The 56389-nt window shown below is 64.9% G+C and carries 52 protein-coding genes and 1 pseudogene (2 of these 53 running past the window's edge); 27 read left to right on the top strand and 26 right to left on the bottom strand.

The window, feature by feature from the left end; all coding sequences use genetic code 11:
* The 3 genes from ABIA45_RS26120 to ABIA45_RS26110 form a co-directional block, all read left to right on the top strand.
* Positions 1-763, top strand: the 3' portion of a protein-coding gene (locus ABIA45_RS26120; RefSeq protein WP_404654282.1) for an MFS transporter. The gene continues 419 nt to the left of window position 1, outside the view; 763 of the gene's 1182 nt are visible here — the last part of the coding sequence; the start codon falls outside the window, past its left edge; it ends in the stop codon at positions 761-763.
* 10 nt (positions 764-773) lie between these two features.
* Positions 774-1808: an aldo/keto reductase gene (locus ABIA45_RS26115; RefSeq protein WP_404654280.1), complete on the top strand. Its 1035-nt coding sequence runs from the start codon at positions 774-776 to the stop codon at positions 1806-1808.
* 124 nt (positions 1809-1932) lie between these two features.
* Positions 1933-3492, top strand: coding sequence for an amidase family protein (locus ABIA45_RS26110; RefSeq protein ID WP_404654278.1), 1560 nt, complete (start codon positions 1933-1935; stop codon positions 3490-3492).
* A gap of 104 nt (positions 3493-3596) precedes the next feature.
* Here ABIA45_RS26110 and ABIA45_RS26105 read toward each other — a convergent pair whose 3' ends face one another.
* Together ABIA45_RS26105 and ABIA45_RS26100 are read right to left on the bottom strand one after the other, a co-directional pair.
* Entirely contained in the window at positions 3597-4397 is an 801-nt protein-coding gene (locus ABIA45_RS26105) for an SDR family oxidoreductase (RefSeq protein WP_271539754.1), read from the bottom strand.
* A gap of 69 nt (positions 4398-4466) precedes the next feature.
* The gene (locus ABIA45_RS26100; RefSeq protein WP_271539753.1) at positions 4467-5045 is read right to left on the bottom strand and encodes a TetR/AcrR family transcriptional regulator; all 579 of its coding nucleotides are present in this window, start codon (positions 5043-5045) and stop codon (positions 4467-4469) included.
* Positions 5046-5260: 215 nt separating this feature from the next.
* Between ABIA45_RS26100 and ABIA45_RS26095 the strand changes: the two genes are divergently transcribed.
* From ABIA45_RS26095 to recQ, 6 genes are all read left to right on the top strand, one after another.
* Positions 5261-6367 (top strand): efflux RND transporter periplasmic adaptor subunit, encoded by a 1107-nt coding sequence (locus ABIA45_RS26095; protein ID WP_404654276.1) that lies wholly within the window; start codon positions 5261-5263, stop codon positions 6365-6367.
* Positions 6364-9474, top strand: a complete 3111-nt coding sequence (locus ABIA45_RS26090; protein WP_404654275.1) for an efflux RND transporter permease subunit — start codon at positions 6364-6366, stop codon at positions 9472-9474. The genes ABIA45_RS26095 and ABIA45_RS26090 overlap by 4 nt, the downstream gene beginning before the upstream one ends.
* A gap of 343 nt (positions 9475-9817) precedes the next feature.
* A complete protein-coding gene (locus tag ABIA45_RS26085) occupies positions 9818-11119 on the top strand; it encodes an O-acetylhomoserine aminocarboxypropyltransferase/cysteine synthase family protein (RefSeq protein WP_275503107.1) in 1302 nt (433 codons plus the stop codon).
* 12 nt (positions 11120-11131) lie between these two features.
* Complete coding sequence (locus ABIA45_RS26080) at positions 11132-12154, top strand: homoserine O-succinyltransferase (RefSeq protein WP_404654274.1); 1023 nt, start codon at positions 11132-11134, stop codon at positions 12152-12154.
* Positions 12155-12234: 80 nt separating this feature from the next.
* Positions 12235-12978 carry a polysaccharide deacetylase family protein gene (locus ABIA45_RS26075; protein WP_404654273.1) on the top strand — a complete coding sequence of 248 codons (744 nt, stop codon included), beginning with the start codon at positions 12235-12237 and terminating at the stop codon, positions 12976-12978.
* A 246-nt stretch (positions 12979-13224) separates the two neighbouring features.
* On the top strand, positions 13225-15090 hold the full coding sequence (gene recQ / locus ABIA45_RS26070; protein ID WP_404654272.1) for a DNA helicase RecQ: 1866 nt from the start codon (positions 13225-13227) through the stop codon (positions 15088-15090).
* A gap of 202 nt (positions 15091-15292) precedes the next feature.
* Here the strand turns inward: recQ and ABIA45_RS26065 are convergent, their stop codons facing one another.
* Positions 15293-16309: a 1-aminocyclopropane-1-carboxylate deaminase gene (locus ABIA45_RS26065; RefSeq protein WP_404654271.1), complete on the bottom strand. Its 1017-nt coding sequence runs from the start codon at positions 16307-16309 to the stop codon at positions 15293-15295.
* Between the two features lie 158 nt (positions 16310-16467).
* Here ABIA45_RS26065 and ABIA45_RS26060 point away from each other — a divergent pair, with 158 nt between their 5' ends.
* The 3 genes from ABIA45_RS26060 to ABIA45_RS26050 all read left to right on the top strand — a co-directional run bounded on the left by ABIA45_RS26060 (position 16468) and on the right by ABIA45_RS26050 (position 18810).
* Entirely contained in the window at positions 16468-16932 is a 465-nt protein-coding gene (locus tag ABIA45_RS26060; RefSeq protein ID WP_404544573.1) for an Lrp/AsnC family transcriptional regulator, read from the top strand.
* 44 nt (positions 16933-16976) lie between these two features.
* Entirely contained in the window at positions 16977-18140 is a 1164-nt protein-coding gene (locus ABIA45_RS26055; protein WP_128265482.1) for a PLP-dependent cysteine synthase family protein, read from the top strand.
* A 109-nt stretch (positions 18141-18249) separates the two neighbouring features.
* Positions 18250-18810 (top strand): carboxymuconolactone decarboxylase family protein, encoded by a 561-nt coding sequence (locus ABIA45_RS26050; protein WP_271539745.1) that lies wholly within the window; start codon positions 18250-18252, stop codon positions 18808-18810.
* 16 nt (positions 18811-18826) lie between these two features.
* On the opposite strand, the gene ABIA45_RS26045 is transcribed toward ABIA45_RS26050, so the two are convergent.
* Positions 18827-20410 carry a sensor domain-containing diguanylate cyclase gene (locus ABIA45_RS26045; protein WP_128265484.1) on the bottom strand — a complete coding sequence of 528 codons (1584 nt, stop codon included), beginning with the start codon at positions 20408-20410 and terminating at the stop codon, positions 18827-18829.
* A gap of 183 nt (positions 20411-20593) precedes the next feature.
* Positions 20594-21466, bottom strand: coding sequence for a hypothetical protein (locus ABIA45_RS26040; RefSeq protein ID WP_404655748.1), 873 nt, complete (start codon positions 21464-21466; stop codon positions 20594-20596).
* Between the two features lie 212 nt (positions 21467-21678).
* On the opposite strand from ABIA45_RS26040, the gene ABIA45_RS26035 reads away from it, so the two are divergent.
* Positions 21679-21924, top strand: coding sequence for a hypothetical protein (locus ABIA45_RS26035; protein WP_128265485.1), 246 nt, complete (start codon positions 21679-21681; stop codon positions 21922-21924).
* Between the two features lie 10 nt (positions 21925-21934).
* Here the strand turns inward: ABIA45_RS26035 and ABIA45_RS26030 are convergent, their stop codons facing one another.
* The gene (locus ABIA45_RS26030) at positions 21935-22870 is read right to left on the bottom strand and encodes an alpha/beta hydrolase (RefSeq protein ID WP_404654269.1); all 936 of its coding nucleotides are present in this window, start codon (positions 22868-22870) and stop codon (positions 21935-21937) included.
* A gap of 107 nt (positions 22871-22977) precedes the next feature.
* Here ABIA45_RS26030 and ABIA45_RS26025 point away from each other — a divergent pair, with 107 nt between their 5' ends.
* Positions 22978-23865 carry a branched-chain amino acid aminotransferase gene (locus tag ABIA45_RS26025; RefSeq protein ID WP_271539743.1) on the top strand — a complete coding sequence of 296 codons (888 nt, stop codon included), beginning with the start codon at positions 22978-22980 and terminating at the stop codon, positions 23863-23865.
* 118 nt (positions 23866-23983) lie between these two features.
* Here ABIA45_RS26025 and ABIA45_RS26020 read toward each other — a convergent pair whose 3' ends face one another.
* Entirely contained in the window at positions 23984-24604 is a 621-nt protein-coding gene (locus ABIA45_RS26020) for a class I SAM-dependent methyltransferase (RefSeq protein WP_404654268.1), read from the bottom strand.
* A 41-nt stretch (positions 24605-24645) separates the two neighbouring features.
* Positions 24646-25236, bottom strand: a complete 591-nt coding sequence (gene phaR / locus ABIA45_RS26015) for a polyhydroxyalkanoate synthesis repressor PhaR (RefSeq protein ID WP_036014750.1) — start codon at positions 25234-25236, stop codon at positions 24646-24648.
* A gap of 312 nt (positions 25237-25548) precedes the next feature.
* On the opposite strand from phaR, the gene ABIA45_RS26010 reads away from it, so the two are divergent.
* From ABIA45_RS26010 to ABIA45_RS26000, 3 genes are all read left to right on the top strand, one after another.
* Entirely contained in the window at positions 25549-26727 is a 1179-nt protein-coding gene (locus ABIA45_RS26010) for an acetyl-CoA C-acetyltransferase (protein WP_271539741.1), read from the top strand.
* A gap of 243 nt (positions 26728-26970) precedes the next feature.
* A complete protein-coding gene (phbB, locus tag ABIA45_RS26005; RefSeq protein WP_271539740.1) occupies positions 26971-27696 on the top strand; it encodes an acetoacetyl-CoA reductase in 726 nt (241 codons plus the stop codon).
* Positions 27697-27838: 142 nt separating this feature from the next.
* Positions 27839-28708, top strand: a complete 870-nt coding sequence (locus ABIA45_RS26000; RefSeq protein WP_271539739.1) for a DMT family transporter — start codon at positions 27839-27841, stop codon at positions 28706-28708.
* 11 nt (positions 28709-28719) lie between these two features.
* Here the strand turns inward: ABIA45_RS26000 and ABIA45_RS25995 are convergent, their stop codons facing one another.
* Together ABIA45_RS25995 and gloB are read right to left on the bottom strand one after the other, a co-directional pair.
* The gene (locus ABIA45_RS25995; RefSeq protein WP_036014741.1) at positions 28720-29142 is read right to left on the bottom strand and encodes a cupin domain-containing protein; all 423 of its coding nucleotides are present in this window, start codon (positions 29140-29142) and stop codon (positions 28720-28722) included.
* A 37-nt stretch (positions 29143-29179) separates the two neighbouring features.
* Positions 29180-29947, bottom strand: coding sequence for a hydroxyacylglutathione hydrolase (gloB, locus tag ABIA45_RS25990; RefSeq protein WP_404654266.1), 768 nt, complete (start codon positions 29945-29947; stop codon positions 29180-29182).
* Between the two features lie 108 nt (positions 29948-30055).
* Between gloB and ABIA45_RS25985 the strand changes: the two genes are divergently transcribed.
* On the top strand, positions 30056-30802 hold the full coding sequence (locus tag ABIA45_RS25985) for a methyltransferase domain-containing protein (protein ID WP_036014737.1): 747 nt from the start codon (positions 30056-30058) through the stop codon (positions 30800-30802).
* 111 nt (positions 30803-30913) lie between these two features.
* On the opposite strand, the gene ABIA45_RS25980 is transcribed toward ABIA45_RS25985, so the two are convergent.
* The 5 genes from ABIA45_RS25980 to ABIA45_RS25960 all read right to left on the bottom strand — a co-directional run bounded on the left by ABIA45_RS25980 (position 30914) and on the right by ABIA45_RS25960 (position 38025).
* Positions 30914-31672 carry a DUF4167 domain-containing protein gene (locus ABIA45_RS25980; RefSeq protein WP_404654265.1) on the bottom strand — a complete coding sequence of 253 codons (759 nt, stop codon included), beginning with the start codon at positions 31670-31672 and terminating at the stop codon, positions 30914-30916.
* 462 nt (positions 31673-32134) lie between these two features.
* The gene (gene prmC, locus ABIA45_RS25975; RefSeq protein WP_275507738.1) at positions 32135-33016 is read right to left on the bottom strand and encodes a peptide chain release factor N(5)-glutamine methyltransferase; all 882 of its coding nucleotides are present in this window, start codon (positions 33014-33016) and stop codon (positions 32135-32137) included.
* 3 nt (positions 33017-33019) lie between these two features.
* The gene (gene prfA / locus ABIA45_RS25970; RefSeq protein WP_404654264.1) at positions 33020-34105 is read right to left on the bottom strand and encodes a peptide chain release factor 1; all 1086 of its coding nucleotides are present in this window, start codon (positions 34103-34105) and stop codon (positions 33020-33022) included.
* Between the two features lie 59 nt (positions 34106-34164).
* Entirely contained in the window at positions 34165-36432 is a 2268-nt protein-coding gene (ptsP, locus tag ABIA45_RS25965; RefSeq protein WP_157287480.1) for a phosphoenolpyruvate--protein phosphotransferase, read from the bottom strand.
* Positions 36433-36768: 336 nt separating this feature from the next.
* Positions 36769-38025 carry an aspartate kinase gene (locus ABIA45_RS25960; RefSeq protein ID WP_275503087.1) on the bottom strand — a complete coding sequence of 419 codons (1257 nt, stop codon included), beginning with the start codon at positions 38023-38025 and terminating at the stop codon, positions 36769-36771.
* Positions 38026-38176: 151 nt separating this feature from the next.
* Between ABIA45_RS25960 and ABIA45_RS25955 the strand changes: the two genes are divergently transcribed.
* Together ABIA45_RS25955 and ubiG are read left to right on the top strand one after the other, a co-directional pair.
* Complete coding sequence (locus ABIA45_RS25955; protein ID WP_404654263.1) at positions 38177-38644, top strand: PH domain-containing protein; 468 nt, start codon at positions 38177-38179, stop codon at positions 38642-38644.
* Positions 38645-38658: 14 nt separating this feature from the next.
* The gene (ubiG, locus tag ABIA45_RS25950) at positions 38659-39426 is read left to right on the top strand and encodes a bifunctional 2-polyprenyl-6-hydroxyphenol methylase/3-demethylubiquinol 3-O-methyltransferase UbiG (protein WP_404544551.1); all 768 of its coding nucleotides are present in this window, start codon (positions 38659-38661) and stop codon (positions 39424-39426) included.
* Between the two features lie 101 nt (positions 39427-39527).
* On the opposite strand, the gene ABIA45_RS25945 is transcribed toward ubiG, so the two are convergent.
* Together ABIA45_RS25945 and ABIA45_RS25940 are read right to left on the bottom strand one after the other, a co-directional pair.
* The gene (locus ABIA45_RS25945) at positions 39528-39923 is read right to left on the bottom strand and encodes a nuclear transport factor 2 family protein (protein ID WP_404654261.1); all 396 of its coding nucleotides are present in this window, start codon (positions 39921-39923) and stop codon (positions 39528-39530) included.
* 23 nt (positions 39924-39946) lie between these two features.
* Positions 39947-40555: an NADPH-dependent F420 reductase gene (locus ABIA45_RS25940; protein ID WP_276478112.1), complete on the bottom strand. Its 609-nt coding sequence runs from the start codon at positions 40553-40555 to the stop codon at positions 39947-39949.
* A gap of 119 nt (positions 40556-40674) precedes the next feature.
* Between ABIA45_RS25940 and ABIA45_RS25935 the strand changes: the two are divergent.
* Positions 40675-41605: pseudogene (locus ABIA45_RS25935) on the top strand (LysR substrate-binding domain-containing protein).
* Positions 41606-41621: 16 nt separating this feature from the next.
* Here ABIA45_RS25935 and ABIA45_RS25930 read toward each other — a convergent pair.
* Positions 41622-42851: a citrate/2-methylcitrate synthase gene (locus tag ABIA45_RS25930; RefSeq protein WP_404654259.1), complete on the bottom strand. Its 1230-nt coding sequence runs from the start codon at positions 42849-42851 to the stop codon at positions 41622-41624.
* A 76-nt stretch (positions 42852-42927) separates the two neighbouring features.
* On the opposite strand from ABIA45_RS25930, the gene ABIA45_RS25925 reads away from it, so the two are divergent.
* On the top strand, positions 42928-44022 hold the full coding sequence (locus ABIA45_RS25925; RefSeq protein ID WP_404654258.1) for a citrate synthase/methylcitrate synthase: 1095 nt from the start codon (positions 42928-42930) through the stop codon (positions 44020-44022).
* A 112-nt stretch (positions 44023-44134) separates the two neighbouring features.
* Here the strand turns inward: ABIA45_RS25925 and ABIA45_RS25920 are convergent, their stop codons facing one another.
* The gene (locus ABIA45_RS25920) at positions 44135-44764 is read right to left on the bottom strand and encodes a J domain-containing protein (RefSeq protein WP_404654257.1); all 630 of its coding nucleotides are present in this window, start codon (positions 44762-44764) and stop codon (positions 44135-44137) included.
* Positions 44765-44891: 127 nt separating this feature from the next.
* Between ABIA45_RS25920 and ABIA45_RS25915 the strand changes: the two genes are divergently transcribed.
* Positions 44892-45161, top strand: a complete 270-nt coding sequence (locus tag ABIA45_RS25915) for a BolA family transcriptional regulator (protein ID WP_128265500.1) — start codon at positions 44892-44894, stop codon at positions 45159-45161.
* Between the two features lie 52 nt (positions 45162-45213).
* On the opposite strand, the gene ABIA45_RS25910 is transcribed toward ABIA45_RS25915, so the two are convergent.
* From ABIA45_RS25910 to ABIA45_RS25900, 3 genes are all read right to left on the bottom strand, one after another.
* Entirely contained in the window at positions 45214-46566 is a 1353-nt protein-coding gene (locus ABIA45_RS25910) for a hemolysin family protein (protein ID WP_271539731.1), read from the bottom strand.
* Between the two features lie 67 nt (positions 46567-46633).
* On the bottom strand, positions 46634-47776 hold the full coding sequence (aroB, locus tag ABIA45_RS25905) for a 3-dehydroquinate synthase (protein ID WP_404654256.1): 1143 nt from the start codon (positions 47774-47776) through the stop codon (positions 46634-46636).
* Complete coding sequence (locus ABIA45_RS25900) at positions 47773-48399, bottom strand: shikimate kinase (protein WP_275498127.1); 627 nt, start codon at positions 48397-48399, stop codon at positions 47773-47775. Before ABIA45_RS25900 ends, aroB begins: the two co-directional genes overlap by 4 nt.
* A 174-nt stretch (positions 48400-48573) precedes the next feature.
* On the opposite strand from ABIA45_RS25900, the gene ABIA45_RS25895 reads away from it, so the two are divergent.
* The 4 genes from ABIA45_RS25895 to ABIA45_RS25880 all read left to right on the top strand — a co-directional run bounded on the left by ABIA45_RS25895 (position 48574) and on the right by ABIA45_RS25880 (position 52981).
* The gene (locus tag ABIA45_RS25895) at positions 48574-48720 is read left to right on the top strand and encodes a hypothetical protein (RefSeq protein WP_036026218.1); all 147 of its coding nucleotides are present in this window, start codon (positions 48574-48576) and stop codon (positions 48718-48720) included.
* 17 nt (positions 48721-48737) lie between these two features.
* Positions 48738-49694: a site-specific tyrosine recombinase XerD gene (xerD, locus tag ABIA45_RS25890; protein ID WP_404544543.1), complete on the top strand. Its 957-nt coding sequence runs from the start codon at positions 48738-48740 to the stop codon at positions 49692-49694.
* Positions 49695-50006: 312 nt separating this feature from the next.
* Positions 50007-50969: an acetyl-CoA carboxylase carboxyltransferase subunit alpha gene (locus ABIA45_RS25885; RefSeq protein WP_036042616.1), complete on the top strand. Its 963-nt coding sequence runs from the start codon at positions 50007-50009 to the stop codon at positions 50967-50969.
* Between the two features lie 476 nt (positions 50970-51445).
* Positions 51446-52981, top strand: coding sequence for a L,D-transpeptidase family protein (locus tag ABIA45_RS25880; protein ID WP_404655747.1), 1536 nt, complete (start codon positions 51446-51448; stop codon positions 52979-52981).
* Between the two features lie 679 nt (positions 52982-53660).
* On the opposite strand, the gene ABIA45_RS25875 is transcribed toward ABIA45_RS25880, so the two are convergent.
* From ABIA45_RS25875 to ABIA45_RS25860, 4 genes are all read right to left on the bottom strand, one after another.
* A complete protein-coding gene (locus tag ABIA45_RS25875; RefSeq protein WP_271539725.1) occupies positions 53661-54356 on the bottom strand; it encodes an ABC transporter ATP-binding protein in 696 nt (231 codons plus the stop codon).
* A complete protein-coding gene (locus ABIA45_RS25870; RefSeq protein ID WP_275498131.1) occupies positions 54349-55080 on the bottom strand; it encodes an ABC transporter ATP-binding protein in 732 nt (243 codons plus the stop codon). The genes ABIA45_RS25875 and ABIA45_RS25870 overlap by 8 nt, the downstream gene beginning before the upstream one ends.
* Positions 55070-56173 (bottom strand): branched-chain amino acid ABC transporter permease, encoded by a 1104-nt coding sequence (locus ABIA45_RS25865; RefSeq protein ID WP_404654254.1) that lies wholly within the window; start codon positions 56171-56173, stop codon positions 55070-55072. Before ABIA45_RS25865 ends, ABIA45_RS25870 begins: the two co-directional genes overlap by 11 nt.
* 207 nt (positions 56174-56380) lie before the next feature.
* Positions 56381-56389 carry the 3' portion of a substrate-binding protein gene (locus ABIA45_RS25860; protein WP_157285754.1) on the bottom strand. Its footprint extends 1209 nt past the window's final position, so only the last 9 of its 1218 coding nucleotides appear in the window; the start codon falls outside the window, past its right edge; the stop codon is at positions 56381-56383.

Genomic DNA, 56389 nt, shown 5'->3' with positions numbered 1-56389 from the left:
GCTCCTGGGCGTGCCCTTCGGTGCCTGGCTCGGCCTGATGCTCGGCTGGCGCGCGGCGTTCTGGGCGGTGACTGTCATCGGCGTGATCGCGTTCGCAGTCGTCGCCGCGCTCGTCCCCGGCCATGTCGGCAATGGCGACAAGCCGATCTCGCTTTCCGAGGAAGTGGCCGTGCTCGGCCGTCCGCAGGTGCTGCTCGGTCTTGCCATGACCGTGTTCGGCTTCGCCGGCCTGTTCGTCGTCTTCACCTATATCCAGCCGATCCTGACGCGCTTCACCGGCTTTTCGGAGGCTGCCGTCTCGCCGATCCTGCTGGTGTTCGGCGTCGGCCTTGGGATCGGCAATATCGCCGGCGGCAAGCTTGCGGACCGCGGCCTCGCACGGGCCCTGACCGGCACGCTCGCCGCGCTTGCGATCGTGCTGCTCGGCCTGGCGGCCGTGCTGTCGATCAAGATCCTGTCCGTTGCGCTGATCCTGCTACTCGGCACCGCCGCCTTCGCGACCGTCGCGCCGCTTCAGCTTCGCGTGCTGGAAGCCGCAGGTCCCAGCGGCCGGACGCTCGCCTCCAGCCTCAACATCGCCGCGTTCAATCTCGGCAACGCACTCGGCGCCTGGGCAGGCGGCGTCACTATCGACCGCGGGCTCGGCCTTTCGGCGCTGCCGCTGGTCGCGGCCGGCATCACCGTCATTGGCCTCGTTCTGGCGCTGTGGAGTCTCCGGCTCGATCGCGCGCCGGCCACCGTCGCGGCGTGCCCGGCGGAATAGGAGAGCGATCATGGAATACCGCAATCTCGGCGCTTCCGGGCTCAAAGTCCCCGTCCTCAGCTTCGGCACCGGCACGTTCGGCGGACAAGGTCCGCTGTTCTCCGCCTGGGGCCGCAGCGGCACTGATGAAGCCCGCAGGCTGGTCGATATCTGCCTCGATGCCGGCGTCAATCTGTTCGACAGCGCCGATGTCTATTCGAACGGCGCCTCCGAGGAGATCCTCGGTGCCGCGATCAAGGGGCGCCGCGACAAGGTGCTGATCTCGACCAAGATGAGCCTGCCGATGGGCGACGGTCCGCTCGATGCCGGCTCGTCGCGGCAGCGGCTGCTTGCCTCGGTCGATGCGGCGCTGCGACGGCTCGGCACTGACCATATCGATCTGCTTCAGCTCCACGCCTTCGACGCGTTCACGCCGATCGAGGAGGTGCTGTCCACGCTCGATATGCTCGTGCGCGCCGGTAAGCTGCGCTATGTCGGCGTCTCGAATTTCGCCGGCTGGCAGCTGATGAAGTCGCTCGCGATCGCGGACCGGCATGGCTGGCCGCGCTATGTCGCGCACCAGGTCTATTACTCGCTGCTCGGGCGCGACTATGAATGGGAGCTGATGCCGCTCGCGCGCGATCAGGGCGTCGGCGCTCTGGTCTGGAGCCCGCTGGGCTGGGGCCGGCTCACCGGAAAGATCCGGCGCGGCCAGCCGCTGCCGCAAGGAAGCCGCCTGCATGCCACCGCACAGTTCGGTCCGCCTGTGAACGATGCGCGCCTCCACGCCGTCGTTGACGTGCTCGATGCGATTGCTGTGGAGACCGCTCGGACCGTGCCGCAGGTCGCGATTGCCTGGCTGCTGTCGCGTCCCACGGTCTCCTCCGTGATCATCGGGGCGCGCGACGAGGCGCAGCTGCGCGACAATCTCGGCGCCGTCGGCTGGTCGCTGAGCGCGGACCAGATCAAGCGGCTCGATGAGGTCAGCGCTGTGATGCCGCCTTATCCGTACTATCCCTATCGCATCCAGGAGGGCTTTGCGCGGCTCAATCCACCCTTGGTGTAGGAGCTCGCTCATAGACGGCTGCGATTGCGACAGAGCGTCGCGACAATGCGCCATGCAGAATCGCGCCTGTACAGGGTCCCGCGTCGTCCCTAACCTCCGCCGCGCAAAATTGAGGAGATGCGGCGTGGCGAAGAAGACGGCGACCAAGAAGAAAAGTGTGTTGAAGAAGACGGCGAAGGCTTCGAAGAAGGGCTCCGGCCGCAAGAGCGCCGTGGCCAAGCCGGCCGGAAAGGCCGCTGCCGGCAAATCGGCGAAGCCGCGGCGCCCGAACGGGCCGGCCTGGCAATGGTCGGCGGTCGAGACCGCGGCTGCGATCCGCTCCGGCGCCATCTCCGCGGTCGAGGCGGTCGAAGCGCATCTCGAACGAATGCGCACCGTCAATCCGAAGCTGAATGCGGTCGTCGTCGATCTCTCGGAGGAAGCACTCAAAGCGGCGCACGCGGCCGACAAGCAGCGCGCCAAAGGCGGCGAGCTCGGTCTCCTGCACGGTGTGCCGATTACGATCAAGGAAAATGTCGACTACGAGGGCCGGCCGAATTTCAACGGCGTGCCCGCCAACAAGGACCTCATCGCACCATCGGATGCGCCCGTGGTGCGCAACCTGAAGAAATCAGGCGCGATCGTCATCGGTCTCACCAACACGCCCGAATTCTCCTTCCGCGGCTTCACCGACAATCCCCTGCATGGGCTGACGCTCAATCCCTGGGATCCCGACATCACCTGCGGCGGCTCCTCCGGGGGTGCGGGCTCGGCGGTCGCTGCGGGCATCGGCACCATCGCCCACGGCAACGACATCGGCGGCTCGCTGCGCTGGCCGGCGCATTGCAACGGCGTTGCCACCATCAAGCCGACGCAGGGCCGCATCCCCGCCTTCAACGGAAGCGCAACGTCGGAGCGGCCGATGCTGGCGCATCTGATGTCGGCGCAGGGGCCGCTCGCGCGCCATGTTGCCGACGTGCGCCTCGCTTTGGAGGTGATGAGCCAGCGCGATCCGCGCGATCCCTGGTGGGTGCCCGCGCCGCTGGTCGGCGAGCGGCCGAAGCGGCCGATCAAGGTTGCACTGGCAAAGATCCCCGAGGACATGGACGTCGATCCCTCTGTCGCCGCGGCGCTGCGCCAGGCTGCCGATCATCTCGAGCGGTCCGGCTACCGCGTCAGCGAGGTCGAGGTGCCCGATATTAACGGGGTCTGGCAGACCTGGTGCGACATCATCACCAACGAGACTGTGATGATGCAGGAGGCCGCCATGCTGAAGGTCACATCCGAGGATTTTCACAAGTCCTGGGGCGGCATGAAGGCCAAGGCCAATGTGCTCGATCTCAAGGGCTGGATGCAGGCGACCGCCGCGCGCAACGGCCACATCCGCGCCTGGCAATTGTTCTTCGAGGAGTATCCGGTGGTGCTGGCGCCGACCACGGTGAAGCCGACGCCGGGCCCGCGCGAGGACACCGTCAGTCCCGAGCGCGTGCGCGAGATCTTCTGGGGCGAGATCCGCTTCATCTCCGCCATCAACGTGCTGGGCCTGCCCGGCGCCGTGGTGCCGGTCGCGCTGCATGACGGCAAGCCGATCGGCGTGCAATTGATTGCCGGCCGCTATCGCGAGGATCTCGCACTCGATGCCGCGGCCGCGATCGAAAAGCGCGTCGGCGTGCTCACGCGCAAGCTCTGGGAGATGATGGGATAGGGCGATAATCCCGCTGCGAGTTTTTGACAACGTACGCTTAACTAGTCCGAACCACGTGGGCAGAACGCTGGTCGATAAGCGCCCACATGCAGCCGCTCCAGACGTCAGGCGTCCATTATCCTCTTCATCGTGGCCCTTTGCATTGACCGTGGCGTCAAACGATTTGAAAAGGCAGCCATCTTGTTCGACAGGCCTGCGACCACCATGGCCTTTCCTTGCAAGAGCGCCCGAATACCGCTTTCGGCGACCGGACGCGGCTTCATGGTGAGGAGGCGCAGCAAGCTTGAAGCGGTTGCGCCGGCTGCCGCATCGAAGCCCGTCGCGGTGTGCCCCGGGCAGAGACTGGTAACGACCACGCCATGCGGGCGGAGTTCGTCATGCAGAGCTTCGCCAAAGGCCAGCACATAAGCCTTGGTTGCCGCATAGGCCGCGTAGCTGGGAACGGCCTGGAAGGCCAGGAGGCTGGCGATAAGAAGGATATGTCCGGATCGCCGCTGAGCCATGTCGCGGCCGAACAGATAGGTCAGCTCTGTGAGCGTGGTGATGTTGAGCTGGATCATATTCGCGGTTTGCTCGATCGGCGTGTCCAAGAAATCGCCGTGCAAGCCGAAACCGGCATTGTTCACCAGGATGTCGATCGTCACCGACCTCGCGTCGAGACTGCTTTTCAGGCGGTTGGCCGCGCCCGGTGCGGCAAGATTGATCGCCTCGACCAGCACATCCACGCCATATTTGCTGCGGAGATCGGAGGCAAGCTTGTCCATGGACTCTCGCCGTCGAGCCGCCAAGACGAGATTGACTTTCTGCCCCGCCAGCAGATCTGCGAATTCAAGACCGAGGCCACTCGACGCGCCCGTGACCAGCGCCCATTTTCCGGCAAAGTCGTCTGTTGCTTCTTTTGACATCGTTCTCTTTCTAATTTGATCAGCGAATGGGCCGTGCGGATTTTCACTCCGAACACCGGCCTCTCCCGCTCAAGCGGCAGCGGCGTCTCGAACCTGTTCGGCCGCGGCATCCAAAAGCGCTTGAGCCAGATCGGGGTCGTTGACGACGCGAGAGAGCGTCACCGCGCCGACCATCGTCGCGAGAATGCCCATGGCCTTGCCGCGCGAGGCCTCGCCGTCGTTTCCGGCAATGAAGCGGCCGAGCACGTCGAGATGGGCTTTGATTCCCGCTTCGAATTCCGCCTTCACCTCGAGGCCCTGTCGGGCGGCATCTGCGCCGAGCGCCACGATCGGGCAGCCGTCCATCTTCTCTTCGCGATGGTCGCCACTGAGGTAGAACCCGATCACGGCGCCGAGTGGATCGTCAGGATGCGCCGCGGCTGCGTCTGACCATCGGCCGGATGCGCTTTCCAATGCGCGCCTGGACGCCTCCACCGCCAGATCCTCTTTTGAAGCGAACTGCTTGTAGAAGGCGCCCTGAGTCAGCCCGGCACCCTTCATCAGATCCTTGAGGCCGATGCCATCAAAGCCGCGCTCCCTGAAGAGGCGACTGGCCACATTGATCACGTTTTGGCGGTTCTCGGCCGCCTGGGTGCGACTCACTCGCATCGCGGATCTCCATTTGGATTTCGTTCGATTGCTATATCCAATATAGAGTTCGATTGAAATCTATCAATCTGTGCACCCTGATTTTCATGCGTTGCGCGGGGAAAATCGGGGGTTCTGGGATCACGCTTCCGTTATGGGAAAGAAATTGGATTGCGATCGAAATCTAAAATGCCTATAGCAGTCATACGACATCTAATTCTCAAAGGAGATGGGTCATGAAAAGGGGTGTTGCAGTGCTCGCCGGTATTCTGGTTCCGGCGGGGGTAGCGACCTTCGTTTCCCTTGCCATTCCCGCCCACGAAGCCTCCGCGGTGATCGATCCCAGGCAGGAGGCCCCGATGGTCCGCCTGGTGACGGCCACTCGGGTCAGCGGATCTGAACGTGGTTTCACCGGGACGGTCGGCGCACGAGTGGAAAGCAATCTCGGTTTTCGCGTCGCCGGGAAGATCGTCGACCGGCTCGTCAATGTCGGCGAGCAGGTCAAATCCGGGCAGCCGTTGATGCGGATCGACGAAACCGACTTGCGCCTCGCGGTCACAGCGAAGCGCAACGCGGTCGCCGCGGCGCGCGCTGTTGTCGTTCAGACCGACGCCGACGAGCGGCGATACGCCAACCTTGTGAACGACGGATGGACTTCAAAGCAGCGCTACGAGCAGGCGAAGGCCGCGTCGGACACCGCCAAGGCGCAGCTTGCCGCGGCCGAAGCCGAAGCAGGGGTCGCCGAGAACCAGGCCACCTATTCCGTCCTGGTGGCGGATGCGGACGGAACGGTCACCCAAACGCTCGGTGAGCCCGGCCAAGTCGTCGCTGCCGGCCAGGCCGTGGTTCGACTGGCACAGTCCGGTCCTCGCGAAGCCGTGGTCGCGCTTCCCGAAACCATGCGGCCGGCGATCGGCTCGCTCGCCGAGGCGAGCCTGTATGGCAGCGATGGGCGCCGCTTTACCGCGCATCTGCGCCAGCTATCGGATTCCGCCGATCCCCAGACCCGCACCTATGAGGCCCGCTACGTGCTCGATGGTGACGCCGCAGCGGCGCCGCTTGGTGCGACCGTCACCATTCGGCTTACAAGCCAGGATCATCAGCCGGAAGTCCATGTGCCGCTGGGCGCCGTGCTCGATGACGGCAGAACGACGGGCGTTTGGGTCTTCGACAGCGCGACCTCGACCGTGCGCCTGCAGCCCGTCAAGCTGCTGCGTGTGACCAGCGAGACAGCCGTTATCTCGGGATCGAAGTCCGGTGACCAGATTGTTTCTCTCGGCGCTCATCTCCTGCATGAGGGTGCTCGCGTCAGGACTGGCTCGGAAAGCGGGAGCAAGTCGTGAGCTTCAATCTCTCCGCCCTCGCCGTTCGCGAACGGGCCGTCACCCTGTTCTTCATCCTGCTGCTGGCGGCCGCGGGCGCCTACGCCTTCTTCATGCTCGGGCGGGCCGAGGACCCGTCCTTCACCATCAAGACCCTGACGGTCACCACCGTATGGCCGGGCGCGACGGCGCGCGAGATGCAGGACCAGGTCGCCGAACCCCTGGAGAAGCGGATTCAGGAGCTGACCTGGTACGACCGGGTGGAGACGACGACGCGGCCGGGTTATGCCTACATGACGGTGACGCTGAAGGACAGCACGCCGCCGTCCAGCGTGCAGGAGGAGTTCTACCAGGCCCGCAAGAAGCTCGGGGACGAAGCGCGCAAGCTGCCGTCCGGAGTGCTCGGCCCCTTCGTCAACGACGAATATTCGGACGTGAGCTTCGGACTCTACGCACTCAAGGCCAAGGGCATGCCGATGCGCGAGCTCGCAAGGCAAGCCGAGACCATTCGCCAGGATCTCCTGCACGTGCCCGGCGTCAAGAAGATCAACATCCTCGGTGAACGTCCCGAACAGATCTTCGTCGAGTTCTCCTATGCCAAGCTGGCAACTCTCGGTGTGTCGGCAACGGATATCGTTGCCGCCCTGCAGCGACAGAATACGGTGACGCCAGCCGGTTCGATCGATACCAAGGGGCCGCAGGTCTTCATCCGGGTCGACGGCGCTTATGATAGCGTCCAGGCGATCGCCGACACCCCGATCGTCGCTGCCGGGCGGACGCTGAAGCTGTCCGACATTGCTGAGGTCCGCCGCGGATACGAGGATCCACCCACCTACATCATCCGGCACCAGGGCGAGCCTACCATCATGCTCGCGGCGGTGATGCAGGAGGGCTGGAATGGCCTCGCGCTCGGCAAGGCGCTGGAGGAGAGGTCTGCGGCTATCGCTCGGACACTGCCGCTCGGGATGAGCCTCGCCAAGGTCAGCGATCAAGCCGTCAACATCACCTCGGCGGTCGACGAGTTCATGATGAAGTTTGCGATGGCGCTGGGCGTGGTGCTGTTGGTGAGCCTGCTCAGCCTCGGCTGGCGTGTCGGCATCGTCGTTGCGGCTGCCGTGCCCCTGACGCTCGCCGTCGTGTTCCTGATCATGCTGGAGACCGGCCGGTTCTTCGACCGCATCACGCTCGGCGCTTTGATCCTGGCGCTCGGTCTTCTCGTCGACGACGCCATCATCGCGATCGAGGTGATGGTGGTGAAGATGGAAGAAGGCATGGACCGCATCTCGGCGGCGGCCTATGCGTGGAGCCACACCGCGGCGCCGATGCTGTCTGGAACGCTCGTGACAATCGCGGGCTTCCTGCCGGTGGGATTCGCGCGCTCGACCGCCGGCGAATACGCTGGCAACATCTTCTGGGTCGTGGGATTCGCCCTCATCGTCTCCTGGATCGTCGCGGTGATCTTCACGCCCTATCTTGGCGTCAAGATGCTGCCCGCGATCAAGCCGGTCGAAGGCGGTCACCACGCGATCTACGGCACGCCCAACTATCAGCGCCTGCGAGGGCTGATCACCTTCGCGGTCCGCCACAAATTCCTGACCTGCAGCATCGTCGCCGTCGCCTTCGCGCTTTCCGTCGTCGGCATGGCTGGCGTCAAGCAGCAGTTCTTCCCGACCTCCGACCGCCCGGAAGTGCTGGTGGAGGTTCGCCTGCCGGAAGGCACCAGCATCGAGACGACGACGGGCACCGTCGAGAAGCTCGAGGGCTGGCTGCACGATCAACCCGAGGCCAAGATCATCACGAGCTATGTCGGTCAGGGCGCGCCGCGCTTCTTCTTCGCGATGGCGCCGGAGCTGCCAGATCCGGCCTTCGCCAAGATCGTCGTCCTGACGCCGGATGCGGAGGCGCGCGAGGCTTTGAAGCATCGACTCCGACAATCGGTATCACAGGGCCTCGCACCTGAGGCCAATGTGCGCGTCACCCAGCTTGTGTTCGGACCCTATACGCCGTTCCCGGTGGAGTTTCGTGTGATGGGGCCCGATCCCGCGCAATTGTACGCCATCTCTCAGAAGGCTCTCGAAATCATGCGTGGCGTTCCCGATGTACGACAGGCAAATCGGGATTGGGGCAACCGCACGCCCGTGCTCCGCTTCATCCCGGATCAGGATCGGCTGAACCTCATCGGCCTGTCGCCGGCCGAGGTGGGCCGTCAACTCCAGTTCCTGCTCACCGGCATCGCCGTGACCCAGGTTCGCGAGGACATCCGCAATGTCCCCATCGTGGCGCGCAGTGCTGGTGGCGAGCGGCTGGACCCGGCGCGTCTGGCGGATTTCTCGCTGATGAGCCGGGACGGCCGTTCGATTCCGCTCGACCAGGTCGGCCATTCGGAAATCCGACTTGAAGAGCCGATTCTCAAGCGCCGCGATCGCACCCCCGTCGTCACGATACGCTCGGACATCAATGAGGCGACCCAGCCTCCGGAGGTCTCCAAGGAGAGCAAGGCAGCCCTGCAGCCCCTGATCGCCTCCCTTCCGGCCGGCTATCGTATCGAGCTGGGCGGATCGATCGAGGAGGCAACCAAGGCCAACGACGCGCTCGCGACGATCTTCCCCGCCATGATTGCCGCCATGTTGATCGTCGTCATGCTGCAGGTTCGATCGTTCTCGACGATGGCGATGGTCGTCCTGACTGGACCGCTCGGCCTCGTCGGCGTCGTGCCGGCATTGCTCCTCTTCAACCAGCCCTTCGGGTTCAACGCGATTCTGGGCCTGATTGGACTGGCGGGCATCTTGATGCGCAACACTCTGATCTTGACCGAACAGATCAAGGAGAACCTTGCCGCCGGCCTTGACGACTATCACGCCGTCATCGAGGCCACGGTGCAACGCACGAGACCCGTGATCCTCACCGCGCTTGCTGCCGTGCTGGCCTTCATCCCGCTCACGCATTCCGTGTTCTGGGGGTCGATGGCTTACACACTGATCGGCGGCACCGCCGTCGGCACGGTTCTGATCCTGCTGTTTCTGCCCGCGCTCTATGCCGCCTGGTTCCGGATCAAGTCGACCGCAGATGACATGCATGAGGCTTCGCGCGAGAAGCCGGAATTGCAAGCGGCATTGGCTGCCGAGTAAGGCTCCATTGATCCCATGGAGGATCGTCCGGTCCGAACGGAAAAAGGATCCGACGAGGCTCACGCTCGCATCCGGGAAACGGATGAAGAGCGCTTGCGGCCGCGTCGGTCACCAGTCGGTCACCACATGGCGTCGGTAGCGGACATTGCCGCCGTCGCCAATTGATCAATCTAATTTAACTCGAATTTTAGCTAACTCGCCAACAAGCATTAGGGTTACTTCCTCGATCTCTAAGCGAATTATTGTCCGCTTTACCACCCGCCTCTAACAGAGGAGCGGCGGACAACGCACATGCCTCATTCTAGGCCAATAAGTGCGGCCCGCTCCACGCGGAGGTGGCACGATGCGCAACGAGACGATCGCTATTCACGCCGGCTACGAGCCTGAAGCCACCACGCACGCAGTGGCCGTGCCGATCTACCAGACCGCGGCCTACGCCTTCGACAGCGCCGATCATGGCGCCGCCCTGTTCAATCTGGAGACCGAAGGCTTTCGCTACAGCCGCATCGCCAATCCGACCAGCGCAGTCCTGGAGAAGCGCATCGCACAGCTCGAAGGCGGCGTCGGCGCGCTCGCGGTCGCGACCGGGCAGGCGGCGCTGCATTTCGCCTTCGTCAATGTCGCCGATCACGGCGGCAACATCGTCTCCGTGCCGCAGCTCTACGGCACCACGCATACGCTGCTCTCCCACATCCTGCCGCGCCAGGGCATCATCGGCCGTTTTGCCGAGAGCGACAAGCCAGAGGCCGTCGAGAAACTGATCGACGAGAACACCCGCGCCGTGTTCGCCGAGACCATCGGCAATCCCGCCGGCAATGTCTGCGACATCGAGGCTTTGGCGAAGATCGCCCACGCGCATGGCGTGCCGCTGATCGTCGACAACACCGTCGCAACCCCGATCCTCTTCAAGCCGTTCGACTATGGGGCCGATATCGCGGTGCATTCGCTGACCAAGTTCTTGGGCGGTCACGGCACCACGCTCGGCGGCGCCATCGTCGATTCCGGAAACTTTCCGTGGGCCGAGCACGCCGATCGCTTCCCGGCCTACAACAAGCCCGACGCCTCCTATCACGGCCTGGTCTATGCCGAGCGCTTCGGCAAGACCGCCTATATCGAGCGCGCGCGCAGCGTCTATCAGCGCACCATGGGCTCGGTGCTGTCGCCGTTCAACGCCTTCCTGCTGCTTCAGGGCATCGAGACCGTGGCGCTGCGCATGGAGCGCCATGTCGAAAACGCCCGCAAGGTCGCCGAATTCCTGCGCGGCGATCCGCGCGTGGCCTGGGTCAACTACACCGGTTTTCCGGACAGCCCCTATTATCCCCTGGTGCAGAAGTACCTGAACGGCAACGCCTCCTCGCTATTCACCTTCGGCATCAAGGGCGGCATGGAGGCCGGCAAGACGTTCTACGATGCGCTGAATCTGATCACGCGCCTCGTCAATATCGGCGATGCCAAGTCGCTCGCCTGCCATCCGGCATCGACCACCCATCGCCAGATGTCGGCGGAGCAGCAGCGCGCCGCCGGCGTGCTGCCGGAGACGATCCGTCTGTCGATCGGCATCGAGCATGTCTCTGATATCATCGAGGACATCGACCAGGCGCTGGAAAAGGCCTGCCCGTCGGCGCGCCGCGAGGCCGCGGAGTAGGCGGCGCCGGCCATGACGATCTTGATCGACAAGAATCAGGTCATCGCGGGCCCGACGCTGGTGCCGGCCGCGCACGATCTCGCGCGCGATGCTGGCGCCGAGCTCACCATCGGCCTTGTCAACAACATGCCGGATGCCGCGTTGAAGGCGACCGAGCGGCAGTTCATGAAGCTGCTTCAGGCCGCGGCGGGCTCGCGCCGTATCCGCTTCCACTGCTTCTCGCTTCCCAGCGTGAAGCGGTCGCCGGAAGCGAAATGGCATGTCGAGAGCGAGTATTCCAATCTTTCCGATCTCGAGCGCGGCAAGTTCGATGGGCTGATCGTGACGGGCGCAGAGCCGATCGCGCCCGAGCTCGACGGGGAGCCGTACTGGCGCGACCTCACGAACCTGATCGACTGGGCCAAGGCCAACACGCGTTCGACGATCTGGTCGTGCCTTGCCGCGCATGCCGCGGTGCTGCACCTCGACAATATTGAACGGCGGCGGCTGCCGGCCAAATGTCACGGCATTTTCGATTGCGGCGTCGTGACGGACGATCTGCTGACCCGCTCTGCGCCCGCCCCGCTCAAGGTCTCGCATTCACGTCTGAACGAGATCGCCGAGAGCGACCTCGTGCACGCCGGTTATCAGGTGCTGACACGCTCACAGGAGGCTGGCGTCGACGTCTTCATTCGCCAATACGCCAGCCGCTTCGTGTTCTTCCAGGGTCACCCCGAATATGACGCGCTGTCGCTGCAGCGCGAATATCTGCGTGATATCGGCCGCTACCTCGCGCGGGAGCGGGAGACCTATCCGCGCCTGCCGGTGAGCTATTTTGACGCAGCGACGGAAGAGAAGCTGGCTCGCTTCGAGAGGAAGGCGGCGCACCAGCGCCATCCGGCGCTCAGCAACGAGCTGCCCGCGCTGAACCTGCGCGCCGATATCGGCGCCGGCGACGCGGCGGCGGTGCTCTTCCGCAATTGGCTGCGCTATCTCGGCGCGGACGCCGACGCGTCGATCGGTGCGCTAGCCGAAGCGGTCTTGGTTCGGCGTTAGGATTACCCGAGCGTTAGGCTTGCCTCGACCTGCGCACGAATGTTTGGGTAGAGCAAGAAGGCATCACAGGAAACGCAGTCGTGTGGTCGGCACTCCAGGGACGCGTGAGCAATCGGTTGGCCCGGCATTTCCGCGCCGCGCCGCACCGGCTGGCCGCGCATGCGGCGATGGTGAGCTTCACGTTCGACGATGCCCCCGATAGCGCCGCGGGCGAGGGCGCCGAGCTACTGGAGCGGCATGGCGGCCGCGGCACCTATTACCTCGCCGGCAGCCTGATCGGTCGGCCGTCGGAGCATTGGCATGGCCTCTCGGATGATGCGATCGTCCGGCTTCACCGCGCCGGGCACGAGATCGCCTGCCACACCTTCTCGCATCAGAACTCGGCGACGCTCGACGAAGCCGCCATGGCGCGCGAGATCGAACGAAACCGCAGCCATCTCCGCGGCATCGATGCCTCGATCACGCTGGAGAATTTCGCCTATCCCTATGGCATCGCCTCGGTGTGGCGCAAGCCGCAGCTGACAAAGGCCTTCCGTTCCGCGCGCGGCATTCTTCCCGGCGTCAACAGCGGCGTCATCGACCTCCAATTCCTGCGCGCCTCGCCCTTGGTCGATTGCGAGATCGACGAGGTCGGGGTCGATCGCTATTTCGACGAGGCGGTCGCGAGCGGCGGCTGGCTGATCTTCTACGGCCACGACGTCACCGAAAGGCCGAGCCCCTATGGCTGCACACCGCATCTGATGCGTCATGCGCTTGAGGCGGCCGGCAGACGCAATATGCCCATCGTGACCGTCGCAGAAGCGCTGCGACGGATCGGGGCGTAGCCTCTTCACCTCTCCCCGCTTGCGGGGAGAGGTCGGATTGCATCGAAGATGCAATCCGGGTGAGGGGGTACAGGTCCAGCGGCGGTCTCATGTGTGGAGAGAAGCCCCTCACCCCAACCCTCTCCCCGTAAGAACGGGGGGAGAGGGATGAAGCAGCGTTGCCTCGCCCTCCAAACAGTCTTGCCACAGCCACACCAGCATGCGACTGGCCTTGTGACGAATCCCACGGCCTGATCTGCTCCGCCCATGTCCGCTCCCTCCAACGCCCCACTGCCTGCGCCGGCCAACGGCCGCGACGCGCTGTCGGTGCTGCATTCGGTGTTCGGCCTGCCGGGATTCCGCGGCGCGCAGGGCGAGATCATCCGCCACGTCACAGACGGCGGCAATTGCCTGGTCTTGATGCCGACCGGCGGCGGCAAGTCGCTGTGCTATCAGCTTCCATCCTTGCTGCGCGAAGGTTGCGGCATCGTGGTTTCGCCGTTGATCGCCCTGATGCGCGACCAAGTCGCCGGCCTGATCGAAGCCGGTGTCAATGCCGCCGCGCTGAACTCGTCGCTGACGCCGCAGGAGGCGTCCGACATCGAACGCCGCCTGCTCGCCGGCGATCTCGACCTGCTCTATGTCGCGCCGGAACGGCTGGTCACGCCGCGCTGCCTGTCGCTGCTGGCGCAGGCGAAAGTGGCGCTGTTCGCGATCGACGAGGCGCATTGCGTCTCGCAATGGGGCCACGATTTCCGGCCCGAATATGTCGGCCTTTCCGTCATCGCCGAGCGCTTTCCCGACGCGCCGCGGATCGCGCTGACCGCGACCGCCGACGAGCTGACGCGCAAGGAGATCGTCGAGCGGCTTCAGCTGACGGGCGCGCCGCAGTTCGTCTCCAGCTTCGACCGGCCCAACATCCGCTACGAGATCGTCGACAAGCGCAATGCGGTGTCGCAGCTGAAGGAATTCATCCGCGAGCGCCACATGGGCGATGCCGGCGTGGTCTATTGCCTGTCGCGCAACCGCGTCGAGGAAGTCGCCGCCGCGCTTGCCGAGGCCGGCATTGCGGCGCTGCCCTACCACGCGGGGCTCGACGGGGCGGTGCGCTCGCGCAACCAGGATCGCTTCCTCAACGAGGACGGCATCGTCATCGTCGCGACCATCGCCTTCGGCATGGGCATCGACAAGCCCGACGTGCGCTTCGTCGCCCATCTCGACCTGCCAAAGAGCATCGAGGCCTATTACCAGGAGACCGGACGCGCCGGCCGTGACGGCAAGCCGTCGGCGGCGTGGATGACCTACGGCCTCTCCGACATCGTGCAGCAGCGCCGCATGATCGACGAATCGGCCGGATCGGAGGATTTCAAGCGGGTCTCGATCGGCAAGCTCGATGCGCTGGTCAGCCTCGCCGAGACGCCGCATTGCCGACGCCGGCGCCTGCTCGCCTATTTCGGCGAGATCGTGATGGGCGAGAGCTGCGGCAATTGCGACAATTGCCTGACGCCGCCGAAGATGCGCGACGGCAAGGTGCTGGCACAGAAGCTGCTGTCCTGCGTCTATCGCACCGGGCAGCGTTTCGGCACCATGCATTTGATCGACGTGCTGGTCGGACGCCTGACCGAGAAGGTCACACAGTTCGGTCACGACAAGCTGTCGGTGTTCGGCATCGGCCGCGAGCTCAACGAGAAGCAGTGGCGCACGGTGCTGCGGCAATTGGTGGCGATGGGCCATTTGCGCAGCGACAGCGAAGCCTACGGCGCGCTCAAGCTGACGGAGTCTTCGCGCGGCGTGCTGCGCGGCGAGACCGAGGTCTGGCTGCGCGAGGAGGCGCCCGGCACGCGGGTTCGCGCCAGCCGCGCCAAGTCACGCCGCGGCGACCTCGCGCCGGCAGCGAGCGCGCCGCAAGGCGACGTCGATCCCGAACTGCGCGCGCGCCTGCGCGCCTGGCGGTCAGAGGTCGCGCGCGAACGCGGCGTGCCGGCCTATGTGGTGCTGCACGATGCCACCATCGACGGCATCGTCCGAGCCTGGCCGACGACGCTGGACGAGCTGCGCAACGTGCCGGGGATCGGCGACAAGAAGCTCGAGCACTACGGCGACGAGCTGCTGCAGATCGTCAGGACGAGGTAGGGCGCAGTCGTCATCCCGGACAAGCGTGCCTCAAGCGCGCGCAGATCCGGGATCCATAACCACAGGCCAATGTGGTTGCGGCAAGCTCTCAACCGGCAAGTCTGCGCCAAACGCCTCCCTGTAGTTATGGGTCCCGAGCTCGGCGACTTCGTCGCGCCCCGGGACGACAGTGATGCATGACGCGCGAGCGCTACGCTCTCACTCACCCGTTCCTAAACGCATACGCGTACCCGTTCAGGGCCGGCGCGCCGCCGAGATGGGCGTAGAGGATCTTCGCGCCCTTCTCGAAATAGCCCTTTTTCGCGAGATCGATCAGGCCCTGCATCGACTTGCCCTCGTAGACGGGGTCGGTGATCATGCCTTCGAGGCGCGCGGTGAGGCGGATCGCCTCCTTGGTCTCCTCTGACGGGACGCCATAGGCGGGATAGGCGTAGTCCTCGATCAGCACGACGTCGTCAGCGACGAGGTCCTTGCCGAGCTCGACGAGCTTTGCCGTGTTCTGCGCGATCTCGAGCACCTGGGCCTTGGTCTGGGCGGGCGTGAAGGAGGCGTCGATGCCGATCACCTTTCGCGCACGGCCGTCCGCCGCAAACCCCACCAGCATGCCGGCATGGGTGGAGCCGGTGACGGTGCAGACGACGATGTAGTCGAACTTGAAGCCGAGCTCGGCTTCCTGCTTGCGCACCTCCTCGGCAAAGCCGACATAGCCGAGGCCGCCAAACTTATGCACGGAGGCACCGGCGGGAATGGCGTAGGGCTTGCCGCCCGCGGCCTTCACTTCCTCGATCGCCTGCTCCCAGCTCTTGCGGATGCCGATATCGAAGCCGTCGTCGACCAGGCGCACGTCGGCGCCCATGATGCGCGAGAGCATGATGTTGCCGACGCGATCATAGACGGCGTCCTCGTGCGGCACCCAGGCTTCCTGCACCAGGCGGCATTTCATGCCGAGCTTGGCCGCAACGGCCGCGATCATGCGGGTGTGGTTGGATTGCACGCCGCCGATCGAGACCAGCGTATCGGCATTGGAGGCGATCGCATCGGGGATAATGTATTCGAGCTTGCGCAGCTTGTTGCCGCCATAGGCAAGACCGGAATTGCAGTCCTCGCGCTTGGCATAGACCTCGACTTGGCCGCCGAGATGTTTTGACAAGCGCTCCAGCTTCTCGATGGGCGTCGGGCCGAAGGTCAAAGGATAGCGCGGAAATTTGTCCAGCTTCATGGGTCATCCCGATTGGCGTTGGTGTTGGCGGCTCCCTAGCATTGCATCGGAAAAATGTGCTCTCGAATATTGCGGCCATGTTGCACGACTTCTTGCGTAAGTTGTGATAATTGCTAACATTCCTTCCAGAACAGCACCTATCTGCGGAAGCTTCTTTCATGGCTGCCCGGCTCGACCGCACCGACCTCAAGATATTGAGATTGCTTCAGAATAACGGCCGGCTCAGCAACGCCGAGCTGGCCGAAACGGTCGCGATCAGCCCCGCCACCTGCCACCGTCGCACCCAGCGCCTGGTCGAGGACGGCTTCATCGCCAATGTCCGCGCCATGGTCGCGCCGAAGAAGGTGGGCAAGGGCACGCTGGTGATGGTCGGGGTCGTGCTCGACCGCTCGACGCCGGAGAGCTTTGCCACCTTCGAGCAGGCCGTTGCAAAGCTGAAGTTCGTGCTCGACTGCCATCTCGTCGCCGGCGATTTCGATTACTTCCTCAAGATCCGCGTCGGCGACATGGAGGATTTCAACCGCATCCACGGCGAGCAGCTGATCGCGCTCCCAGGCGTGCGCCAGACCCGGACCTTCTTCGTGATGAAGGAAGTCGTCGACAACGCGCCGCTGGAATTTTAGGCGCAGCTATTGATGCGCTATCCGCATCATGAGAGATTCGCCCGATGCAGACATTCCCCTTCCGCCAGCACAATCCGGCCGGGCCGGCCTATCGGCGCGGCTGGGTCGACGAGGCCGTGGCCGCCATCGAGGCCGACCAGTGCCGCACCGCCGACACACATCTGATCCGGCTGATCGTGCCGGCGCTATCGGGCATCGATATCTATCTGAAGGATGAGTCCACGCATCCGACCGGCAGCCTGAAGCACCGCCTCGCGCGCTCGCTGTTTTTGTATGCGCTCTGCAACGGCCACATCCGCGAAGGCACGCCCGTCATCGAGGCTTCGTCGGGATCAACCGCGGTGTCGGAGGCCTATTTCGCAGAGATGATCGGCGTGCCCTTCTACGCCGTGATGCCGCGCACGACCTCGGCGGAGAAGATCGCTGCGATCGAGCATTATGGCGGCAATTGCCATTTGATCGACGACGGCCGCGCGCTCTATGCGGAAGCCGCCGCACTCGCCGCCCGGCTGGACGGCCACTACATGGACCAGTTCACCTTTGCCGAGCGGGCAACCGACTGGCGCGGCAACAACAACATCGCCGAGTCCATCTTCACGCAGTTGCAGGGCGAGCCGCGTCCGCTGCCGGACTGGATCGTGATGGGCGCCGGCACCGGCGGCACGTCGGCCACCATCGGACGCTATCTGCGCTATCGGCAATATCCGACGCGGCTGTGCGTCGCCGATGTCGAGCACTCCGCTTTCTTCGATTGCTTCCGCACGCAGGACCGCTCCCGTGTCTGCGACCGCCCGTCGCTGATCGAGGGCGTCGGTCGCCCCCGCTGCGAGCCGTCCTTCGTGCCCGGCGTGGTCGATCGCATGATGAAGATCCCGGATGCGGCGACGATCGCGGCGATGAACGTGCTGTCGCGACGGCTGCGCCGCCCGGTCGGCGGCTCCACCGGCACCAACTTCCTGGCGCTGTGCCGGCTCGCCTCGGAGATGCGCCAGGCGAACGTCACGGGATCGTTGGTGACGCTGATCTGCGATTCCGGCGAGCGCTACCGGCAGACCTATTACGAGCCCGCTTGGCTCGCCGCGCGCGGCCTCGATCCGGCGCCGTTCGAGGCGGCGCTGTCGTCGTTCCTCGCCACAGGTGAGCCACTGGCGCTGGACGTCGACGACGTGGTCAATCCTCAAAGCCTGCAAAACCCCACGGCGTCATAGCCGAGATCTGCCTGGCATTTGCGAAATCGCACGGTCGTCACGGCAACTTCACTTGCCTTGCGCAGGCGTGCAGGTGACGGTTGCGTCTTCTCAACGAGGAGACCCTACCGTGCGCCTTCCCATTCTCGATCCGAAAGAGCTGACCGACGAACAGAAGCCGCTCTATGACGACATGCGGGCCGGCATGCAGGACCACTTCAAGGGTTTTGTGAACATGCGCGAGGACGGCGCGCTGCTCGGGCCCTGGAATCCCTGGATCCGCGAGCCGCGCTTCGGCAAGCCGGTGTGGGAGCTGGTCAAGGCGATCGCGTCGAATCCGCTGCTGCCCGCGGCCGTGCGCGAGGTCGCGATCCTCGTCACCGGCTCGCATTTCCGCTCCGGTTACGAGCTCTACGCGCATGTGCTGGTTGCCGAGCAGCGTGGCCTCTCCGACGAGAAGCTCGCGACCATCGTCGCCGGCCAGCGGCCGGTGGACCTCACCAAGCAGGAAGCCATCGCCTACGACATGGCTTCGGCCCTGGTCAGCGGCGGCGTGCTGCCGGAGCTGACCTGGCGTGCGGCCGTAAAGGAATTCGGCGAGCACGGCGCGGCCGAGCTGTCCTATCTCGTCGGCGTCTACTGCATGGTCTCGGTCACGCTCAATACCTTCGACGTGCCGGTGCCCGAGTAGACGCAGCTGCTTTCCGTCACTCCGCCGCCTTGTTTGCAGGGGGCGGGGGCATCCAGGCGATGCAGCGATTGCGGCCCTCGGCCTTGGCCTGGTAGAGCGCATGGTCGGCCGCGCCCATCAGCGCATCGATGCCGGACATGCTGACGGTCGCCTCCGCGATGCCGATGCTCACGGTGAGACCGAACTGAAGCTTGTCGGCAAAGACCGGCGTGCTCATCACGCGCTTGCGGATGCGCTCGGCCACCGTCCTAGCCCGGGACAGGCTGGTTTCCGGCAGTAGCACGGCAAACTCTTCGCCGCCGAGACGGCCGACGATGTCCGATTTGCGCTTGCCGTCGAGGCAGGCGGTCGCAACGGCCTTGATTGCTGCGTCGCCCACGGCATGACCGTAGCGATCGTTGACCGACTTGAAGTGATCGATGTCGAGCATCAACACCGAGACGGAGCGATAGTAGCGCTGAAAGCGGCTCCATTCCGCATCGAGGTTGTTCAGAAAATGGCGGCGATTGTGGAGGCCGGTGAGCGGATCGGTGGTGGCGAGCTTCTCCAGCATTGCGGCTTTTTGCGTCAGATCGGTGATATCGACATAGGTCAGCATGCGACCGCCATTCGACATCGTGGTGCAATGAGCCCTGATGCGGCGTCCGTCCGGCGTCTGTAGGTCGCGCACGTGATCGCCGGCCTTGACCTCCTCGACGCGCCGCGCCGGAAACTTCGCGAGCTCGCTGCTCGGAAGATTGGGCGCGCTGGCGCGATGCAGACGTCGGACCAGCGAGGAGTAGGTCGGCCGGCTCGCCGCCTCGTCTTCGCTGACCTCCCAGAACCGTCGCATCCGCCGGTTCATGAAGGTGGCGTGTAGGTCCGCATCGAGCAGTAGGACTCCATCCTGAACGTTCTCCAAGGCATCCCGCAGCCGCTTCAACTCGTCGGAGGTGCGCACGATGTCGGTGACGGGCGTGTAGGTCAGCATGCGGCCACCGTCGGGCAGCGGTGTGACTTGGACGCGCACGACCTCGCCATTGGTCCGGCGCACGTCGATTGGGGTTGGATCGCCCGACTCGATCACACGGACGCGCTCCGCGATCAGTGCATCGAGGTCCGGGTCCGGCACCTCATAGGCCCCGATGTCGCGCCCGTGATGGAGCAGGGTGAGAATGGATGGATTACTGTCCGCCACCTCGTCGGGCAGGTGCCACATCTGTCGAAACGACCGGTTGATGAGGCGTGCCCTGAGATGGGAATCGAGCAGCACGATGCCGGTCGGTACATGATCGAGCGCGGCGCGCAGCGCCAGCATCTGGCTGCGCATCAACGCGTCAGACGAGCGTTCCCGCTCCTCGCCGGCTGCTGGCTCGATGCTGTTCGGCTGTTCGAAGGCGACGCCGGCCTGCCGATCCGATCGCCAGATCACGCGGCAGGTCAGGATCTCGCGCCCCGCGAGCCGGAGCTGGAAGCGCTCGGGTACGCCGAGGCTACTCTCCATCTCGAGCGTCGCGGCCTCCTCGGTGAGCCGGCGTACCACGCAATCGATCGACGACTGGCCGAAATTGAAGAAGATCTTCCCAGCAAGGAACGTCCGTTCCGAAACCAAGCGGGACATTCGCAGCCTCCAAAGCGAACACGACCGAAAAGCCGGAGTAGTTTCGCGCAAGCTTCTTTGCGGCGGTGTAACGCAATCGATGTTTCGGAATGAGAATTAATGATCGGTTGACGAGCGATGCGGAACGTTGTCCCGGCCGTCGATTGCAGCGCCGCGCTTGACCGAAAGTTCCCAATAAATCAATCAGTTGCGCACCGCATAGAGCGGCGTGCGCAGTGTCAGCTGGTACGACGGCTTCGGCATCCAGGCGATCTGCGCGGTGATGCCGAACAGGCGGTTGTCGTTGTCGTCCATGCGATCGAGGTCGAGCCGCAAGATCGGCTGGGTGAAGGATTCCGCGAGCGTCCGGCCCGCGAGCTGCGCGCCGCCGAACGACTGCATGCCGAGGCGCCCGGTGAACTTCCAGTTGCTCGGCCATTGATAGTAGCCGCCGGCATAGAGGATCGTGTTCGGCCGGATCGTGGCGAACGGGCTGGCGATGGCGACGGTGGTGTATTGCAGGCCGGCGAGCCAGCCCCGTGTCTCGTCCTCGTCGACCGCGTAGTCGAATTCCACGATGTTGTTGAAGGAATTCGTCATGCCCTGCTCGTTGGGCACCGACTGCGTCAGGGTCGATTGCAGCGTGATGGTCGGGATCTTCCCGCCATTCTGCTGGTAGAGATCGGCCTGCACGCCGATGTTCCAGCTCGTGATGTCGAAGGACGACCAGCCGCCGCCGATATCAGTGGTGGAGCCCGACACGCCGCCATAAAGCGAGACGCGATCGCTGACATCGACGGTCAGCGGCAGGTCGATCGCAATCGATTTCGCGGCCGGCAGTCCATTCGGCAGCGACGTGCCTCGTTGCGCCGCCAGGGCTTGGAACGCGGCTGACAGCGAGGTGTTGCCGAAGCCGAGCGCGAGCGTGCCTGCGGGGATCGTCGCATAGGTGGTGCGGAGATCGAGATAGATGTTCGGGATGGTCGGCTTTGCGGGCTCGTCCTCCTCTTCGTCGGCGGCGAGGGCGCCGCCTGCCGGGATCGCCAGACACAGCAATCCTGCTGCGGCAGCGCGCAGTGCCGGACGACGGGATTGGCTGCGAAAGGTCACGTGACGATCCGATGCGTGGCGATTGAGGGCGAAACACTTGCTAGATGGAACGTGATCGCTCGCTTGGTCAAGCGTCATCCGCAAGCGATGGACGGCTTGGATGTGTGCGGTTACCCTGCCATGATCGCACTGATGCGCTCGCCCGCCACAGTGCTGGCCGAAGAATGGAGGAGACAGCCATGAACACGTCACGCCGCATCCTGCTCACCGGTCTGGCGGGGCTCGCCGTTGTTCCGACCGCTGCGGCGGCCGCACCCGCGGCCGCGTCCGGCGAAGTGACGGTCGCGGAGGAGCGCTTCGCACGCACGATTGCGGCGGCGCATGCGCCCGACCTCGCCTGCGCATGGCAGGCGGAGCGTTATGCAGACGCGCACTGGCCGGAATATGTCGCGGCAGCGCGCGCGGTGATCGGCGCGCGCGTGTGATTGAGCGCTGTCACCTCTTCACCGCCCGCCGCACCTGCTCGCCGATCTGCGACAGCACGAGCTGTGCCTGTGGCAGGATTGCGCCCATGGCGTGGAAATTGTGGACCATGCCATCGTGGCAGATATGCTCGACCGCCACCCCCGCGGCGAGCAGCTTGCGGGCATAGGCATTGCCCTCGTCGCGCATCGGGTCGTACTCGGCGGTGTGGATGATCGCGGTCGGCAGACCCGTGAGACGTGTCGCGCGCAAGGGGGAGATGAGGGGGTCGGCGGTATCGATGCCATCAGGCAGATAATCGGAAAGATCGGCTTCGATCGTGGCGCGATCGATCAGATGGCCCTCGGCAAAGGCCTCGCGCGAAGGCGAGGTCTCCTCGAAATCCAGCACCGGGCAGATCAGGCACTGCGCGGCGATGGCGAGGCCGGCGGTCTGCGCCGCATTCTGGCACACGATCGCCGCGAGTGTGGCGCCGGCGGAATCGCCGCCGACCACAAGGCGGTCCGCGTCGATGCCGAGCGATGCCGCCTCGCGCGCTACCCATTCGGTGGCGGCGATCGCGTCGTCGACCGCGGCGGGGAATCTGTGCTCCGGCGCGAGCCGGTAATCGACTGACACGAGGCGGCAGCCGGTGGCATGCGCCAGCGCCGCGGCGATGCGCTCGTGCGTGGCAATGCTGCCCGCAACGAGCCCGCCGCCATGAAAGAACACGAAGCCAGGTGCGGGCGCTTCAGTGCCTGCCGGCGTGTAGAGGCGATAGGGCAGCTCGCCGCCGGGACCGGGCAGCTTGCCGTCGAATGTCGTCACATCCGGCGCCTCGGCCCGGGCGAACTGCATCAGCTTTGCCAGCGATTGCCGCCGCACCTCCACACTCGGCCGGCTCCGCGCCTGCGGCGCAGCCGCAGCCATCATGGTCAACAAACGCTTTGCGAGCGGATCGAGCGGCATCGATCTTTCCCTCCTCTCATAGAAGTGAGGGTAACTCACGAAATGTCCGCAGCAAATCGTTTAGAAATTGGGACAATAGTGCCGGATCGTTCGAAAGGAGGCCAGTCATGGCCGAGATCAAGAAGCCCATCGACTATTCGCCGAGCTGGACCTTCTTCGAGGGTAAGTGGCACGAGGGCAACGTGCCGATCATGGGGCCGCGCACGCATGCGGCCTGGCTCGGCTCGATCGTGTTCGACGGCGCTCGCGCTTTCGAGGGCGTTGCGCCCGATCTCGATCGTCACGTCGCCCGCGCCAATCAATCTGCGATCAGTTTCGGCCTGAAGGCGGTGGTCGATACCGACGCCTGGCTGACGCTCGCGAACGAAGGCATCGCGCGCTTTGCCGGAAATGCCGAGCTCTATATCCGTCCGATGTATTGGGCGCAGAACGGAAGCGGCGGCGGCGTGCTGTTCGACCCCGAGACCACCAATTGGTGCCTGTGCATCTACGAAGCGCCGATGCCCAAACCCGTCGGCAACGCCATCACCCTGTCGCCGTTTCGCAGGCCGACGGCTGAATGCGCGCCGGTCGAAGCCAAGGCCGCCTGCCTCTACCCGAACAATTCGCGCGCGCTCGCCGAAGCTGCGTCGCGCGGCTTCCAGAACGCGCTGATGCTCGACATGCTCGGCAACGTCGCCGAGTTCGGCAATTCCAACGTGTTCATGGCCAGGGACGGCGTGGTGTTCACGCCGGTGCCGAACGGCACCTTCCTCAACGGCATCACGCGCCAGCGCGTCATCAGCCTGCTTCGCGCCGACGGCGTCACCGTGGTCGAGAAGACGCTGCGCTACGCCGATTTCCTGACCGCCGACGAGATCTTTTCGACCGGCAATTTCGCCAAGGTCGCACCCGTGATCCGCATCGACGAGCGCGAGCTGAAGCCGGGCCCGTTCTACGCCAAGGCGCGCAAGCTCTACTGGGACTTTGCGCATGCCGTGAAGATGGCGGCGTAGGAGCCAGTCCCTCCGTCATTGCGATCGCAGCGAAGCAATCCAGAGTCTTTCCGCGGCGGCAGTCTGGATTGCTTCGCTGCGCTCGCAATGACGAGTTTGTGGATCGTGCGGGCGCCGCTCACGAGCCGCGCCGCCGAAACCGGCTGAACTGAAACGCCTGCGTCGAAGCCCACGGCGTGTGGTGCGTCTCGCTGCGCGTCTCGATCAGCTCGAATTCCGGCCCGAGCTCCGCCGCAAGGCTCGCGCTGTCGTGGCGCTGCACCGGCAGGCCGCTGCATTTCTCGGGACCATCGGGTGCAAACGTCGCGATGATGACGTGGCCGCCAGGCTTGACCGCCGACCGCAGGCGCTGCACGTAAGCCGCCCTGTCGCGCGGGTCAGTCAGGAAGTGAAACGCGGCGCGATCGTGCCAGACATCGTAGGTTCTGGTCGGACGCCATGTCGTGGCATCGGCAACGATCCAGTCGACGGTCGAGGCAGCCTGGCCGATGCGCTTCTTCGCAGCCTCGAGTGCATTGGCAGAAAGATCCAGCACGGCGATGTCGCGATAGCCGTCCTGCAACAGCGCATCGACGAGGCGCGATGCGCCGCTGCCGACATCGATGATGGCCGTGTCGCGATCGGGGCCGGCTGCGCGAATCATCGCGAGCGAGGTCGCGGGGCTATCCTGATACCAGCTGACCTCGGCCTCGCCCTTGGTGGCGTAGACATGGTCCCAATGCGTGCTTCGGTCAGACATGGCTCGCCCTCCCGCGTACAGGGGCCGGCGCGAATGAAAGACTATTCGTCCTTCTTCGACATCCGCTCGAGGCGCTCCTGCATTTCCTTCATCTGCTGGCGCAGCTCGTCGATGTTGCTGTCCTTTGGAGCCTCGGCATTCGCATCCGGCTCCGGCTCGGGGCTGGCGGCCGGACGAGGCGCTGCGAACGGCTTGAACATCGAGAAGGTCTGCTGGAACAGCTCCATGTTGCGGCGGACTTGCTCCTCCAACGGAGCAAAAGGAGTGCCGGACAGCGTATTGGCGATCTGCTTGCGGAACTTCTCCTGCTCCTGGGTCAGGGTCGCGATCGACTGCTCCAGATATTTCGGCACCACCATCTGCATGCTGTCGCCATAAAAGCGGATCAGCTGGCGAAGGAAGGTGGTCGGCAAGAGGTTCTGGCCGGCCTTGTTCTCCTGCTCGAAGATGATCTGGGCGAGCACGGAGCGGGTGATGTCGTCGCCGGTCTTGGCGTCATAGACCAGGAAGTCTTCGCCGTCCTTGACCATCGCGGCGAGGTCTTCGAGCGTCACATAGGTGCTCGTTCCGGTGTTATAGAGCCGGCGGTTCGCGTATTTCTTGATTGTGGTGGGTTGGTCTGATTTCGCCATGGGCTCTCACTTGCAAACGCGGAGAACGGGAACCTGTCGGGCAATGCCGCAGGGCGGGAAGAGTACGCAACGCAACAAAATAAGCATTTTCAAAGGGCTCACGCTACCGTTTTGTGCGGCACGGTTAATTGCAGAGCAAAATCCTGCTTGCGAAAACGCCAAGAACGCTATTTTGAATGCGCTGCGGTATGAATTCGGGCCCCGGCCGATTGACATGCCTCAACGACGTTAACAGGATGGCTGACGAGACTGGCGATCGCTTTCCAGCCCCGCCTGCCCCTTCACAAGAACCTCAAGCCCCAGGAGATGCCCATGTCAGACGATGTCGTCATCGTCAGCGCCGCCCGCACCCCGGTCGGAAGCTTCAACGGAGCGTTCGCGACCCTTCCCGCCCATGACCTTGGCGCCGTCGCCATCAAGGCCGCGCTGGAGCGCGCTGGCATCGAGCCCGGCCGGGTCTCCGAAGTGATCATGGGTCAGATCCTGACCGCCGCCCAGGGCCAGAACCCGGCCCGCCAGGCGTCGATCGGCGCTGGCATTCCGGTGGAGAGCCCGGCTTGGGGCGTCAATCAGCTTTGCGGCTCGGGCCTGCGCACGGTTGCGCTCGGCTACCAGGCGCTGCTCAACGGCGATTCCGAGATCGTGGTCGCCGGCGGGCAGGAATCGATGAGCATGGCCCCGCACGCCCAGCATCTGCGCGGCGGCGTGAAGATGGGCGGCCTGGAGCTGGTCGACACCATGATCAAGGACGGCCTGTGGGATGCCTTCAACGGCTACCACATGGGCAACACCGCCGAGAACGTCGCGCGGCAATGGCAGATCACCCGCGCCCAGCAGGACGAGTTCGCCGTGGCCTCGCAGCAGAAGGCCGAGGCGGCGCAGAAGGCCGGCAGGTTCAACGACGAGATCGTCCCCGTCACCATCAAGACCCGCAAGGGCGACGTCGTCGTCAGCGCCGACGAATATCCGCGCCACGGCGCCACGCTCGACGCGATGGCCAAGCTCAAGCCCGCCTTCGAGAAGGATGGCACGGTAACCGCGGGCTCGGCCTCGGGCATCAACGACGGCGCTGCCGCCGTGGTGCTGATGACCGCCAAGCAAGCCGCCAAGGAAGGCAAGAAGCCGCTGGCGCGGATCGTGTCCTGGGCGCAGGCCGGCGTCGATCCGAAGATCATGGGCTCGGGCCCGATCCCGGCCTCGCGCGCCGCGCTGAAGAAGGCCGGCTGGAGCGTCGGCGATCTCGATTTGATCGAGGCCAACGAAGCCTTCGCGGCACAGGCCTGCGCGGTCAACAAGGACCTCGGCTGGGACACCTCCAAGGTCAACGTCAACGGCGGTGCGATCGCGATCGGCCATCCGGTTGGCGCGTCCGGCGCACGCGTGCTGGTGACGCTGCTGCACGAAATGCAGAAGCGCGATTCGAAGAAGGGCTTGGCCACGCTGTGCATCGGCGGCGGCATGGGCATCGCCATGTGTGTGGCGCGCGACTGATCTTACGCGCAGCTGACGGGTGCGCCGCACACGTCAGCGCGTGCGTTGCACGCGGCTAAAAAGGCAGCGGTTGCAAATCAAATATTCTTCGCAACCCGACAAGCCTCGACTAAAGAAAAACGCCCGGCTCGATGCCGGGCGTTTTGTTCTTGATGTCCGTCAAACCAACCGCATAATCGGTAGCTAAAAAGCGATCACGTCAGAAAAGTCCGAAGCGTCCAAGGAAGAGGGAAGGAATACGACATGGCACGTGTTGCATTGGTGACGGGTGGTACGCGGGGCATCGGTGCTGCGATCAGCAAGGCGCTGAAGGCCGCCGGCTACAAGGTTGCGGCGAGCTATGCCGGCAACGACGCGGCCGCGGAGAAATTCAAGGCCGAGACCGGCATTGCGGTTTACAAGTGGGACGTCAGTAGTTTCGAGGCCTGCGCCGAGGGCGTGAAGAAGGTCGAGGCCGAGGTCGGCCCGGTCGACGTGCTGGTCAACAATGCCGGCATCACCAGGGACGGTGCCTTCCACAAGATGACGCTTGAGCAGTGGAACGCCGTCATCAACACCAATCTCGGCTCGCTGTTCAACATGTCGCGCCAGGTGATCGAAGGCATGCGCGGGCGCAAGTTCGGACGCATCATCAACATTTCCTCGATCAACGGCCAGAAGGGGCAGTTCGGACAGGTCAACTACTCCGCAGCGAAAGCCGGCGAGATCGGCTTCACCAAGGCCCTGGCGCTGGAGAACGCCAAGGGCGGCGTCACCGTGAACGCGATCTGCCCCGGTTACATCAATACCGAGATGGTGCAGGCAGTGCCGAAGGACGTGCTGGAGAAGGCGATCCTGCCGCTGATTCCGATCGGCCGTCTCGGCGAGCCCGAAGAGATCGCGCGTGCCGTCCTCTTCCTCGCCGCGGATGAAGCCGGCGCCATCACCGGCTCGACGCTGTCGGTCAACGGCGGCCAGTACATGGTGTGATGCGATCGCATCACGCCGGCTGATATTGTCCACATCGTCATGCCCGGGCTTGTCCCGGGCATCCACGGCCTTACAACAGCCGTCGCCACGGGAGAACGTGGATGGCCGGGACAAGCCCGGCCATGACGGAAACATTGGGCCAATGACTCCCCGCACTGCCACGCTGATCGGCCTAACCGCGATTCTGATGTGGTCGCTGCTGTCGGTGATGACGGTGGCGACCGGAAAGATCCCGGCGTTTCAGCTCGCTGCCATGACCTTCGCGATTGGCGGTGTCGTCGGCCTGCTCACCTGGATCGGGCGGAGCGAGGCGGCGAGAAGTTTGCGGCAACCGCTCGCCGTCTGGATCGTCGGCGTCGGCGGCCTGTTCGGCTATCACGCGCTGTATTTCCTCGCGCTGCGCTTCGCCCCGCCGGCCGAAGCCGGACTTCTGAATTACCTATGGCCGCTCTTGATCGTGCTGTTCTCGTCCTTCCTGCCGGGCGAGCGGCTGGCAGCGCATCACATCATCGGCGCCGTGCTCGGCCTCGTCGGCACGGTGCTGCTGTTCGCCGGCAATACCAGCGGTTTTGCGCCTGGAGCTGTGCCGGGTCTCATCGCGGCCTTCATCGCGGCGTTCGTCTGGGCGACCTATTCGGTGCTGTCGCGCCGGTTGAAAGCCGTGCCGACCGATGCGGTCGCGGGCTTCTGTCTTGCCACGGCAATATTGGCCGCGCTGATGCACGGCCTGCTTGAAACCACGGTCTGGCCGGAGACCACGGTGCAATGGCTCTCGGTCATCGCGCTCGGCATCGGCCCGGTCGGTGCCGCGTTCTACGCCTGGGACATCGGCATGAAGCGCGGCGACATCCGTGTGCTCGGCGCCGCCTCCTACGCGACGCCATTGCTCTCGACGGGATTCCTCATCGCTGCCGGTTTCGCCAAGGCCAGCGCCAACATCGCATTTGCTGCGATCCTCATTGCCGGGGGCGGCCTGATCGCGGCCAAGGACATGGTGCTGCGGAAGCGATGATTGGAGCGGAGCTACGGCTCCCAGCCGGGCGGCGCGAGCTCGAAGCCCGCGAACTCGAATGCGGGTGCCACGGTGCAGCCGACCAGCGTCCACTCGCCGGTGGTTTCCGCCATCTGCCAGGCCAGCGCAGGCACAATCGCCTGCGGTCGCTCACCCCCGCCGAGGTCGGCGCCGAGCCGTACCTCGTGCTGCGAGCAGCCGTCATGGGCGATGCGCAGCGTCAAGGGGCTGCCGGAATAATAGTGCCACGTCTCCACCGCATCGACGCGATGCCAGTGCGAACGCTCGCCGCGCGCGAGCAGGAAGTAGATCAGCGTCGAGCGCGAACGCCCGTTTGCGTCCGTGCTCTGGTCGCGAAACGTCTCGCGATAATGCCCGCCTTCCGGATGCGGGCGGAGTTCGAGGCGTGCGATGATCTCGGCTGCGGTCGGCATCGATCCTCGTCGGGATGTTTGCTTCAGGACTTGTGCGTCAGGATTTATTCTTGCGCTCGCGCAGTTCGCCGAACACCGCAGCGGGATCCGCGCCCTTCATGTGCAGCTTGGCCGCGACCGCCGGCTCATCGGCGCGCAGGAACACGTTGGCGCGCTTCTCCTCGCCGAGCAGCGAGGGAATGGTCGGCTTGTTCTCGGCGCGCAGCTTTGTCACCTCCGCGGCTCGCGCCTGAAGGGCCGCGTTGTCCGGCTCGATGGTGAGCGCGAACTTGACGTTGGACGCCGTGTATTCGTGGCCGCAATAGAGCTTGAAGTCGTCGGGCAGGGCGCGCAGCTTCAGCAGGGAATCCCACATCATCGGATAGGTGCCCTCGAACACGCGGCCGCAGCCGATCGAGAACAGCGTGTCGGCGGCGAACACCGTCTTCTCATTGTCGAACACGTAGGAGATGTGGTCGAGCGTGTGGCCGGGCGTCTCCACGACACGCGCCAGCAGATTGCCGATCTTGACCACGTCGGCATTGGCGACGCGCTGGTCGACGTTGGCGATTTTCGTGGTCTTGTCGTGCGGCGCGACGACGCGGCAATTGTATTTCTGCTTGAGCTCGGCGACCCCGCCGACATGATCACCATGATGATGGGTGATCAGGATGTCGGTGAGCTGCCAGCCCTCGCGCTCCAGAGCCTTGAGGATCGGGCCGGCCTCCGGCGCGTCGATCGAGGCCGTCGCTTTGGTGTCCACATCGTGGATCAGATAACCGAAATTGTCGTTTAAACAGTTGAAAGTACGAATTTCGGCGGCCATGTCATCTCCATCGCGCTCAGCCCCGCCAGACAAATATGGCGTTAACGTTGCGCAGGCAATGCAATATTCCGCGCGCAGCGGCGCCCTGGCGCATGTTACATTGCGGTCATGACCATCGACGTCGTCGACCTCCGCGAGTTCTATTCCCGCCGCCTCGGCATCGTGGCGCGGCAAATGATCAATCGCGGCATCAGGGAGCGCTGGCCCAGCGCCGAGGGCCAGCGCGTGCTCGGCGTCGGCTATCCCACACCCTATCTTGGGTTGTTCCGCGAGGACGCCGAGCGCTGCCTCGCTTTCATGCCGGCGGCGCAGGGTGTCCTGAAATGGCCGACGGGACGGCCCGCGCTGGCCTCGCTGGTGGATGAGTTCTCGCTGCCGCTTCCCGACGCGGCGGTCGACCGCATTCTCCTGGTGCACGCGCTGGAGATGTCGGACGATCCGGCCGCGTTGCTGCGCGAGGTGTGGCGCGTGCTGTCGCCCTCCGGGCGCGTCATCGCCGTGATCCCGAACCGGCGTGGGGTGTGGACCCGCACCGACAGCACGCCGTTCGGCCATGGCCGGCCCTATTCGCGCTCGCAGATCACCGAGCTGCTGCGCCAGACCTGGTTCACGCCGACCGCCTGGGGCGAGGCGCTGTTCATGCCGCCCTATGCCGGCGGCTGGGTGTTGAAATCGGCCCAGATGTGGGAACGTGCCGGTGCGGCGCTGTCACTGCCTTTTGCCGGCGTCCACATCGTGGAGGCGACCAAGCAGGTCTACCGCGCGATCCCGGCCAAGCGCGAGCGGGCGCGGCTGATTCCCTCGCTCGCCAAGCCCGTGCTGGTGCCATCCTCGACGACGGTGACGCGCAGTTAGCTTCACCTCTCCCTTCGGGAGAGGTGGGTCCTGTGCCCGGCCAACGCACAGCGTCAAAAACAAATCGTCCCGGCGAGGCCGGGACGATTCGAGGCGGAAAGTCAGAAGAGCTTACTCGCCCGGGGCGACTTCGTCGCTGGAAGCAACCGGAGCGGCTTCACGTTCCGGGCGCGGGCCATGCGGCCGGCGCCGCCGGCGCGGATAGCGCTCGCCGCCACCGCCGCCCTCGAAGCCGCCCTGATTGCCGTTCACCTGCGGCTGCGCGCCGGTGATGAAGGAGGGCAGACGGTCGACGCCGCCATCGGCGATGACAGGCTGCGGCTGGTTGGCGGGTTGCGGCTGATATTGCGGCTGCGGACGGTGATCGCGTTCGCGGTGCTCGCGCGGCTGCTGATTTTCGCGCTGATAGGGCGGCTGGTTCTCGCGCGGCTGGTGATCACGCTGGTGATGATCGCGCTGGCCGTCGCGGTCGCGCATGAAGGGCTGCGGCTGGGGCTGCGGGACGAAGCCGGGCTCCTGGCCGAAGGCCGAGAAATTCTCACCGTCGTCCTCGCCCTCGTCGCTGCTGGCGATGGGCTCATCGCCGCGCGGCTGCTGGTTCTGACGGAACTGCTCCTGAGCTGCGGCGATCAGGCGGAAATAATGCTCGGCGTGCTGGTAGTAGTTCTCGGCTGCAACGGGATCGCCGGAGGAGCGCGCGTCACGTGCAAGCTGGAGATACTTTTCGGCGATGTGCGAAGCGGTGCCGCGAATCTTGATGTCGGGTCCGTTGGATTCGTAGACCCGGGTCATCGGGTTCTGGCCGCGCCGGTTGTTGTTGTTATTGTTGTTGCGGTTGCGCATCCGCTGCTTGTTTTGACCGTTTCTCATGTCCTGCCTTTAATTCCAGCCCTAAAGGTTGCACGCATTACTGATTGCTAGGAGTGACCTGGTGACAGTGGCTCACATGTCTTGCGCGCACCGCGCAAAAGCGGATCCAACCCTGCCGATGTTCGTCGACCGTCGCGTTCAACAAAGACGCGTTCCCCACCCGCCAGCATCCATTGCCAGCGAACCCATTCATTTCGCCTGCCGAAACAAGCCCAGCTTTCTTGCGTAAGTGTTCAAGCGCAATATCAGGCTTTCGTTCACTTTGCGGTCGGAGAGAGCAGCGCAGCTCCACTGGCCATCGCGCTCAACAGGACCTGCGGCTTGGAACCTTCAATCAGTAAAGCTCTCGCCCGAGAGCCCGGCTTTCGCCCGTAGGTCTACGGGGCCGGCACCGATGTGTTGACCGGAACGTAGTCGTTCCCACGGGATATTCCAAGTGGTTTTTGTAGGCCAATCCGGCTTTTATGGGGGCATTTTTCGGGCCGAAACGGCCCGCGGAATGCCCGCCAAGTCGGCCTTGGGTGACCTGTCCAGCGATAACGCGGCGGCCCTCATCAAGGTTTCAATATTTTGGGCCTGGCCCTGTCCGGCCTCGACGACCAGGGCGCCGCCGGGGGCGAGCCGCTCGCTCGCCTGCGGGATCAGGGCGCGATAGGCGTCGTATCCGTCATTGCCGCCGTCGAGCGCCAGATGCGGGTCGTGCTCGCGCACCTCGATGCTCAATTTCGGAATTTCAGCCGAGGGAATATAGGGCGGATTCGAGACGATGAGGTCGAACGGGCCACCGAGCGCCGCTGCGTAGGAGCAGGCGACGAAGGCGGCGCGGTCGGCGAGTCCCAGCGCCGCTGCATTGTCCCTGGCGGTCATGAGCGCGTTCTGGCTGAGATCGGTACCGACGCCGAACGCATCGGGGATTTCGTGCAACAGCGCGAGCAGGATCGCGCCCGAGCCGGTGCCGATGTCGGCGATACGCGGCGGGTGAGGTGCCTGCCGCTCGCGGAGAATCTCGAGCGCAAGCTCGACCACGGTCTCGGTATCTGGGCGCGGCACCAGGGTTGCTTCCGACAGGCGGAACGGCAGGCCCCAGAATTCGCGCGTCCCGAGAATGCGCGACACCGGCTCGCCGGCGATGCGGCGCTGCGCATGTTGCGCGAGCCGCGATGCTTCGGCCGCGGTCAGGAGACGGGCCGCCTGCGTGACCAGGCCGGTGAGGTCGAGGCCGAGTGCCGCACTGATCAGGATGCGCGCGTCGAGCTCGGCTTCGTCGAGCCGTGCCGATCTCAGTTGCGCAGCCAGCGCCCGCCGCGCGCTCTCGATGGATTGTCCGGTGAAGGGGTTGCTCACGCCTCAGGCCGCCGCGCCTTGCGCAGCGAGCTGTGCGGCCTGGTGCTCCGTAGTCAGTGCGTCGATCAGTTCGCCAAGCGCTTCACCCGCGATCACCTGCGGCAGCTTGTAGAGCGTGAGGTTGATGCGATGATCGGTGACGCGTCCTTGCGGAAAATTGTAGGTGCGGATTCGCTCGGAGCGGTCGCCGGAGCCGACCTTCTCCTTGCGCTCGGCCGAGCGCGCCGCCTCGACGCGTTGCCGCTCGGCGTCATAGATGCGCGAGCGCAGGATGTTCATGGCGGAGGCGCGATTCTTGTGCTGCGAGCGGCTGTCCTGCATCATCACCACGATGCCGGTCGGGATGTGGCTGATGCGGATCGCCGATTCCGTCTTGTTGACGTGCTGGCCACCGGCGCCCCCTGCGCGCATGGTCTCGATGCGCAGGTCGTCATTCTTGATGTCGACGTCGACGTCCTCGACCTCGGGCAGCACGGCGACCGTCGCTGCGGAGGTGTGAATGCGTCCCTGCGTCTCGGTGTCGGGCACGCGCTGGACGCGGTGCACGCCGGATTCGAATTTCAGCTTGGAGAATGCGCCGCGGCCCTGGATCTCGGCGATGATTTCCTTGTAGCCGCCGACGGTGCCTTCACTGGCGGAGATCACCTCGACCTTCCAGCCCTGCAAGCTGGCGAAGCGCTCGTACATCCGGAACAGGTCGCCGGCGAACAGCGAAGCCTCGTCGCCGCCGGTGCCGGCGCGGATTTCCAGCATGACGTTGCGGTCGTCCATGGCGTCCTTGGGCAGGAGCGCGACGCGGATCTTCTGGACCAGTTCCTCGATTTTCGGCGCGAGCTCGTCGCGTTCGGCTTCCGCCATGCCGCGCATCTCGGCATCGGTGGCGGGATCGGCGATCAGCGCCTCGGTGTCGGCGAGCTCCCTGACGGCGGCGCGATAGGCCTTCACCGCCTCGATCAGCGGCGTGAGCTCGGCGAGCTCCCGCGTGATCTGCACGTAGCGCTCGGAGGCGAGCTGTCCAAGCGATTCGGCCTCGAGCGAGGCGTGATGCGCGAGCAGGACGTCCAGTTTGGCTTCGGGGAGTGACGACATCGGTTCAGTCTCAAAGGGCGGAAGGAGGCGAGGGCGGCGCAAAGCGGACGACAGGCCCGCTACAACGCAAGGCCCTCGGCCTCGGCAAATTCCGTCAGCTTCTGCCGGATCGAGACGCTGCCTGCCGGAGCATCCACCAGAGGATTGAGCATCGCTTCCGCCTTCTTGGCGTCGAGGTCGAGCACCATCGCCTTGACCGGGCCGAGCGCGGTCGCCGAGAGCGAGAGCGAGCGGTAGCCCAGCGCAATCAGCGCCAGCGCGCCGATCGGCTTGGAGGCCATCTCACCGCACAGCGAGAGCGACTTCTGTGCCGCGTGCGCCTTGCGCGCGATGTCACGCAGCGCGCGCAGGATCGGTGCCGACATGGTGTCGAAGCGCTCGGAGACCTTGGCGTTGCCGCGGTCGACCGCGAACAGGAACTGGAACAGATCGTTGGAGCCGACCGAGATGAAATCGACCTTCTTCAAGAGCTCGTCGAGCTGGTAGAGCAGGGCGGGCACCTCGACCATGGTGCCGATGTCGATTCGCTCGGGCAGCGTGTGGCCGTGCTGGCGGAGGTATGTGAGCTCGCGCTCGACCAGCGCCTTGGCCGAGTCGAATTCGGCGACCTCCGAGATCATCGGGAACATGATGCGCAGCGCGCGGCCGCCGCCGGCCCGCAGCAGCGCGCGGATCTGGCCGCGCAACAGGCCGGGGCGATCGAGCCCGAGCCGGATCGCGCGCCAGCCGAGCGCGGGATTTTCCTCGATCACCGCTTCCATATAGGGCAGCGCCTTGTCGCCGCCGATGTCGAGCGTGCGGAAGGTTACGGGCTTAGGTCCGGCGGCATCGAGCACGGTGCGATAGAGCGCGAGCTGGTCGCTGGTGCGCGGCAGGCTCTGACCGACCATGAATTGCAGCTCGGTGCGGAACAGGCCGATGCCGGCGCTGCCGGTGTCCTCGATATGCGGCAGGTCGATCGCAAGCCCTGCGTTGATCATCAGCTCGACCTTCTGGCCGTCCCTGGTGACGCAGGGCCGGTCGCGCAGCGCCAGGTACTGCGCCTGGCGGCGGGCGCGGAAGCGCACGCGCTCGGCGAAGGCTGCCTCGATCTCCTGCGACGGGCGCACATAGATCGAGCCCGAGGTGCCGTCGACGATGATGGCGTCGCCGGGATCGGCGATTCCAGGCGCGTTCGGCACCTCGCCGACCGCAGGAATGCCCAGCGCCCGCGCCACGATCGAGACGTGCGAGTTGGCGGTGCCTTCCTCCAGCACGATGCCGCGCAGGCGCTTGCGGTCATAGTCGAGCAGCGCCGCCGGGCCCATCGCGCGGGCGATGACGATGGCGTTGTCGGGCAGCTGCTCGCGCGAGGGCGCATGATCCTGGCCGACCAGCTGCCGCATCAGGCGGTAGCCGAGGTCTTCCAGGTCGTGCAGCCGGTCGCGCAAATAGGGGTCGGTCGAGCGCAGCATGCGCGCGCGGGTGTCGGACTGGACGCGCTCGACCGCGGCTTCCGCGGTGAGGCCGGTCGCGACCGCCTCGTGCAGCTTGTGCGACCAGCCCTGGTCGTTGGCGAACATGCGGTAGGCTTCAAGCACCTCACGGTGCTCGCCGCCTTCGGCGACGTCGCCGCGCTCCAGCATGCGGTCGAGATCGGCACGCAGCTTGGCGAGCGCGGTATCGAGCCGCTTGATCTCTTTCGGCAGGTCCTCGGCGATGTAGTCCTTGATGACGACGCGCGGCTCGTGCAGCACGACATGGCCGAGCGCGATGCCCTCCGACAGGATGGCGCCGACCTTCTGTGCCGAATGGCGCGCCGCAGGCTCCTGGCCCGGCTGAGCCAGCGCGGAGAGTTCGCCGGAGGCGATCAGTTCGGCCAGCACCATCGCGGTGGTCTGGAGCGCCTCGAGCTCCTCCTCGACATAATTGCGCTTGGCGCGGTTCTGCACCACCAGCACGCCGAGCGTGTTGCCGGCGCGCAGGATCGGCACGCCGAGGAAGGAATGGTAGATTTCTTCGCCGGTCTCGGGCCGGAACGAGAAGGCCGGGTGGCTCTGCGCGTCGCTCAAATTGAGCGGCGTCGCCTCGCTGGCGACGAGGCCGACCAGGCCCTCATGGGCGCTCAGCACGGTGTGGTGCACCGCCTCGCGGTTGAGACCTTCGGTGGCGTAGAGCTCGAGCGTGTTGTCGATGCGCAGCACATAGACCGAGCACACCTCGGCCACCATGTTGGCGGCGATCAGCACCACGATCTTGTCCAGCCGCTCCTGGGCCGAGACCTGCTCCGCCATGGTCTCGCGGAGCCGTCTCAACAAGACGCGGGGACCTCCCGACGCGCTCCGCATGAACCGTCAATCTCCTCCATCGGCCGGGCCCGGCGATATCGGCCGGCGGCTGGACCAAAATTCCAGAAAAACAATCAAATTGTTTGTCCGGCGCAGGCACAAGCCCAAATCCACGGGAGATTGAGTGCTCGTACCGAATCAGCGCCGCCTGAACTGGGACACAGTCTGCGGCAGCCCACCCTGTCCGCCGTATAGCGAATTGAGGCTTGTTTTGCCAAGCAAAACGCCTGCCAAACGCGAAGGTGTGTACACCTTCGCGTTTGCTGCGACCGCTAAGAGAAAATTAGCCTTTTGGCGCTGTCCGGAAAAGTGCGAAGCGGTTTTCCGGAAAGACCATCAGGTCTGATCGAGACCGTAGAGCGTGTGCAAGGTGCGCACCGCAAGCTCGGTATAGGCGGTGTCGATCAAGACCGAAAATTTGATCTCGGAGGTTGTAATGGCCCGAATGTTGATGTTCCGCCCGGCGAGCGCCGAGAACGCCTGGGCGGCGACGCCCGCATGGCTGCGCATGCCGCTGCCGATCACCGAGATCTTGGCGACATCGGTGGCGGTATCGAGCCGCGCATAGCCGATCTTGGCCTTGGCCGCGGTAATCGTATCCTTGGCGCGGGTGAAGTCCGCGGCCGGCACGGTGAAGGTGAGGTCGGTGGTTTTGCCGTCCTCGGACACATTCTGCACGATCATGTCGACGTTGATATTGGCATCAGCCAGCGGGCCGAAGATCGAGGCCGCAACGCCGGGCTTGTCCTCGATCTGGCGCACCGAGATCTGAGCCTCGTCCTTGGAGAAGGCGATACCGGTGACGACGTGGCTTTCCATGATCTCCTCCTCGCTGCAGATCAGCGTGCCGGGCGGCTGGTTGGCATGCGGGTCGATATCCTCGGGCTTGTCGAAGCTCGAGCGGACGAAGATCGGCATGTTGTGAACCATGCCGAGTTCCACCGAGCGGACCTGGAGCACCTTGGCGCCCTGCGAGGCCAGTTCCAGCATGTCCTCGAACGCGATCTTGTCGAGCCTCTTGGCCTTCGGCACGATTCGCGGATCGGTGGTGTAGACGCCGTCGACGTCGGTGTAGATGTCGCAGCGGTCGGCCTTGACGGCGGCGGCGATCGCCACGGCCGAGGTGTCGGAGCCGCCACGGCCGAGCGTGGTGATGCGACCCGTCTCGGGGTTGATGCCCTGGAAGCCGGCGACGACCGCGACCTCCTTTCGGTCCTTGAAGCGCTTGATGATCTCGCTGCCGTCGATATCCTCGATCCGGGCCGAGGCATGGGCGTCGCTGGTCTTGATCGGGATCTGCCAGCCCTGCCAGGAGCGGGCCTGGATCCCCATGCCCTGGAGCACGATGGCAAGAAGGCCTGAGGTCACCTGTTCGCCCGAGGCGACCACGGCGTCATATTCGCGCGCGTCGTGCATCGGCGAGGCCTCGGTGCACCAGGCGACCAGCTCGTTGGTCTTGCCGGCCATCGCCGAGACGACCACGGCCACTTCGTGGCCGGCATCGACCTCACGCTTCACATGGCGTGCGACGTTGCGGATACGTTCGATGTTGGCGACGGACGTGCCGCCGAATTTCATCACGAGGCGGCTCATGACGACGCGTGCATTCCTTCATAAGGATCAGTATGGTGGCCCGCACTGGACGGGTGCCTCGGGGACACCGACCGCGCGTATACAGAGCGGCGGCGCCGGGGGCAAGCGGGTTCCTGCGGGGGCAGGGTGGGGTAGTGGGTTAAGCTAGATCATGGCGCGTTACATCGACGAGATCCTGCAGCCCGGCGAGCGAGTGCTGTATTCGACCAATGCGCACTGGATCTTCTACTTTCCGGCCATCGTAGCCTGGATCGTGGCGCTGGCTCTGCTCGTCCTGTCGCGGCAGATGACTGTCGATTGGCTCTTTCTGCTTTGCCTCGGGGCCGCGGGTCTCGCGGCACTGGCGGCCCTGTATTGGACCGTGAAGGGCTGGTTCCATCGTTTCACCACCGAGACCGACGTCACCAACCTCAGGGTCGTGCACAAGACCGGCTTCATCAAGCGCCGAACCTTCGAGATGGCGCTGGACAAGGTCGAGAGCGTCGATGTCGACCAGACTATTCTTGGACGTATTCTCAACTACGGCGACGTGACGATTCGCGGCGTCGGCGAGGGTATCGAGACGATCAAGACCATCGCCTCGCCGCTCGCCTTCCGTAGTTCGATCACCACGCGGTAGGACCGCGCCCAACCATGAGCATGCAGCAAAATACTTCTCTTTCCGCCCAGCCCGGCTCGAGCGTCGACGTCGCCGAGATCGCGAAATTCTCGAAACTCTCGGCGGAATGGTGGGATCCCAAGGGCAAGATGGCGCCGCTGCACCGGATCAACCCGCTGCGGCTCGGCTATATCCGCGATGCCGCCTGCCGCAAGTTCGAGCGCAACGTGCGCAGCCTCAATTGTCTTGGGTCCTTGCGCGTGCTCGACATCGGCTGCGGCGCCGGCCTGCTCTGCGAGCCGCTGTCGCGCCTCGGAGCGCAGGTCATCGGCATCGATCCCTCCGCGAGCAACATCGCGGCGGCGAAGCTGCATGCCGACAGGAGCCATCTGGCGATCGACTATCGCTGCACCACGGTGGAGGAGATCGACCCGCGCGAGCGCTTCGACATCGTGCTGGCGATGGAGGTGGTCGAGCACGTCATCGACGTCGGCATGTTCCTGAAGCGCTGCGCCGCGATGCTGAAGCCGAACGGTCTGATGGTGGTCTCGACGCTTAACCGCAACTGGAAGAGCTTTGCCCTCGCCATCGTCGGTGCCGAATACGTCCTGCGCTGGCTACCGCGCGGCACGCACGAGTGGAACAAGTTCGTCACGCCCGACGAGCTGACGAAATATCTGCTCGACAACCGTCTCGTCATCACCGAGCAGACCGGCGTCGTCTACTCGCCCTTCGCCGACAAATGGTCTCTGTCGTCCGATATGGACGTGAACTACATGGTGGTCGCGGAAGCGATGGTGTGAACTGCCGCGGTTGGGTTACGAGCTGTCACTCCAAGAACGCTGCGCCTCTGCGTTCCCAGTGACGACGGCAGAGAGCGCAGAGATTACAGCTGGAGGCAACGCTATTCGGTGTTCTGCGAATTGAGCAGCACCCACAGCCGCGCGATCTTGCCGCCTTCGATTTGAACAACGTCTGCGCCTGTCACCGCGACTGGACCATCCTTGGGGCCGGCGTGCCAAGCCAGATGCGCGAGCCCATGGTGACCGACAGCCAAGCCATCCGGCACGAAGCGGAACGTCGGCCCGAATTGCTTCAGGAGATTCCCGGCGATGCGCGATATCTCGGCGCGCCCCCGGACGATGGCGGTCGGCTCGTACATGACGGGCTCTTCGACGAACAACTCGGTGATGGCGATCCGCCTCTTTTCCTCGTCCCGCTCGTTGAACACCCGCTCCAGATTTGAGCGAAGCAGGTGATCGAAGTCAGTATCTTCCGTTTTCATCGTGATCCCTTTCATCGTGTTGCCAAGTGGCTCGCACATCATCCGAACTTCACCAGGTTCAGCGCGGGAAGCGGACCGCCAGGAAACTGGGTCAACCTGGCCCCAATCGCGAGCGAGCCCAGATCGATGCCGAAAAATCCGAGCCGATCGATCAGAGCGCCGACCTCCGCTTTCGCGCCGGCATCGTCGCCCGCGTAGAAAAGCACGCGCTTGCCGCCCTCGCTCGCCGGGTCGGTTGCGAGGAGTTGCGCCAAAAGATGGTTGAACGCTTTCACCACCCGCGCACGGGGGACCAGATCGGCGAAAACTTCGGACGAGGCGCGACCGCCGAGTTCTGCCGGCTTGAACAGTGGCGCTTCGATCGGGTTGTTGGCGTCGACGACGATGCGCCCGCCGAATGGCGGCAGGCCGGCGAGCGCATCTGGCAGCTTCGACCAGTTGACGGCGACGAAGACGATATCCTTGGCGGCGGCTTCCTCGCGGGTGCCCGCAGTCACGAGCGGACCGATCTCGGCCACGGTGGTCCTGAGGCTGTCCGGACCTCGGCTGTTGGACAGGGTCACGGCGATGCCGTTGCGCGCCAGCACTTGCGCGATTGCTCGGCCGATATTGCCTGCGCCGATGATGCCGATGGTGGACATGGAAATGCTCCGGGCTGTTTGGGATCAGGCGAACTGATCGGTCGCTCAGAGATGACCGAAATATTGCCCTTTGATTAGCGTGATATTGGTCGTAAGATTATCAACGTTCCTTTGAAAATGAGCCCATGGAAACGCTAGCCAACCTGGAAGCATTCGTTCGCAGCGCTGAGTGCGGCAGCTTTTCCGAGGCCGGCCGACGCCTTTTGCTCACTCCGGCAGCCGTCAGCCGCAACGTCGCCACGCTGGAGCGCAATCTCGGCGTCCGATTATTTCATCGTTCGACACGGAGGCTGACGCTCACCGAAGCCGGCGAGACGTTCCGCACAGCGATCGCTGGCCACCTCGAAGGGCTTCAGGCAGCGATCGCCGGAACGTCCACCGGACGCGAGGAGCCGGCGGGCGTTCTCAAGATAAGCCTCCCGCCGACATTCGGCACAGCTCATATCCTGCCGCTGCTTCCCGGCTTCTTGGCCCGTTATCCGCAGGTCCGTCCTGAGTGGCACTTCGAAAATCGCCAAGTCGATCTGGTCGGTGAAGGCTACGACGCCGCGATCGGAGGCGGGTTTGAATTGTTGCCGGGACTTGTCAGCCGAACCCTTGCGCCGGCACACATCATCGCCGTTGCTTCTCCGGTCTACATGTCGGGTCGAACATTACCGACCACGCCGGACGAATTGACCGCGTTGGATGGCATTGTCATGCGCTCGCTCCAGAGCGGGCGCATCCGGCACTGGTCGATGCGCGATGTTTCGGGGCGTGAAGTTCAAGCCCCACTGTCTGAGGCGATCGTCGTCAACGACCCGGCTGCGATGCGCGAGGCGGCACTGCTGGGTCTGGGCGTTGCCATGCTCGCCACCGCCGACATTCTTCCCCGCGCTCGAAGAGGGGTCGCTGCTACGCCTGGTGCCAAGATGGTACTGTGACGCCGGCGCGATCTCGATTTACTACGCGTCGCGCAAGTTTGTGCCCGCAAAGACGAGAGTCTTCGTGGACTGGGTCGCCGAGGCATTCAAGAGAAACAGGTTCGCCGAGCGGTTCGCCGGAAGCCTAAGCTGAAGATCCGGAAAGTGATCTAGGCTCCGGATTTCGCAGCTCCCACCCTCTTTCCCGGCGTTGGGCCCACATACCGCGCCCTCGGCCTGATCAGCTTGCCGAACTGCAATTGCTCACTGGCATGCGCGATCCAGCCGACGCTGCGGGCCATCGCGAACAGCGCCAGCTCGCTGCCGGCGGGCAGGCGCAGTGCGTGGACCAGCACGGCGAGCGCGTAGTCGATGTTGACGAACTCGCCGGTGGCTTCCGCGATCCGCTCGGGCACTTCCCTGGTGAATTTGCGCGGCGCGCCGGAGCGCGACAGCGCGTTCAGCAGCGATTGTGCGCGGGGGTCGCCGTGCTTGTAGACGCCGTGGCCAAAGCCGGCAAAACGTTCGCCGAGGGCGACGCGCTCGCGCACGACAGGCTCGACGTCGCGGTCGACCAGCGTCTTGACGAGCTGTGAGGCCAGGACGCCGGCGCCGCCATGCTTCGGCCCTTTCAATGCGGCGAGCCCGGCGATGACGGAGTCATAAAGGTTGAGGCCGGTCGAGGCCGCGCAGCGTGCGGTGAAGGTCGACGCGTTCAGCTCGTGATCGGCGAGCAGTACCAGCGCGCGGCGGATCAAATCGGGCGCGTGCTTGTTGTCTGCCGCCCAGGCGCGCGCGACCTGCTGATGCAGCGGCTCGGCCGAGGCTTCCGCATTGAGCATGGTCGCAACCAGCAGGCGGACGATGCGCGCGCCGACCATAGCGCGGCCATCGGGTGCCCGGGTGAAGGCGCGGGGATCGACGCTCGCGGCCAGTGCGAGCACGGCGATGGCGCGGTCGATCGGTGCCGCCCGGCGCGCGGCCTCCGCGATCACGCGCATTTCCTCGGAGAGTTCCGGTTGATTGTCGGGGGCAAACGGATCGACGTCGGCGACATCCCACAGCAGCGTCGCGGTGTGCTCCAGCGTGTCGTTCTCAGACAGATCGACGCAATTGACGCCGCGATAGATCGCGCCCTCCTCGGTGATGGTCGAGATCTCCGTGTCCATCACCGGCAGATCGGCATCGAAGCTGCGCAGGCCGCGTGGCTCCGGCGACGGCACACGGCGCTCCTTCAGCGCACGAACATCCTCGGCGCGATAGCGGTTCTTTCGCGAGTCCGGCGTCGGCTCGGAGCGGATCAGGCCGCGGCTGACATAGGCGTAGAGGGTGGCCGGGGAGATCGCTAGCTCGGCGGCGGCTTCCCGGGCGGAGAGATACAGCCCATCGGAATTTTTCATATTGATTTATGTAATCAAGATTGATCAACGTGTCGAGAGGCCTGATCTTGTTCTCCGTGAACAGGAGATTTGGGTCATGAACATCCACCTCACCAAAAGCCAGATCGGGCTGGACGGCGTTCCCGCGGCCGAGACCGTGCTGAGCCATGTCGACGGCGAGCGCGGCGAACTTATCATCGCCGGGGAGCACGTCGGGCGGCTCGCCGCCATCTCGAGCTTCGAGGGCGTTACCGCCCGCCTCTGGAACGGCGCCAGCAAGACCACCCTCACCGAGGCCAATGTGCGCTCACACCTGGGCGTTGCGCGCGAGCGCGCCTTCGCGCGGCTGCCCGACCTGCTGCCGGCGACGCGCGGCATGGGCATCGTCGACGGGTTTCGTGCCGCCGTCGCCGGACTTCGTGCCGAGCACGGGCTGGAGCACGAGGCGACGATCGTCGGCGCGTTTCCGGTGATCGCGGGCGCGCTGGTCCGGCGCGCCCAGGGCCTCGAGCCGGTCGCGCCCGATCCCGGCGTGAGCCACGCCGCCGACACGTTGCGCATGTTGCACGGGCGTTCGCCTGCAACGCGCGAGATCACGGCATTGGACGCCTATCTCGTCGCCGCCAGCGACCACGGCATGAACGCTTCGACCTTCGCCGCGCGCGTGGTGGCCTCGACGCAGGCTGATCTGTTCGCGGCCGTCACCGCCGGCTATTGCGCGCTGACCGGTCCGCTGCATGGCGGCGCGCCGGAGCCGGTGCTGGAAATGCTGGACGCGATCGGCTCGCGCGAGCGCATAAAGCCCTGGGTCGATGCGGCGCTGGCGCGCGGCGAGCGCATGATGGGGTTCGGTCACCGCGTCTATCGCGTCCGCGATCCGCGCGCCGACGTGCTCAAGACCGCGGTCGAGGCGCTTGCGTCCAATGGCACCGATCTGCCGTTTGCCGGCGAGGTCGAGGCCTATATCCGCAGCGCCTTGCGCAAGAAGAATCCGGAGCGGCCGCTGGAGACGAACGTCGAGTTCTTCACCGCGATCCTGCTCGATGCGCTAGCGATTCCACGGCAGGCATTCACGCCGATCTTCGCGGTCGCGCGCAGCGCAGGCTGGACCGCGCATGCCCGCGAGCAGCAGCGGACGGGGCGGTTGATCAGGCCGAGCTCGTCATATGTCGGGGCGATGCCGGAGGCGTAGGGAATGCGTAGCCCGGATGGAGCGAAGCGTAATCCGGGGAAAGCCGTCATTGTGAGAGAAAGGTCCCGGATTACGCTTGCGCTCCATCCGGGCTACGAAAGCGGGGAGGCCCTTACGCCTCGCGCACGACCGTCTTCAGATAATTATACGCCTTGATGATCTCGATCAGGCGATCCTCGGTCGAGCGGTCGCCGCCATTGGCATCGGGGTGGTGCTGCTTCACCAGCGCCTTGTACTTGGTCTTGACGTCGGCGAGCGTTGCGCTGGGGCCGAGGCCCATGACCTGAAGCGCCTTGCGCTCGGCGTTCATCACCTTGCGCGTCTCGGCCTTGGGCTCCGCTTCGGGGCCCTTGCGCCAGTTGGCGCGGCCGTTGATCTCGGAGAACATGCTGAAAGGATCGGCCGCCATGTCGATCTCTTCCGCACCCTTCTTGCCGCCATTGGCGCCCATCTTCCAGGTCGGGCGGTGACCGGTCAGCGCATCCTTCTGATAGCGCGCAACGGCTTCGGCATTCATGCCGGAAAAGAAATTGTAGTTCTGGTTGTACTCGCGCACGTGGTCGAGACAGAAGTGCCAGTATTCGCGCTGGTTCTCGCGGCCCTTCGGCGCCCGGTGCGAGCCCTTGTTGGCGCAGCCCGCCCATTCGCAATTGACCGCGGTGTCGCGCGGCTTCACTTCCGGCTGCTTGCCTCGCGGCTTCACCCGGATGGAGTCGAAGAACTTTGATGAATCGATCGGCATGGCTGACTTTGACTACGCAATGCAAAAACCTTCAAGTCTTGACATTGCAATTCGCTAAGCACCCGGTCGCGACGAGCTTGGACGTCCGGGTATTGACGGGATGCGAGCGCGCACCTTAATGGCACACATGGCTATGAAAGACACTATCAGCAACAAGTTGCAGGAAGCTTTCACGCCCGAAAGCCTGCAAGTCGTCGACGAGTCACATTTGCATGAGGGCCACGCCGGCCACCGAGCAGGCGGCGAGACGCACTTCCGTGTGTATATCGTGTCTGCCGCCTTCAAAGGGAAGAGCCGGGTCGACCGTCATCGCATGATAAATTCAGCGCTCGCCGCGGAACTTGCCGGCAGCGTGCACGCGCTGGCGATCAATGCGCAGGCGCCGGGGGAAGGTTGAATTCTCTGACCCTCCCCCTCCAGGGTCCCTCCAGGGGAGGGTAAGGGAAAAATTAGAACGACGTCCCGGCCCGTCTCGGCTTTGCCTCTTCCAGCTCGGCCTCGCGCGTCACCGGTGAAATACGGAGCGCGGTGATGCGGTTGCGCTCGCGGCGGAGGACGCGGAAGCGGAAACCGTGGAACGTGAAGCTCTGGCCGCGGTCGGGGATCGAGCGCGCCTCGTGAATGACGAGGCCGGCGACCGTGGTTGCCTCTTCATCGGGCAGATGCCAGTCCATGGCGCGGTTGAGATCGCGGATCGGCACCGACCCGTCGACCACGACGGAGCCGTCCGGCTGACGGCGCACGCCGGCCACCACCACGTCATGCTCGTCGGAGATGTCGCCGACGATCTCCTCCAGAATGTCTTCCAGCGTCACGAGGCCTTCGACCTCACCATACTCGTCGACGACGAGTGCGAAATGGGTCTTGCGGCGGCGGAACGCCTTGAGCTGCTGGGATATCGGCCGCATCTCCGGCACGAACCAGGGCGGCAGCATGATGGTGGTGACGTCGATGCGCGACGTGTCGCCCTCCGATGCGCGGATCGCACGCAACAGATCCTTGGCGTGCAGAATGCCGATGATGTTCTCCGACTTGTCCCGCCACAGCGGAATGCGGGTGTATTCGGTGGCCAGCACCTCCCGCACCAGCTCCTCCGGCGGCAGGTCGGCGTTGATCATCACCATAGCCGTGCGGTGGACCATCACGTCAGACACCGTCAGCTCGCCGAGACGGAAGACGTTGTGAATGTACTCGGCCTCGCCGCTCTCGATCTTGCCGTGCACGGCCGATTCCTCAACCAGGCCCTCGATCTCCGAATCCGTCAGGATTTCGTGTTGCGAGAACTCCTGCACCCCCATCAGGCGCAGGATCGCGCCCGACGCCGTGTTGAGACACCAGCTCAGCGGATAGAACACGAGGTAGGAAAAATGCAGCGGATACGCAATCCACTGCGACACCGGCATCGGCTCCCGGATCGCAAGCGTCTTCGGCACCTGCTCGCCGATGACGATGTGCAGCGAAGAGAAGACCAGGAAACCCGCCACGAACGAGGTGAAGTGCAGCGTGGCCTCCGACATTCCGAGCGGGCTGAGGACGGGGCTCAGCAGCGCAGACACGGTCGGCTCACCGATCCAGCCAAGACCGAGCGAGGCCATGGTGATGCCGAGCTGGCAGCAGGCGAGATAGGATTCGATGTTTACCATCATCGTCTGCAGCAGGCGCGCGCCGAAGCGGTTCTGCTCGACCATGGCCTTGACGCGGAAGCCGCGGCTCTTCACCAGCGCAAATTCCGCCGCCACGTAAAACGCGTTGGCGGCGAGCAGGAGGGCCGCAAGCAGCAGATTGATCGAGATCGAACTCATGTTTGCCTCGCGACCGCCCCGGCATTCCCCGCCGTTTCGCGGGCGGCCGATCTGAACGGTCCCGTCATCACTGCGCGAGCTTCTCTTTCAGGAAGTCGCGCACCGGCACCGGCTCGACGTCCTTTGCGATCACCGCGCGGCCCACGGCCTCCAGCAGGATGAAGGTGAGCTTGCCGCGCTTGACTTTCTTGTCCTGTGCCATCAGGGCCATCAGCGCGTCGGCATCGGCAAGCCCTTCCTGCGCAAAGCCGGCGATGTCCTGCAGGCGCGTCGGCAGGCCTGCCTCGATCAGGTGGCGCTCGATGCGCGCCGCCTCACGCTCGCCGATCATGCCGAGCTTCGCGGAGAACTGCGCCGCCAGCGTCATGCCGATGGCGACGCCCTCGCCGTGGAACAGGCGGTCGGAGAAGCTGGTCACAGCCTCCAGCGCGTGGCCGAAGGTGTGACCGAGATTGAGCAGCGCGCGCTCGCCGGTCTCGCGCTCGTCGCGCGCGACGATTGCGGCCTTGGCCCGGCAGGAGGTCGCGATCGCATGCTCGCGGGCCGATCCGCCCTTGACGATGTCGGCATGGTTCTTCTCCAGCCAGCTGAAGAAGGCCGCGTCGCCCAGCACGCCGTATTTGGCGACCTCGGCATAGCCGGCCCGGAACTGGCGCGGCGACAGCGTGTCGAGCACGGCGGTGTCGGCGATGACGAGCACCGGCTGGTGGAAGGCCCCGAGCAAATTCTTGCCCTGCGGCGAGTTGATACCGGTCTTGCCGCCGACGGACGAATCGACCTGCGCCAGCAGCGAAGTCGGCACCTGCACGAAATCGACGCCGCGGCGCAGGATCGCCGCGGCAAAACCGGCGAGATCGCCGACCACGCCGCCGCCGAGCGCGATGACGAGATCGTTGCGCTCGATCTTCGCTGCGATCAGGGCCTCGCTGACCTTTTCGAGCCCGGCATAGGTTTTCGAGATCTCGCCTTCCTCGACGACGATGCGCGAGGTCGGAATACCGCTGGCTGCGAGCGACGCCTCAGTGGGCTCGAGCCAGTATTTCGCGACGGTGCGGTCGGTCACGATGGCCGTGCGGACGCCGGGACGCAGAGCGGCGACACGCTCGCCGAGCGAGCCCAGCACGCCGCGGCCGATGACGATGTCATAGGCGCGGTCACCGAGTGCGACGTCGACCTTGATGGGATCGGAATGTTTCAACGGCGCAGTCATCTTGACGCACTCGCAATGTCGGCAGGCGGTTGGGCTGGCTGTCCGCCGCAGAGACGGGTGTGCAGCGCCTCGATGCATTCCTCGACGATTCTGTCGTGCGGCACGTCGCGCGAGGCAATGGTGAGGTCGGCATTGGCATAGATCGGCTCGCGCTGGGCCAGAAGGCGCGTCACGGTTCCTTCGGGATCGGGGGTCTGAAGCAGCGGACGGTCGGCACGGCGCCGCACGCGGCGCATGATGACGTCATGGTCCGCCCTCAGCCAGATCGAGATGGCCTTCGCCGCGACGCGCGCGCGCGTCTCCTCGCGCATGAAAGCGCCGCCACCGGTCGCCAGCACGATCGGCCCGCCCTCGAGCAGCCGCGCGATCACACGGGCCTCGCCGTCGCGGAAATAGGGCTCGCCATGGGCCGCAAAGATCTCCGGGATGGTCATGCCGGCGTGGGCCACCTCGATTTCGGTGTCGGCATCGATGAAGGGCAGCTTGAGCCGGGCCGCGAGGCGCCGGCCGATGGTGGATTTGCCCACCCCCATCATGCCGACGAGCACGATCGAGCGCGCCCCGAGCGCCGACAGGATGTCGGCCTCGGGCGAAGCAGGAAGCGGCAACGCGGCGTCGGACATCGTCTCGCTCGACTGGATCTCGCTCGAACTGCCGCCAGATGCGGCATGGCTTTGGCCACCTATACGACCCCATGGGGGCCCTCGCCAGAGGACTCTTGCCACGAAACGGCGAACATGTTGGATGATTTCATTGGTTAATTTGGCTGCCGCGCCCCGACCCGAGACCCCAGAACGATGCCGAGCCTGTTCCGCTTCCTGACGGTCGTCGCCGTGATCGGCGGCATCGTCTATGGCGTGGTCTTCGCGCTGGCGAACTTCGTCAACCCGAAGCCGCGGGAAATGACGGTGACGATCCCGCCGGACAAGTTTCTCAAGAAATAGGAGCTAGCCTCCCGGGCATGCCCGCCAAACCCTCAGACGCCAAGCTCATCGGCCTGTTCCTCGACATGCTCGCCGCGGAACAGGGCGCCGGCCCCAACACGCTCGATGCCTACCGCCGCGACCTCAGCGATTTCTCGGAATTTCTGGGCCGGGTCGGTCATACATTCGTGGATGCCGAGACCCAGACGCTGCGCGACTATCTCGCCGATCTCGACACCCGCGGCTTCAAATCCACCAGTGTGGCCCGCCGGCTGTCCGCGATGCGGCACCTCTACCGTTTCCTGCTGAACGAGCGCATCCGCGGGGACGATCCCGCCGCGATCCTGTCAGGCCCGAAGCGCGGCCGCGGCCTGCCGAAAGTGCTGTCGATCGCCGACGTCGACCGCATGCTCCGCCGCGCCAAGGAGCTGAGCGAGGCGGGAGATGCCTCGCCGTCGAAACGGCTGCGTGCCTTGCGGCTCTATTGCCTGCTCGAGGTGCTCTACGCCACGGGCCTGCGCGTCTCCGAGCTGGTGGCGCTGCCGCGCTCGGCGGCCAAGCGCGACGCCCGCATGATCGTGGTGCGCGGCAAGGGCAACAAGGAACGGCTGGTGCCGCTCAACGACGCCTCGCGGCAGGCGATGGCGGACTATCTCGCCGCCACGGAAGCGGCAAAGGCCGACGGGAAGAATAGCGTGCCCGCGTCGAAATGGCTGTTCCCCTCGTTCGGCGAGAGCGGACATCTGACGCGCCAGCATTTCGCCCGCGACCTCAAGGAGCTCGCGGTTGCGTCCGGCTTGCAGGCCCGCCTGGTCTCCCCGCACGTGCTGCGCCACGCCTTTGCCAGCCATCTGCTGCACAACGGCGCGGACCTGCGCATTGTGCAGACCCTGCTCGGTCACACCGACATCTCGACGACCCAGATCTATACCCATGTGGTCGAGGAGCGGCTGAAGAGCCTGGTGCGAGACCTGCACCCGCTGGCAGAGAAGTAAACAGGTCTCGTGCCCCGGACGCGGCGCAGCGTGAAACGATGCGACGCAGAGCCGGGGCCCATGCCGAATGGGTCCCGGCTCTGCGCAGCAGCGCCATAGAGGCGCTGCAGCGCGTCCGGGACACGAGAGCTTAGCCAGAACGACGAGGAAACCGCCTTGACTTCGGCCACATCTCCGCGGAAAGAGCCGGGGCCTCACGGCTGATTTGGCCGGCTGCACCAGCACACAGGCCAAATCATTGAAGACGCTACACTTCTTTCCGCAACCCCAACTCGCTTCGCTTCTCGAGCCCCGTCCCCCTATATTGAGTTGATGCAAGACCAGATGCGCAGCTATCTCGACTTCGAAAAGCCCGTCGCCGAGCTCGACTCCAAGGTCGACGAATTGCGCGCGCTCGCCGCCACCGGCACCGACATCAGCGACGAGGTCGGGCGGATCGAGGACAAGGCGGCGCAGGCGCTGGCCGACCTCTATGCGAACCTGACGCCGTGGCAGAAGACGCTGGTGGCGCGGCATCCGCAGCGGCCGCATTTCAACGACTTCATCAAGGGCCTGATCACCGAATTCACCCCGCTCGCCGGCGACCGCAAGTTCGGCGAGGACGAGGCGCTGGTCGCCGGCTTCGGCCGTTTCCGCGGTGAGCCGATCTGCGTGATGGGCCAGGAAAAGGGCGATTCCACCGAGAGCCGGATCCGGCACAATTTCGGCATGGCGCGGCCGGAAGGATATCGCAAATGCGTGCGGCTGATGGAGATGGCCGAGCGGTTCGGCCTGCCGGTGCTGTCGCTCGCCGATTCCGCCGGCGCCTATCCCGGCATCGGCGCCGAGGAGCGGGGACAAGCCGAGGCGATCGCGCGCTCGACCGATGCGTGCCTGGCGCTGACCGTGCCCAATGTCGCGATCATCACCGGCGAGGGCATGTCGGGCGGCGCCATCGCCATCACCACGGCCAACAAGGTCTTAATGCTCGAGCATGCGATCTACAGCGTGATCTCGCCGGAGGCGGCGTCCTCGATCCTCTGGCGCGACGGCACCAAGGCGCAGGAAGCCGCCAACAACATGAAGATCACCGCCCAGGACATGCTCCGCTTCGGCGTCATCGACGCCATCCTGAAGGAGCCGGTCGGCGGCGCCCACCGCGACCCCGCCGCCATGATCGCCACCACCGGCGAGGCCATCGCCAAGGCCTTCGACGAGCTCCGGAACTTTGATGGGGATGCCATCCGCAAGCAGCGGCGGCAGAAATTCCTCGATATCGGCCGCAAACTGGGCTGATTCGCCTCGATTCCGCTCTCGTAGGGTGGGCAAAGCGAAGCGTGCTGTACGAACGGCTCGTGGGCACGGCGCTTCGCGCGCCTTTGCCCACCCTACCAGACCTTTCGAGCAGCCCCCGGTAACCCCGCATTAACCCTTTTTTTGCCCAAATCGGCGATCTGAGTCCCCATCGGCCGAAAGCCCAAGTTCCGTCCCAAGTCGCGTCCATTTAGTCTTCGTTGACCATGCCGCTGGGCCAACGCCCTCGTGATCCCCACTCGGGTTGCGACCACATGACCCAGAGGTTAGAATTTTAATCAATGGCTTCAGGGCATAAGCGCTGGAGCGGGGTCTGACCGGGCCCGTCTCGGCGGGTCGGTTTCCGGTCGGATTGCGTTCCGAAAAGTTGGGGTTCGCGCTTCAATGCCTGGCACGGTGTGGGGTCCATCTTGATTTCTCGTTCGCTTGCTCGCGCGCTCTTGGTCTCGGTTGCGCTGATGACGGCCGGCGGTCTGCTTGCCGGCTGCAACACTGATCAGGTCTCGCTCGCGACCAACGCCAAGGCCAATCAGCCGGTGCCGCCGAAGCTGATCGCCGCGATGGCCGAGAAGGACATGGATTTGCAATCGCCGATCCTGGTCCGCCTGTTCAAGCAGGAGGCCGAGCTCGAGGTCTGGAAGCAGACCCGCTCGGGCCAGTTCGCGCTGCTCAAGACCTATCCGATCTGCCGCTGGTCGGGCGATCTCGGCCCCAAGGTGCGCGAAGGCGACCGCCAGGCGCCGGAGGGATTCTACTCGATCAATCCGAGCCAGATGAATCCGCAATCGTCCTATTACCTCTCGTTCAACACCGGCTACCCGAACGCGTTCGACAAGGCGCTGGGCCGCACCGGCTCGCAGCTGATGGTGCACGGCGACTGTTCGTCGCGCGGCTGCTACGCGATGACGGACGAGCAGATCGCGGAGATCTACTCGCTCGGCCGCGAGTCCTTCTTCGGCGGCCAGAAGGCGTTCCAGCTGCAGGCCTATCCGTTCAAGATGACGCCGGTGAACATGGCCAGGCACCGGAACAATCCGAACATGCCGTTCTGGAAGATGATCAAGGAAGGCTATGATCATTTCGAAGTGACGCGGCAGGAGCCGAAGGTCGATTTCTGCGAGAAGAAGTACGTCTTCGATGCCGCCAAGCCCGCCGACGCCAAGCGCGATCCGGTGTTCGACGCCTCGGCCAAGTGCCCGGCCTATGTGATCCCCGATGAGATCGCCAGCGCCGTACGCGAGAAGCAGGCCAAGGACGAAACCGAATACGCAAGGCTCGTCGCCAAGGGCACGCCGGTGGCGCGCATGAACACCGGCATCGACGGCGGCATGCACAAGGTGTTCGCCGCCAAAATTCCGGAAGGCTCGACCGGCCTGTCCGAGAGTGCCGAAGGCACCACGCTGCAGATGCTGGCCATGGCGAAGGCACCGGGCACGATCCCCGGCCACGTCAACCCGCCCAAGCCGAACCTCGATGCGGTGCCAAGTGCGCCGGCGCCGCGGGAAGAGCCGGTGGTCGCCGTCAGCGCGCCTGCCGCGAGCACCCGCGTTGCCGCGTCGGCGCCCGCTGCGAAATCTGAAAGCGGCGGCTTCTTCTCCAATCTCGGCCGCAAGATGGGGCTCGGCACCGCCGACACCACCGCGACCGCGACGCCTGCGCCGCAAGCCACCGCGTCCGTGGCCCCGGCCGCCCAGACGTCCACGACGCCGGCCACGGCCGCCTCGCGACTGAAGGCCGCCGTGACCCGCTTCGTGCCGGGGCATGACAAGTCCAAGGATTCAGTGAAGGAGGCGGCGAAGGATACGCCGAAGCCGGCCGTCGCAGCCGCCAAGCCGGCCGAGCCGCCGAAGCCCGACACCCGCCTCGCCGCGACGCGTCCGGCGCTGAAGCCGTCGGTGAGCGACGGTGCGGGCGATAGCACCCCGATGATATCAGGCGCCGCGCCGGTGGTGCAGTCGAACTCGTTCGACAGCCGATTCTCGGCGGTGAAGTAGGCAGGTCCCTTCGGATAGCAATAATTCGCTTTACCCGAACACCCGAAACACCCTATCCACCCGCCATCTCATCCCTCCGGAAGGGGCGGGTCGCGATCGTCACGGTTCGTGGGGTGGGTTGCGGTGGACGCGGGCTGCGTTGGCGCCAGGTGCGGTCGCAGGGCGGGTAGTTCCCGTGAGCGGTCAGCGGGCGCGGTACGACAGGCGCTGCCATGCCCTGCGAAGCCGAGAGGCGAAGCAGGGTCGCGTACGGCAAAATCGTGTGGTCCTGACGTCCGGGGTCTGTACGTCAAGTCTCGTGGTGGTGCGCGTTGTCCAACCGGAGGGCGCGTATCAGTGATCTCGCGAGGCGACGGGGGCAATAGTGCATCGCTCCCCGGGGAGAGCGCGACATAAGCCGTCAAACCACTGCGCAGGGAAGGCCGGTTATCGGGCTGCACCTGTGTCTCCCCTGTGAGCGTTTACTTACGCATCATTGCACAGGGGCTCGTGGGTGCCAGCCGGTACCCGGCCTTCCCTGCGCCCTTCCGATTCCGATGGGCGCCAGAAGCGAAGCAAAACCCGGACGCTGGAGCGCTGCGGGATCGCGATGTCACGTTCGGTTGTTTGACAGTTGAATCGAGGATTCGACGCGCGACAGCTGAGATCGGCGTGCGAGCGCCACGCTTCACGCCCATCCCTACGGCGCCAGATATCGCATCAGCTCCGGATTGCCCCGCACCTCGCTGGCCTGCCCCTGCAGCGCGACGCGGCCGCGGTCGAGCACGTAGGCGTAGTCGGCGACGCGCAACGCCAAATCGAGGTGCTGCTCGACGATGATGACGGCGATGCTCTTTGCGAGGTCGATCAGGCGCTCGGTGATCTCCTCGATGACGCCGATCCAGACGCCTTCGGTCGGCTCGTCCAGCAGCAGCAGCTTGGGATCTCCGAGCATGGCGCGGCCGATCGCGAGCATCTTGCGCTCGCCGCCGGAGAGCGTGCCGGCGGGCTGGTCGAGGCGCTGGCCGAGCTTTGGGAAGATGGTCAGCACGCGGTCAATTGCGGAGCAATCCTTCTTAGCCAGCGAGCCGACGGCGAGATTGTCGCGCACCGACAGGCGCGCGAACACCGAATGCTCCTGCGGCACGTAGCCGATGCCGGCGCGGACGCGCTCCTGGGTGGCGCGGCGGCTGATGTCGCGGCCGTCGAAGGCGACCTCGCCCTTCCACGCCGGCAGCTCGCCGACGATGGTCTTCATCAGCGTGGTCTTGCCAGCGCCGTTGCGGCCGAGCACGGCGACGCCGCCGCGCCAGGGAATGCCGAGGCTGACGTCGAACAGGACCTGGCTGCGGCCATAGCCGGCGTCGAGATGCTTGATGTCCAAAAATTCAGGCACGGCGCAGATAAATCTCCTGGACGGATGTGTTGGCCTGGATCTCCGACACCGTGCCAGACGCCAGCACCTTGCCCTGGTCGAGCACGGTGAGGCGATCGCAGATGTCACGGATGAAATCGAGGTCGTGCTCGACGATGACCAGCGAGCAATGTTTTTTGATCGGCTGCAGCAGCTCGCCGGTGACGCGGCGCTCTTCCAGGCTCATGCCGCCGGTGGGCTCGTCGAGCAATAGGAGCTTCGGCTTGCCGGCGAGTGCCATCGCGATCTCCAGCCATTGCTGCTGGCCGTGCGACAGCGCAGCGGCGGCATCGAAGGCGCGGTCGGCGAGGCGGAACTGCCTCAGCATGGTCATGACCTGGTCGTGCAAGAACCTGCGCGTGCGCGAGAACACGAGGTCGAACAGCGAGGACTGCGCCTGCAGCGCGAGCAGGATGTTGTCGTAGAGCGTCAGCGACGGCAGCACGGATGTTATCTGGAATTTCAGGCTCATGCCGGCGCGCGCACGCTCGGTCGGCGTGAACGCGGTGATGTCGGTGTTGACGAAGGAGACCTTGCCTTGCGTCGGCACCTCGGCGCCGGCGATGCACTTCATCAGCGTGCTCTTGCCCGAGCCGTTCGGGCCGATCAGGCCGTGAAACTCGTTCTCGCCGACGGTGAGGGCTGCGCCGTCGAGCGCGGTGAGCTTGCCGAAGACCTTCTTGATGCCGGCCGCTTCAAGGAGCATTGCGCGTCTCCTTTTGCCTGGCGCCGAAGCTGCCGACGCGTTCGCGCTCGCCAAGGACAAAACTGATCAGGCCGAGCGGCCGGAACAGGATCACGAGCAGGAGCAGCAGGCCGAGGATGATCGGCCAGATCTCGCGGTAATTGTCCGAGAGCCAGAAGCTGACGCCCTCGACGATGACGGCGCCGATGACGGCACCGATCAGCGTGCCGGAGCCGCCGAACAAGACATAGAGCACGACCTGGGTGGAGACCACGACGCCGACCATGTTGGGCCAGACGAAGCCTTCGTGGAAGGCATAGAGGCTGCCGGCGAGGCCTGCGACGGCGCCGCCAATGGTGAAGATGATGGCCTTGAGATGCTGCGCCTTGTAGCCGAAGAAGGCGATGCGCTGCTCGTTCTCGCGCAGGCCTGCGAGCGCAAGGCCGAATTGCGAGCGCACCAGGAAGCGGCAGAGCAGGTAGACCACGACGAGGATGCCGAGCACGAGATAATAGAACGCCGGTCCTTCCGTGAAATCGTAACCGCCGAGCGACATCGGCGCGATCGAGGGGATGCCGTTCTGGCCGCCGAGATAATACCAGCCGCGCGCGAGCCGATCGGCGGCGTAGGAGCCGGTCAGCGTGCCGAGCGAGACGAAGATCACGCTGGAGGGATGCCGTCCCAGCAGCAGGAAACCGCCGAGCAGCAGCGCGAAGGTGAGGCCGATCAGCGTTCCCGCGGGCAGCACCAGGAAGATGTTGGTGACGTTCAGATCCCGCGCGAGCAGGGCGACTCCGTAGCCGGCCGAGCCGAAGAACAGCGCCTGGCCGAAGCTCATGATGCCGGCATAGCCCCAGACCAGGTCGAACGACAGCGCGAACAGCGCCAGGATGATCACGCGCGTCGCGAACACCGTGAGATAGTCCTGCAGCACCAGCGGCGCGAGTAGCGCCGCGAGGAGCACGAGGCCCTCGATGATGGGCAGGATTTTTCGTCCTGGCTTGGCCCGGTCATTGGCCCGTTTCGCCGCTGCGCCCTCAGCCATCGCACCGTCCGCTTCGTCGTCCACGTCGGCGACGATGGCATCTCTTACCACACTCATCGGCTTCAGCATTCCGAGTTCAACATCGTGAGAGTCAGCTGCGTAGTCACGGCAGGGTTCACCTCTCCCCAACGGGAGAGGTCGGATTGCGCCTGGCGATGCGAAGCATCGTCCAGTGCAATCCGGGTGAGGGGCCGCAACACGCAGTGAGATCAGTTCCCCTCACCCGGATCGCATCTTGCGATGCGATCCGACCTCTCCCTCCGGGAGAGGTGAAAATCAGCATTC

This window comes from Bradyrhizobium sp. USDA 336 (assembly GCF_044908355.1).
In the GTDB taxonomy this organism is placed as follows: Bacteria; Pseudomonadota; Alphaproteobacteria; order Rhizobiales; family Xanthobacteraceae; genus Bradyrhizobium; species Bradyrhizobium yuanmingense.
This window is presented reverse-complemented; position numbering and strand designations above follow the sequence as displayed.

Bases quoted from the DNA above. Each gene is read 5' to 3' on its own strand.
- ABIA45_RS26115 (WP_404654280.1), top strand. From the start codon at position 774: ATGGAATACCGCAATCTCGGCGCTTCCGGGCTCAAAGTCCCCGTCCTC.
- ABIA45_RS26105 (WP_271539754.1), bottom strand. From the start codon at position 4,397: ATGTCAAAAGAAGCAACAGACGACTTTGCCGGAAAATGGGCGCTGGTC.
- ABIA45_RS26100 (WP_271539753.1), bottom strand. From the start codon at position 5,045: ATGCGAGTGAGTCGCACCCAGGCGGCCGAGAACCGCCAAAACGTGATC.
- ABIA45_RS26095 (WP_404654276.1), top strand. From the start codon at position 5,261: ATGAAAAGGGGTGTTGCAGTGCTCGCCGGTATTCTGGTTCCGGCGGGG.
- ABIA45_RS26085 (WP_275503107.1), top strand. From the start codon at position 9,818: ATGCGCAACGAGACGATCGCTATTCACGCCGGCTACGAGCCTGAAGCC.
- ABIA45_RS26080 (WP_404654274.1), top strand. From the start codon at position 11,132: ATGACGATCTTGATCGACAAGAATCAGGTCATCGCGGGCCCGACGCTG.
- recQ (WP_404654272.1), top strand. From the start codon at position 13,225: ATGTCCGCTCCCTCCAACGCCCCACTGCCTGCGCCGGCCAACGGCCGC.
- ABIA45_RS26065 (WP_404654271.1), bottom strand. From the start codon at position 16,309: ATGAAGCTGGACAAATTTCCGCGCTATCCTTTGACCTTCGGCCCGACG.
- ABIA45_RS26060 (WP_404544573.1), top strand. From the start codon at position 16,468: ATGGCTGCCCGGCTCGACCGCACCGACCTCAAGATATTGAGATTGCTT.
- ABIA45_RS26055 (WP_128265482.1), top strand. From the start codon at position 16,977: ATGCAGACATTCCCCTTCCGCCAGCACAATCCGGCCGGGCCGGCCTAT.
- ABIA45_RS26045 (WP_128265484.1), bottom strand. From the start codon at position 20,410: ATGTCCCGCTTGGTTTCGGAACGGACGTTCCTTGCTGGGAAGATCTTC.
- ABIA45_RS26035 (WP_128265485.1), top strand. From the start codon at position 21,679: ATGAACACGTCACGCCGCATCCTGCTCACCGGTCTGGCGGGGCTCGCC.
- ABIA45_RS26030 (WP_404654269.1), bottom strand. From the start codon at position 22,870: ATGCCGCTCGATCCGCTCGCAAAGCGTTTGTTGACCATGATGGCTGCG.
- ABIA45_RS26025 (WP_271539743.1), top strand. From the start codon at position 22,978: ATGGCCGAGATCAAGAAGCCCATCGACTATTCGCCGAGCTGGACCTTC.
- ABIA45_RS26020 (WP_404654268.1), bottom strand. From the start codon at position 24,604: ATGTCTGACCGAAGCACGCATTGGGACCATGTCTACGCCACCAAGGGC.
- phaR (WP_036014750.1), bottom strand. From the start codon at position 25,236: ATGGCGAAATCAGACCAACCCACCACAATCAAGAAATACGCGAACCGC.
- ABIA45_RS26010 (WP_271539741.1), top strand. From the start codon at position 25,549: ATGTCAGACGATGTCGTCATCGTCAGCGCCGCCCGCACCCCGGTCGGA.
- phbB (WP_271539740.1), top strand. From the start codon at position 26,971: ATGGCACGTGTTGCATTGGTGACGGGTGGTACGCGGGGCATCGGTGCT.
- ABIA45_RS26000 (WP_271539739.1), top strand. From the start codon at position 27,839: ATGACTCCCCGCACTGCCACGCTGATCGGCCTAACCGCGATTCTGATG.
- ABIA45_RS25995 (WP_036014741.1), bottom strand. From the start codon at position 29,142: ATGCCGACCGCAGCCGAGATCATCGCACGCCTCGAACTCCGCCCGCAT.
- gloB (WP_404654266.1), bottom strand. From the start codon at position 29,947: ATGGCCGCCGAAATTCGTACTTTCAACTGTTTAAACGACAATTTCGGT.
- ABIA45_RS25985 (WP_036014737.1), top strand. From the start codon at position 30,056: ATGACCATCGACGTCGTCGACCTCCGCGAGTTCTATTCCCGCCGCCTC.
- ABIA45_RS25980 (WP_404654265.1), bottom strand. From the start codon at position 31,672: ATGAGAAACGGTCAAAACAAGCAGCGGATGCGCAACCGCAACAACAAT.
- prfA (WP_404654264.1), bottom strand. From the start codon at position 34,105: ATGTCGTCACTCCCCGAAGCCAAACTGGACGTCCTGCTCGCGCATCAC.
- ptsP (WP_157287480.1), bottom strand. From the start codon at position 36,432: ATGCGGAGCGCGTCGGGAGGTCCCCGCGTCTTGTTGAGACGGCTCCGC.
- ABIA45_RS25960 (WP_275503087.1), bottom strand. From the start codon at position 38,025: ATGAGCCGCCTCGTGATGAAATTCGGCGGCACGTCCGTCGCCAACATC.
- ABIA45_RS25955 (WP_404654263.1), top strand. From the start codon at position 38,177: ATGGCGCGTTACATCGACGAGATCCTGCAGCCCGGCGAGCGAGTGCTG.
- ubiG (WP_404544551.1), top strand. From the start codon at position 38,659: ATGAGCATGCAGCAAAATACTTCTCTTTCCGCCCAGCCCGGCTCGAGC.
- ABIA45_RS25945 (WP_404654261.1), bottom strand. From the start codon at position 39,923: ATGAAAGGGATCACGATGAAAACGGAAGATACTGACTTCGATCACCTG.
- ABIA45_RS25930 (WP_404654259.1), bottom strand. From the start codon at position 42,851: ATGAAAAATTCCGATGGGCTGTATCTCTCCGCCCGGGAAGCCGCCGCC.
- ABIA45_RS25925 (WP_404654258.1), top strand. From the start codon at position 42,928: ATGAACATCCACCTCACCAAAAGCCAGATCGGGCTGGACGGCGTTCCC.
- ABIA45_RS25920 (WP_404654257.1), bottom strand. From the start codon at position 44,764: ATGCCGATCGATTCATCAAAGTTCTTCGACTCCATCCGGGTGAAGCCG.
- ABIA45_RS25915 (WP_128265500.1), top strand. From the start codon at position 44,892: ATGGCTATGAAAGACACTATCAGCAACAAGTTGCAGGAAGCTTTCACG.
- ABIA45_RS25910 (WP_271539731.1), bottom strand. From the start codon at position 46,566: ATGAGTTCGATCTCGATCAATCTGCTGCTTGCGGCCCTCCTGCTCGCC.
- aroB (WP_404654256.1), bottom strand. From the start codon at position 47,776: ATGACTGCGCCGTTGAAACATTCCGATCCCATCAAGGTCGACGTCGCA.
- ABIA45_RS25900 (WP_275498127.1), bottom strand. From the start codon at position 48,399: ATGTCCGACGCCGCGTTGCCGCTTCCTGCTTCGCCCGAGGCCGACATC.
- ABIA45_RS25895 (WP_036026218.1), top strand. From the start codon at position 48,574: ATGCCGAGCCTGTTCCGCTTCCTGACGGTCGTCGCCGTGATCGGCGGC.
- xerD (WP_404544543.1), top strand. From the start codon at position 48,738: ATGCCCGCCAAACCCTCAGACGCCAAGCTCATCGGCCTGTTCCTCGAC.
- ABIA45_RS25885 (WP_036042616.1), top strand. From the start codon at position 50,007: ATGCAAGACCAGATGCGCAGCTATCTCGACTTCGAAAAGCCCGTCGCC.
- ABIA45_RS25880 (WP_404655747.1), top strand. From the start codon at position 51,446: ATGACGGCCGGCGGTCTGCTTGCCGGCTGCAACACTGATCAGGTCTCG.
- ABIA45_RS25870 (WP_275498131.1), bottom strand. From the start codon at position 55,080: ATGCTCCTTGAAGCGGCCGGCATCAAGAAGGTCTTCGGCAAGCTCACC.
- ABIA45_RS25865 (WP_404654254.1), bottom strand. From the start codon at position 56,173: ATGCTGAAGCCGATGAGTGTGGTAAGAGATGCCATCGTCGCCGACGTG.